Annotated in this window: 55 protein-coding genes and 2 pseudogenes (1 of these 57 running past the window's edge); 33 read left to right on the top strand and 24 right to left on the bottom strand. The window is 61.1% G+C overall.

What is annotated here, in order from left to right; all coding sequences use genetic code 11:
* From F6X37_RS27270 to F6X37_RS27260, 3 genes are all read left to right on the top strand, one after another.
* Positions 1-1,992, top strand: partial view of an MGH1-like glycoside hydrolase domain-containing protein gene (locus tag F6X37_RS27270; protein ID WP_187613442.1) — the 3' portion only. The gene continues 774 nt to the left of window position 1, outside the view; 1,992 of the gene's 2,766 nt are visible here — the last part of the coding sequence; its start codon lies beyond the left edge, outside the window; its stop codon occupies positions 1,990-1,992.
* Positions 1,993-2,162: 170 nt separating this feature from the next.
* The gene (locus F6X37_RS27265) at positions 2,163-3,485 is read left to right on the top strand and encodes a DUF2254 domain-containing protein (protein ID WP_187613441.1); all 1,323 of its coding nucleotides are present in this window, start codon (positions 2,163-2,165) and stop codon (positions 3,483-3,485) included.
* Between the two features lie 10 nt (positions 3,486-3,495).
* Complete coding sequence (locus F6X37_RS27260; protein WP_187613440.1) at positions 3,496-4,173, top strand: carbonic anhydrase; 678 nt, start codon at positions 3,496-3,498, stop codon at positions 4,171-4,173.
* Positions 4,174-4,372: 199 nt separating this feature from the next.
* Here F6X37_RS27260 and F6X37_RS27255 read toward each other — a convergent pair whose 3' ends face one another.
* Positions 4,373-5,770 (bottom strand): MFS transporter, encoded by a 1,398-nt coding sequence (locus F6X37_RS27255; protein WP_262420036.1) that lies wholly within the window; start codon positions 5,768-5,770, stop codon positions 4,373-4,375.
* A gap of 112 nt (positions 5,771-5,882) precedes the next feature.
* Between F6X37_RS27255 and F6X37_RS27250 the strand changes: the two genes are divergently transcribed.
* Positions 5,883-6,755 carry a LysR family transcriptional regulator gene (locus F6X37_RS27250; protein WP_187613438.1) on the top strand — a complete coding sequence of 291 codons (873 nt, stop codon included), beginning with the start codon at positions 5,883-5,885 and terminating at the stop codon, positions 6,753-6,755.
* Between the two features lie 551 nt (positions 6,756-7,306).
* Positions 7,307-7,699 (top strand): annotated as a pseudogene (locus F6X37_RS27245) (transposase); the annotation flags it as partial.
* Between the two features lie 290 nt (positions 7,700-7,989).
* Here the strand turns inward: F6X37_RS27245 and F6X37_RS27240 are convergent.
* The 3 genes from F6X37_RS27240 to F6X37_RS27230 form a co-directional block, all read right to left on the bottom strand.
* Positions 7,990-8,394, bottom strand: coding sequence for a DUF3331 domain-containing protein (locus tag F6X37_RS27240; protein ID WP_222944948.1), 405 nt, complete (start codon positions 8,392-8,394; stop codon positions 7,990-7,992).
* Between the two features lie 31 nt (positions 8,395-8,425).
* Positions 8,426-9,718, bottom strand: a complete 1,293-nt coding sequence (locus F6X37_RS27235; RefSeq protein ID WP_187613455.1) for an NAD(P)/FAD-dependent oxidoreductase — start codon at positions 9,716-9,718, stop codon at positions 8,426-8,428.
* A gap of 760 nt (positions 9,719-10,478) precedes the next feature.
* Positions 10,479-11,132, bottom strand: coding sequence for a LysR family transcriptional regulator (locus F6X37_RS27230; protein ID WP_187613437.1), 654 nt, complete (start codon positions 11,130-11,132; stop codon positions 10,479-10,481).
* A gap of 891 nt (positions 11,133-12,023) precedes the next feature.
* On the opposite strand from F6X37_RS27230, the gene F6X37_RS27225 reads away from it, so the two are divergent.
* Positions 12,024-12,212, top strand: a complete 189-nt coding sequence (locus F6X37_RS27225; RefSeq protein ID WP_187613436.1) for a hypothetical protein — start codon at positions 12,024-12,026, stop codon at positions 12,210-12,212.
* Between the two features lie 39 nt (positions 12,213-12,251).
* Here F6X37_RS27225 and F6X37_RS27220 read toward each other — a convergent pair.
* From F6X37_RS27220 to F6X37_RS27200, 5 genes are all read right to left on the bottom strand, one after another.
* Positions 12,252-13,426, bottom strand: a protein-coding gene (locus tag F6X37_RS27220; protein WP_187613435.1) for an IS3 family transposase whose coding sequence is annotated in 2 segments (ribosomal slippage) — positions 12,252-13,171 and positions 13,171-13,426 — 1,176 coding nt in all. Because the reading frame shifts where the segments join, the coding sequence is not laid out codon by codon here.
* Positions 13,427-13,496: 70 nt separating this feature from the next.
* Positions 13,497-13,685, bottom strand: coding sequence for a hypothetical protein (locus tag F6X37_RS27215; RefSeq protein WP_187613434.1), 189 nt, complete (start codon positions 13,683-13,685; stop codon positions 13,497-13,499).
* Between the two features lie 289 nt (positions 13,686-13,974).
* The gene (locus F6X37_RS27210) at positions 13,975-14,643 is read right to left on the bottom strand and encodes a response regulator transcription factor (RefSeq protein ID WP_187613433.1); all 669 of its coding nucleotides are present in this window, start codon (positions 14,641-14,643) and stop codon (positions 13,975-13,977) included.
* Between the two features lie 18 nt (positions 14,644-14,661).
* On the bottom strand, positions 14,662-15,567 hold the full coding sequence (locus F6X37_RS27205; protein ID WP_184039521.1) for a S1C family serine protease: 906 nt from the start codon (positions 15,565-15,567) through the stop codon (positions 14,662-14,664).
* Between the two features lie 239 nt (positions 15,568-15,806).
* Positions 15,807-16,016: a hypothetical protein gene (locus F6X37_RS27200; protein ID WP_187613432.1), complete on the bottom strand. Its 210-nt coding sequence runs from the start codon at positions 16,014-16,016 to the stop codon at positions 15,807-15,809.
* A gap of 163 nt (positions 16,017-16,179) precedes the next feature.
* On the opposite strand from F6X37_RS27200, the gene F6X37_RS27195 reads away from it, so the two are divergent.
* Positions 16,180-16,602, top strand: a complete 423-nt coding sequence (locus tag F6X37_RS27195; RefSeq protein WP_184044736.1) for an ACT domain-containing protein — start codon at positions 16,180-16,182, stop codon at positions 16,600-16,602.
* 183 nt (positions 16,603-16,785) lie between these two features.
* Positions 16,786-17,247, top strand: a complete 462-nt coding sequence (locus F6X37_RS27190) for a hypothetical protein (protein ID WP_187613431.1) — start codon at positions 16,786-16,788, stop codon at positions 17,245-17,247.
* 12 nt (positions 17,248-17,259) lie between these two features.
* Here F6X37_RS27190 and F6X37_RS27185 read toward each other — a convergent pair whose 3' ends face one another.
* Positions 17,260-20,013, bottom strand: coding sequence for a UPF0182 family protein (locus F6X37_RS27185; RefSeq protein WP_187613430.1), 2,754 nt, complete (start codon positions 20,011-20,013; stop codon positions 17,260-17,262).
* 295 nt (positions 20,014-20,308) lie between these two features.
* On the opposite strand from F6X37_RS27185, the gene F6X37_RS27180 reads away from it, so the two are divergent.
* Positions 20,309-20,893, top strand: a complete 585-nt coding sequence (locus F6X37_RS27180; protein WP_090811025.1) for a glutathione binding-like protein — start codon at positions 20,309-20,311, stop codon at positions 20,891-20,893.
* Between the two features lie 62 nt (positions 20,894-20,955).
* Here F6X37_RS27180 and F6X37_RS27175 read toward each other — a convergent pair whose 3' ends face one another.
* Both F6X37_RS27175 and F6X37_RS27170 read right to left on the bottom strand, forming a co-directional pair.
* Positions 20,956-21,888 carry a hypothetical protein gene (locus F6X37_RS27175; protein ID WP_184069682.1) on the bottom strand — a complete coding sequence of 311 codons (933 nt, stop codon included), beginning with the start codon at positions 21,886-21,888 and terminating at the stop codon, positions 20,956-20,958.
* Positions 21,889-22,116: 228 nt separating this feature from the next.
* Positions 22,117-23,160 carry an AraC family transcriptional regulator gene (locus F6X37_RS27170; protein ID WP_090811021.1) on the bottom strand — a complete coding sequence of 348 codons (1,044 nt, stop codon included), beginning with the start codon at positions 23,158-23,160 and terminating at the stop codon, positions 22,117-22,119.
* 491 nt (positions 23,161-23,651) lie between these two features.
* Here F6X37_RS27170 and F6X37_RS27165 point away from each other — a divergent pair, with 491 nt between their 5' ends.
* Both F6X37_RS27165 and F6X37_RS27160 read left to right on the top strand, forming a co-directional pair.
* A complete protein-coding gene (locus F6X37_RS27165; protein ID WP_167368794.1) occupies positions 23,652-23,816 on the top strand; it encodes a hypothetical protein in 165 nt (54 codons plus the stop codon).
* Between the two features lie 237 nt (positions 23,817-24,053).
* Positions 24,054-24,770, top strand: coding sequence for a transposase (locus F6X37_RS27160; RefSeq protein WP_187613429.1), 717 nt, complete (start codon positions 24,054-24,056; stop codon positions 24,768-24,770).
* Positions 24,771-24,841: 71 nt separating this feature from the next.
* Here F6X37_RS27160 and F6X37_RS27155 read toward each other — a convergent pair whose 3' ends face one another.
* The 4 genes from F6X37_RS27155 to F6X37_RS27140 all read right to left on the bottom strand — a co-directional run bounded on the left by F6X37_RS27155 (position 24,842) and on the right by F6X37_RS27140 (position 28,249).
* Positions 24,842-26,065: a polysaccharide pyruvyl transferase family protein gene (locus F6X37_RS27155; protein WP_187613428.1), complete on the bottom strand. Its 1,224-nt coding sequence runs from the start codon at positions 26,063-26,065 to the stop codon at positions 24,842-24,844.
* Positions 26,040-27,065 carry a lysylphosphatidylglycerol synthase domain-containing protein gene (locus F6X37_RS27150; RefSeq protein ID WP_187613427.1) on the bottom strand — a complete coding sequence of 342 codons (1,026 nt, stop codon included), beginning with the start codon at positions 27,063-27,065 and terminating at the stop codon, positions 26,040-26,042. Before F6X37_RS27150 ends, F6X37_RS27155 begins: the two co-directional genes overlap by 26 nt.
* A 335-nt stretch (positions 27,066-27,400) precedes the next feature.
* The gene (locus F6X37_RS27145; protein ID WP_090811013.1) at positions 27,401-27,598 is read right to left on the bottom strand and encodes a hypothetical protein; all 198 of its coding nucleotides are present in this window, start codon (positions 27,596-27,598) and stop codon (positions 27,401-27,403) included.
* Between the two features lie 108 nt (positions 27,599-27,706).
* Positions 27,707-28,249 carry a phasin family protein gene (locus F6X37_RS27140; RefSeq protein ID WP_316252004.1) on the bottom strand — a complete coding sequence of 181 codons (543 nt, stop codon included), beginning with the start codon at positions 28,247-28,249 and terminating at the stop codon, positions 27,707-27,709.
* A 404-nt stretch (positions 28,250-28,653) separates the two neighbouring features.
* Between F6X37_RS27140 and F6X37_RS27135 the strand changes: the two genes are divergently transcribed.
* The gene (locus F6X37_RS27135; RefSeq protein ID WP_316252003.1) at positions 28,654-29,424 is read left to right on the top strand and encodes a DUF3047 domain-containing protein; all 771 of its coding nucleotides are present in this window, start codon (positions 28,654-28,656) and stop codon (positions 29,422-29,424) included.
* 67 nt (positions 29,425-29,491) lie between these two features.
* Here F6X37_RS27135 and F6X37_RS37155 read toward each other — a convergent pair whose 3' ends face one another.
* Complete coding sequence (locus tag F6X37_RS37155; RefSeq protein WP_262420035.1) at positions 29,492-29,821, bottom strand: hypothetical protein; 330 nt, start codon at positions 29,819-29,821, stop codon at positions 29,492-29,494.
* Positions 29,822-29,979: 158 nt separating this feature from the next.
* On the opposite strand from F6X37_RS37155, the gene F6X37_RS27125 reads away from it, so the two are divergent.
* On the top strand, positions 29,980-30,291 hold the full coding sequence (locus F6X37_RS27125; RefSeq protein WP_090811007.1) for a hypothetical protein: 312 nt from the start codon (positions 29,980-29,982) through the stop codon (positions 30,289-30,291).
* 189 nt (positions 30,292-30,480) lie between these two features.
* Here F6X37_RS27125 and F6X37_RS27120 read toward each other — a convergent pair whose 3' ends face one another.
* A complete protein-coding gene (locus tag F6X37_RS27120; RefSeq protein ID WP_187613425.1) occupies positions 30,481-30,729 on the bottom strand; it encodes a hypothetical protein in 249 nt (82 codons plus the stop codon).
* 215 nt (positions 30,730-30,944) lie between these two features.
* On the opposite strand from F6X37_RS27120, the gene F6X37_RS27115 reads away from it, so the two are divergent.
* Genes F6X37_RS27115 through F6X37_RS27105 form a run of 3 tightly spaced genes read left to right on the top strand, consistent with a single transcriptional unit; the run spans position 30,945 to position 34,110 of the window.
* Positions 30,945-32,663, top strand: coding sequence for an alpha/beta-hydrolase family protein (locus F6X37_RS27115; protein ID WP_262420034.1), 1,719 nt, complete (start codon positions 30,945-30,947; stop codon positions 32,661-32,663).
* A complete protein-coding gene (locus F6X37_RS27110; RefSeq protein ID WP_316252002.1) occupies positions 32,660-33,127 on the top strand; it encodes an ABC transporter permease subunit in 468 nt (155 codons plus the stop codon). Before F6X37_RS27115 ends, F6X37_RS27110 begins: the two co-directional genes overlap by 4 nt.
* Positions 33,124-34,110, top strand: coding sequence for an ABC transporter permease (locus F6X37_RS27105; RefSeq protein WP_184068473.1), 987 nt, complete (start codon positions 33,124-33,126; stop codon positions 34,108-34,110). Before F6X37_RS27110 ends, F6X37_RS27105 begins: the two co-directional genes overlap by 4 nt.
* Before the next feature lie 84 nt (positions 34,111-34,194).
* Here the strand turns inward: F6X37_RS27105 and F6X37_RS27100 are convergent, their stop codons facing one another.
* On the bottom strand, positions 34,195-34,419 hold the full coding sequence (locus F6X37_RS27100) for a hypothetical protein (protein WP_018422453.1): 225 nt from the start codon (positions 34,417-34,419) through the stop codon (positions 34,195-34,197).
* Between the two features lie 526 nt (positions 34,420-34,945).
* On the opposite strand from F6X37_RS27100, the gene F6X37_RS27095 reads away from it, so the two are divergent.
* A complete protein-coding gene (locus F6X37_RS27095) occupies positions 34,946-36,277 on the top strand; it encodes an NRAMP family divalent metal transporter (protein WP_187613424.1) in 1,332 nt (443 codons plus the stop codon).
* 86 nt (positions 36,278-36,363) lie between these two features.
* Here F6X37_RS27095 and F6X37_RS27090 read toward each other — a convergent pair.
* The 4 genes and pseudogenes from F6X37_RS27090 to F6X37_RS27075 all read right to left on the bottom strand — a co-directional run.
* Positions 36,364-36,591 (bottom strand): annotated as a pseudogene (locus F6X37_RS27090) (acetylornithine deacetylase); the annotation flags it as partial.
* Positions 36,584-37,261 carry a DUF1028 domain-containing protein gene (locus F6X37_RS27085; protein ID WP_187613423.1) on the bottom strand — a complete coding sequence of 226 codons (678 nt, stop codon included), beginning with the start codon at positions 37,259-37,261 and terminating at the stop codon, positions 36,584-36,586. The gene F6X37_RS27085 and the pseudogene F6X37_RS27090, both read right to left, overlap by 8 nt.
* Positions 37,262-37,271: 10 nt before the next feature.
* On the bottom strand, positions 37,272-37,703 hold the full coding sequence (locus F6X37_RS27080) for a RidA family protein (protein ID WP_187613422.1): 432 nt from the start codon (positions 37,701-37,703) through the stop codon (positions 37,272-37,274).
* The gene (locus F6X37_RS27075; protein WP_187613421.1) at positions 37,703-39,061 is read right to left on the bottom strand and encodes a flavin-containing monooxygenase; all 1,359 of its coding nucleotides are present in this window, start codon (positions 39,059-39,061) and stop codon (positions 37,703-37,705) included. Before F6X37_RS27075 ends, F6X37_RS27080 begins: the two co-directional genes overlap by 1 nt.
* A gap of 178 nt (positions 39,062-39,239) precedes the next feature.
* On the opposite strand from F6X37_RS27075, the gene F6X37_RS27070 reads away from it, so the two are divergent.
* From F6X37_RS27070 to F6X37_RS27040, 7 genes are all read left to right on the top strand, one after another.
* Positions 39,240-40,163 (top strand): LysR family transcriptional regulator, encoded by a 924-nt coding sequence (locus tag F6X37_RS27070; protein ID WP_090811864.1) that lies wholly within the window; start codon positions 39,240-39,242, stop codon positions 40,161-40,163.
* 124 nt (positions 40,164-40,287) lie between these two features.
* Positions 40,288-41,439: an SRPBCC family protein gene (locus tag F6X37_RS27065; RefSeq protein WP_187613420.1), complete on the top strand. Its 1,152-nt coding sequence runs from the start codon at positions 40,288-40,290 to the stop codon at positions 41,437-41,439.
* A 43-nt stretch (positions 41,440-41,482) separates the two neighbouring features.
* Positions 41,483-42,688, top strand: coding sequence for an ABC transporter ATP-binding protein (locus F6X37_RS27060; protein ID WP_090810995.1), 1,206 nt, complete (start codon positions 41,483-41,485; stop codon positions 42,686-42,688).
* Between the two features lie 2 nt (positions 42,689-42,690).
* Entirely contained in the window at positions 42,691-43,746 is a 1,056-nt protein-coding gene (locus tag F6X37_RS27055) for an ABC transporter substrate-binding protein (protein ID WP_187613419.1), read from the top strand.
* A 39-nt stretch (positions 43,747-43,785) separates the two neighbouring features.
* Entirely contained in the window at positions 43,786-45,042 is a 1,257-nt protein-coding gene (locus F6X37_RS27050) for an ABC transporter permease (protein WP_187613418.1), read from the top strand.
* Positions 45,043-45,108: 66 nt separating this feature from the next.
* On the top strand, positions 45,109-45,936 hold the full coding sequence (locus tag F6X37_RS27045) for an ABC transporter permease (protein ID WP_187613417.1): 828 nt from the start codon (positions 45,109-45,111) through the stop codon (positions 45,934-45,936).
* 233 nt (positions 45,937-46,169) lie between these two features.
* Positions 46,170-46,619, top strand: a complete 450-nt coding sequence (locus F6X37_RS27040; RefSeq protein ID WP_187613416.1) for an SET domain-containing protein — start codon at positions 46,170-46,172, stop codon at positions 46,617-46,619.
* A gap of 38 nt (positions 46,620-46,657) precedes the next feature.
* Here F6X37_RS27040 and F6X37_RS27035 read toward each other — a convergent pair whose 3' ends face one another.
* Entirely contained in the window at positions 46,658-47,434 is a 777-nt protein-coding gene (locus F6X37_RS27035) for an aspartate/glutamate racemase family protein (protein WP_187613415.1), read from the bottom strand.
* 310 nt (positions 47,435-47,744) lie between these two features.
* Here F6X37_RS27035 and F6X37_RS27030 point away from each other — a divergent pair, with 310 nt between their 5' ends.
* The 9 genes from F6X37_RS27030 (at position 47,745) to F6X37_RS26995 (ending at position 56,504) form a co-directional block, all read left to right on the top strand.
* Positions 47,745-48,947, top strand: coding sequence for a branched-chain amino acid ABC transporter substrate-binding protein (locus F6X37_RS27030; protein WP_187613414.1), 1,203 nt, complete (start codon positions 47,745-47,747; stop codon positions 48,945-48,947).
* Positions 48,948-48,972: 25 nt separating this feature from the next.
* Complete coding sequence (locus F6X37_RS27025; protein ID WP_018422469.1) at positions 48,973-49,872, top strand: branched-chain amino acid ABC transporter permease; 900 nt, start codon at positions 48,973-48,975, stop codon at positions 49,870-49,872.
* A 3-nt stretch (positions 49,873-49,875) separates the two neighbouring features.
* The gene (locus F6X37_RS27020; RefSeq protein WP_187613413.1) at positions 49,876-51,684 is read left to right on the top strand and encodes an ABC transporter permease subunit; all 1,809 of its coding nucleotides are present in this window, start codon (positions 49,876-49,878) and stop codon (positions 51,682-51,684) included.
* Complete coding sequence (locus F6X37_RS27015; protein WP_090810981.1) at positions 51,672-52,403, top strand: ABC transporter ATP-binding protein; 732 nt, start codon at positions 51,672-51,674, stop codon at positions 52,401-52,403. The genes F6X37_RS27020 and F6X37_RS27015 overlap by 13 nt, the downstream gene beginning before the upstream one ends.
* Positions 52,404-52,461: 58 nt before the next feature.
* Complete coding sequence (locus tag F6X37_RS37150; protein ID WP_260321461.1) at positions 52,462-52,590, top strand: hypothetical protein; 129 nt, start codon at positions 52,462-52,464, stop codon at positions 52,588-52,590.
* Positions 52,584-53,429, top strand: coding sequence for an urea carboxylase-associated family protein (locus F6X37_RS27010; protein ID WP_187613412.1), 846 nt, complete (start codon positions 52,584-52,586; stop codon positions 53,427-53,429). Before F6X37_RS37150 ends, F6X37_RS27010 begins: the two co-directional genes overlap by 7 nt.
* 107 nt (positions 53,430-53,536) lie before the next feature.
* Positions 53,537-54,781, top strand: coding sequence for a D-amino acid dehydrogenase (locus F6X37_RS27005; protein ID WP_187613411.1), 1,245 nt, complete (start codon positions 53,537-53,539; stop codon positions 54,779-54,781).
* Between the two features lie 351 nt (positions 54,782-55,132).
* A complete protein-coding gene (locus tag F6X37_RS27000; protein WP_187613410.1) occupies positions 55,133-55,891 on the top strand; it encodes a hypothetical protein in 759 nt (252 codons plus the stop codon).
* Positions 55,892-55,925: 34 nt separating this feature from the next.
* Complete coding sequence (locus tag F6X37_RS26995; RefSeq protein WP_187613409.1) at positions 55,926-56,504, top strand: hypothetical protein; 579 nt, start codon at positions 55,926-55,928, stop codon at positions 56,502-56,504.
* Positions 56,505-56,831: the final 327 nt, after the last annotated feature.

Genomic DNA, 56,831 nt, shown 5'->3' with positions numbered 1-56,831 from the left:
ATCGAATGGCTGTTCTGCGAAAACGAAACCAACGTCCGCCGCCTTTTCGGCATCGCCGGCGCAGGCCCGTTCAAGGATGGCTTCAACGATTACCTCGTCGATGGCGACGAGCACGCAATACGCCGCGACGCGGGCACCCGCGCCGCCGCGCATGTGGCCCTGTCGCTCGCGCCGCACGAGCGCGCGGTGCTATATCTGCGCTGGCGTCCGGCGGCACTACCGGGCATCACGCGCGACGACGTGCCGCTCGACTTCGAAGCGCTGTTCGCGCGCCGGATCGCGGAGGCCGATGAGTTCTACGCCGCGCTCCAGCACGACATCAGCGACGCCGACGCGCGGCTCGTGCAACGCCAGGCGCTCGCCGGCATGTTATGGACGAAGCAGTATTACCAGTTCGACGTGACGCGCTGGCACGACGGCGACCCCGGTCAGCCGAAGCCGCCGAAAGGACGCCGGCACGGGCGCAACGCCGACTGGCGGCATATGTGCAACGGCGACGTCGTATCGATGCCGGACAAGTGGGAGTACCCGTGGTACGCGTCCTGGGATCTCGCGTTTCATGCCGCCGCGTTCGCCATGGTGGACCCCGACTTCGCGAAGAAACAGTTGCTGTTGCTCGTGAAGGAACGGTACATGCATCCGAACGGGCAGTTGCCCGCCTACGAATGGGCATTCGGCGACGCGAATCCGCCCGTTCATGCATGGGCGACGTGGCGCGTGTACGAACTCGACCGTGAAGTCACGGGCGTCGGTGACCACAAGTTTCTCGAGGTGATGTTCCACAAGTTGCTGCTGAACTTTTCGTGGTGGGTCAACCGCAAGGATGCAGAGGACCGCAACATCTTCCAGGGCGGCTTTCTCGGGCTAGACAACGTCGGCATCTTCGACCGCTCTTCCCCGCTGCCGACGGGCGGCCGCATCGACCAGGCGGACGGCACCGCCTGGATGGCCTCGTATGCGCTCGACCTGATGCAGATCGGACTCGAGCTCGCGATGACGAACAACGCGTACGTCGAAATCGCGGTGAAGTTTTTCGAGCATTTCCTGTATATCGCAGAAGCCGTCGGTTGCAGCGAAGGTTGCAGAACTGGGCTATGGGACGGACACGACGAATTCTTTTATGACGTACTGCATCTTCCAGACGGAACCCGTGTGCCGATGCGCGTTCGCTCGATCGTCGGCCTGATTCCGTTGTTCGCCGTGCATGTGCTCGAAGAACGCATATACGGCCACCTGCCCGGCCTGCGAGAACGGCTCGCGTGGTTTCTCGATCACCGGCCCAATCTGGCCAAACTCGTATCGCGTTGGACCGAACCCGGCAAAGGCAACACCACGCTGCTCTCGCTACTGCGCGGATACCGGATGACGGCACTGCTGCGCCGCGCGCTCGACGAAGACGAATTTCTGTCCGATCACGGCGTGCGCGCGCTGTCACGCGTGCATCGCGATACACCGTACGAGTTCGATCATGGCGGCGCGCATGTCTGCATCGCGTATCAGCCGGCCGAATCGGATTCGCGCGTATTCGGCGGCAATTCGAACTGGCGCGGGCCCGTGTGGATGCCCGTCAACTATCTGCTGATCGAATCGCTGTATGAATTCCATCGCTACTACGGCGACGAATTCCGCATCGAATATCCAACGGGATCGGGCAACCGGTGCTCGCTCAGCGAGATCGCCGACGGTCTCGCGCGGCGTGTCACTACCCTCTTTCTCAAGGACGAGCACGGCGTGCGGCCCGTGATGGCGGCTTATCCGCAGTTGCAGGCCGACCCGCGCTCGTCTGATCTCGTGCTGTTCCACGAGTACTTTCACGGCGACAGCGGACGTGGCGTCGGCGCTTCGCACCAGACCGGCTGGAGCGGTCTCGTCGCGCTGCTGCTTCAGCCGCGTCTGATGAAGCTGGCCCACGTGGCGACCGATGTCACTGCCGAAAAGGTGCCGGCAGGCGCGCCCGTCGCCGAAGACGCGCTGCCCGCGATGGCGCGATAGACGGGCATCGAAAATCCGCAATCGATCGAGACGCGATTCCCGAAACTCTATGTCCTCGACCTATCGGACCAAAGTCTGATTGACCGACCTGAAGGTCACGTGCATCGTCAAAGGCGAACCGCGAACGTTTCGGCCTCCGCTGCCGCATGAATCGTAGGAAGAGCGCAAACATGGACTGGAACCGCTGGTACAGCTTGAAGAGTTACCTCAGATCTTCCCTGTGGACGGTACCGCTCGTCGCGGTGGCGATCTATGCCGTGGTAAAGCCGCTCACTGAAATGCTGGGAAGGTGGCTGATCGGACACGACATCCTCGATCCGAAAACCGGCCTTTTTGCGCTGTCCATGACTGGAGCGCGGTCACTTGTCGGCGACATCGTTTCCGCTGACCTGGCGTTTCTGGTGTTTACCTTCGGTTCGCTGCTCGTCGCAATCCAGGTCGCTGGCGGTCAATATACCCCGCGGATCATCGCGACGACCTTGCTGCGCGATAACGTGATCCGCAGCATCTCGGGATTGTTCGTATTCACGCTTCTGTTCGCCAACAGAACCCTGGGCTGGATGGGTGATAGCGAGGTGCACCAGCTTCAGGTATTCATTGCAGCGCTATTCGGATTCGCTTCTGTCGTCGCATTCCTTTTCCTGATTGATTATGCGGCGAAATGCCTGCGTCCAGTAAGCCTCGTGGCTCGGGTTGGGGAGCACGGGATCGCGGTCATCGAAAGCGTCTATCCCGACCCCGCGACGGGCCGAATCACCCCGCCGAGACTTGGCCACGAGCGAGGCGTCCCTGGCCGCATTGTTCGCCATAGCGGTACATCCGGCATCGTTCTGGCCGTGAATCTCGAAAGACTTGTCGCCAAGGCGAGGCGCACTAACTCGGTTATCGAATTCGTGCCGCAAGTCGGCGACTTTGTCGCGGTGGACGAACCCTTGTTTTATTTGTACGGAGACTCTGACGCAATCGATGAAAACCGGCTGCGTACACTGGTTGCCTTCGGGACTGAACGCACGATGGAACAGGATCCTATGTTCGCGTTTCGCATCCTTGTTGATATTGCGCTGAAAGCGTTGTCGGCAGCGATCAACGATCCAACAACGGCCGTGTTGGCCATCGATCAGTTGCAGCGGCTATTGCGTGTCGTCGGAAAACGGTCTTTGTACACCGAAGAGATAACGGATAAGTCCGGACTTGTGCGCGTCATCTATCGAACGCCGAACTGGGAAGATTTCGTGCATATCAGTTTCCGCGAGATACGTCAGTACGGCGCGGGCAGCATTCAGATCGCGCGGCGTCAGCGCGCGGCGATAGAGAATCTCCTTCAGTGCTTGCCGGAGCATCGTCACGACGCCTTGCGTGTCGAGCTGACCCTGCTGGACCGTGCGATCGGCTCGAAGCATCCATTTCCGGAGGACCTGGCGCTGGCCCGTATCCCCGACTCGCAAGGGCTTGGAGGCTCGGAAAGCTCGACAGCAAGGCAACCGGTCCTTTGAGAGGCAAACCATGCGAAAACTCATCATGGGCATCGTTGAATTCCGGGAGAAAATGCTGCCGCAATACGCGCAGCAGTTCAGCAAACTCGCGCTCGCGCAGACACCTGATGCGCTCTTCATAACGTGCTCGGACAGCCGGGTCGTGCCGGATCTGCTTGCATCGACCCATCCCGGCGATCTCTTTACGATGCGCAACGTGGGCAATCTGATACCACCGGCGACTGCGGAGGGCGTCTCTACCGGAGATCTTTCCGAGGCAAGCGCGATCGAATATGCCGTGCTGGTGTTGAAAGTCGCGAATATTGTCGTGTGTGGACATTCGGAGTGCGGCGCGATGAAGGCCGTATTCTCCAGGCACGCCAAGCTGAAATCACCAAACCTCGATAAATGGCTATGCCACGCCAACAACGCAGCGTTTCGCCTTGAACAGGAAGGTCCGCTCGACGACAGCTTGAAAGCACACGATCAATTGTCGCAACTCAACGTACTCGTGCAACTCGAGCACCTGATGACCTACCCGATCGTCCGCCAGCAGGTCACTGCCGGGGCACTCGTATTGAGCGGCTGGTGGTTCGACATCGCGACGGGCGCCATGTATGCCTATGAGCGCACGAGCCGCTCATTCGCAGTCATCGATCGCACAATGGCTGATCGGATGATTGCGCGCCTTACCGCACGGGCGAGGTGACGGGTTGCGAAGTCCGCGACGGGACCGGCATGTCGCTAGCGACCAAAGCAATCCCTGTGTCGCGATGCAGACGGCAAGTTCTGTTTCAATGTTCGCTCCGGCCATCAACGGGCATTCAGCTAAAATCCAGCGTGTCTGCTTACAGGCATACATGAGCCATTGCGGTTAACGCGCGACTGCACACCTGAAGAATCGGGTCTTATCTGTCAGAGGCCAGAATCCTGGAAGTGTTCTCAATGTGCACGGGCCGTGGCGTTCTGATTCCGTACAGGCACATCACGCTGCCGCACAGCAGGAGCACCGCAGCGGTCATGATGGAAAGATGCATACCTTGCATAAATGCATCAGGACGGGTATCGCGTACGAAAAACCCGAACACCGCCACCCCGAGCATGCCGCCTACCTGCCTCGCCGAGTTGAGCACTCCTGACGCGATACCCGAGCGGGAAGCATCCACGGATGACAGCGTGACGTTTGTCATGGTCGGCACCATTAAGGCAATGCCGCTTGCGGCTATGAGCATTGGCACGACCAGCATCCAGTACGAGCCGTCTATGCGAGCCGGCAACAGCAGCAGATAACCCGACGCGGCAATCAGCATGCCGGCAATCATGAGTTTCTTTGCGCCGACGCGGTTGAGCAGCCGACCCGCCAGGATATTCACTGCCATCAGAACGATGGTCATGGGCAAAAACGCGAAGCCGGTCCACTGAGCTGATAACTGCTGCTCTATCTGAAAGAAGAGACTAAAAACAAAGATCAAACCGTAGTAGGCAAAGTTCACGATGACGCCGGCGGCCGAGGCCGCAGAGAACGTAGTCGTTCGAAAAAGAGCCAATGGGAGCATGGGTTCCGTACGGCGTGACTCAAGCCACAGAAACGCCAAGGTGGCAACAACTGAGAACAGTAGCGCACCATAGACCAACGGATGATGCCATCCAAACCGGGCCGCTTCCGTGAGGCACACGGTCAGAGCGACGAGCGCCAGAATGGCCGCCACCTGGCCGGCAAGGTCAATGCTTCGGCTATGCGCCCGTGCGGCTGTCGCCGCATGACGGAGAGTAAGGCTCACGCCTGCAATTCCGATCGGCAGGTTAATCAGAAAAATGCTGCGCCAGCCCACGTGAGTCACCAGCAGCCCACCTAGCACAGGTCCTGCTGCAAGTGCAATTCCGCCGGCAGCTCCCCACCAGCCCACCGCTCGGCCTCTTTGCTCCGTATCAGGGAACGCCTGGCGCAGCATAGCCAGCGAATTGGGCACCAACAGCGCGGCGCCCATGCCCTGTACGACGCGTGCAGCCACCAGAATCGGCAACGAGTACGCGATCCCACATGCAATCGATGCCACAGTAAAGACGGCGAATCCCGCAGTGAAGATTCGCTTTGCGCCGAAGCGATCACCTAAGGCGCCCGTGGTGAGAAGCAGCGACGCGAATGCCAGCGTGTACGCGTTGACAACCCATTGCAGGCCGGTCACGTCCGTGGTGAAACGGGCTCGCAAAGCGTCAAGAGCGACGTTGACAACGCTGACATCAAGCAAAACAACGACAAAGCCCAGCCCTGCGGCGGCGAGAGTGCCGCGTTGATCGCGGCTCATAGACATGCTCATCTGGAATGACCCTTATCGACTGAACGAGTCTCATGGTAGGCATGTCGCCTTTGTGCGAATATTCCCCAAAACCGCACACTATCCTTGAAAAATTGCACAGATGTTCGATTGGGAAAATATTCGTCATTTCCTGGCTGTCGCCCGCATCGGTACGTTGTCAGGGGCCGCGCGTGATCTGAAGGTTGATCACGCGACGGTGAGCCGACGCTTGAGCGCACTCGAGGACGAGGTCAAGACGCGCCTTGTCGAACGGCTCCCCAGGGCCTGCAAACTCACTCTCGCTGGGCAGCGCGTGTTCGAACTCGCGCAGGGAATGGAAGAGAACGCGTACGCGATTGAACGGTTCCTTGATGCCAGCCTATCCCCGCTTAGCGGCAAAGTCACGCTGAGCGCACCGCCGGTACTAGTGGCCAGTTTTCTGGTGAAGCATCTGGCGGAATTCCGGCTTGCAAATCCCGGCGTCCAGTTGTCTGTTTCTGGCCAGGCACGACAGGTTTCCCTTAGCCGAAGGGAGGCGGATATCGCCTTAAGGCTGGTTCGTCCGGAGGAAGCGACCAGCGTCGTACGCAAGCTAGGGCGTATGCCGTTCGACCTATACGCGAGCAGGGACTATCCGCACCTGCACAATCCATCTGCATGGGAGTTCATCGTCTACGACGCCGGATTCGCGGACATGCCGCAGCAGAAGTGGTTGATGAGCGTTGCAAGAGGGCGACCTATTGCTTGCGAAATCAGCGATATCACGGGCCACCTTGCAGCGACCCGAGCAGGCGCCGGCGTAGCTGGCCTCCCGTGCTTCCTGGCAGATACCGATGCGAATCTACAACGCGTCGCATACGACGGCGAACGGTTTTCGCGTGATATCTGGATGGCTGTGCATCGGGATTTGCGGCGTTCGCCGCAAGTACGGGCAGTGATGGACTTTCTGCTGAAAATCGTGGCGGAACATTCCGCCTTTACGATCAGCGGTTAGACGGCGGATGCCAAGGGCCGCCGCCTACGATCGAAATAGTACGGCTGGCACGGCAGATAGCCCATGCCACAGCTATCGGGTTCTTGTCCCGGCGTCTGTTCGCGCGCGGACAGCAGCCTGTCAGAGATACTGGCCGATGGACTGCTTCGGGTCGGGAGTGTGAGTTCGCGATGCCGGAAGCTGTCGCCCGGCTGCTCGACGCCGCTACCGTCGGCAATCCGTCACATTGCCGACGTAGAATCCAGCCCGCCCCAAGGTCGGCATTGGCCAATTATGCAAAGTCGTTGATTATGGAAAGTAGCCGAGCCGATTGCCGACGAGGCCCGGCAAACAAGGGGCCGGCAGCAGGCGGTTCAGCTGGGAACTCGACATAATTTCAGCGTTGATCTGGAGTAACGGTTCCATTTCAGGGGACCGTTATGAAGCCAACCAGTTTGCACGAAGCCAAGGCCCGGTCTTGTAGACCACTTCCGACTCACATTGCTGACGAATTGCGCCGCTACGATGCGTATCTGCACGATGCGCGGGGACTGGCAGCCACAACACGGAGTAATACGGTCATTGGAACGGCGGCCAATGTTCACGACATCACCATAGCCCAAGCGTTGCTGCATGGTGAGGAAACGGACGTGTATGCGGACGCCGGTTATCAGGGTATCGAAAAGCGTTGTGAGACTGACGCGGTTCGTTGGCATGTGGCGATGCGACCGGCAAAGCGCAGGAAACTGGATCTGAGCGACTCGTTGGACGCGATCTATGATCAGATCGAGCGCCTGAAGGCGGGTATTCGGGCCAAGGTCGAACACCCGTTTCGCATCCTCAAGCGACAGTTCGGTTACATGAAGACCCGCTATCGTAGTTTGATGAAGAACACCGCCCAGATCACCACGCTGTTTGCTTTGGGCAATTTATGGATGGCGCGTAGAGCTTTGCGCAAAGCTTGAAACACCGGGCCGATGAAGATCACATGTCTGGTTGGAGCGCTCCGGCGCGCGGAAAAACCATGGCAATCAACTCGCCAACAAAGATCTGAAGGCCGAGGCTGCGCTTGATGTGAAAGGTAATGCTTCAAAAGCGGGTTGTGCAGACCTTCCTTAAGCGACATTCGCGCGCATCGGCGACGTCCTGTATGTGGCTCGAGGATACAAGTTGACTGATCGATCGCGGGCAGCAACTGCTGCTGTCGCGCAGTGTTGATCCGGGAAGGATCAACAGCGAAACATGCCCGCGAAAACTAACAAGATGGATCGGTAAAGGCGAGCTCGACTAACGTTGCGAGCATCATGGCAGCCGCGTTTGCGGGAGGCGGCTCGACCTTTGCGGGGCGGTAGATTACATCGCCTGCGGCGATGCCTTGTCCGCTCAAAGCGCATATACCCGATCGTTTCGCTGTAGCAAGGCGCCAAAGCTGTTCGCCGTACTTGCAACATCGAGGGTCGCTCCACGATACCGTGGCCGTTCGTGGACTGGGTCGATCGAGCAGCGCGATCGCAACGTCGCCATTCTTGACCGGCAGACGGCTCGATCCACCCGAATCGACTATATTCCTGACCCGAGCCGTCAATTGTTGCGCGCATCCCAAATCGAGTTGGCCGACTGTGCGCTGCCATGCAGTGTCGGCCGTCACGCATTGATCCATGGCAGTACTCCCGTCAAAAGCGAGGTGGCGCTCAGCTCAGCCGTATCTTCGGCTGCACGAAGCCGTTAATCCGCTCGGCAGTCCACAGCATCATGGCCTTGCCGAAACCGTGCAAAGCCTGCTGATGTTGTCGATAGAGCATGGCGTGACTGAGCTGCGCGAATCGGCCCTTGATAAACCCGCCGCGGAAGAATCCGAACTGCCCGAGCGTCCCAAAAGCGTTGTAGTCGCTCAGCGACACGAGCGCGCCGAAGTCGTGAAATGCAAAGTCGGGCAATGATCCCCCGCCGAGCCAGTCCGGCAAGTGCTTCGCGAGGTGTTGTGCCTGTTGCGTGGCGACTTGCGCCGTGGGTGCGAGAGGGCGTTCATTGCCGGCGAGCGTCAACGTCGAGCAGTCGCCGAGGGCGAATAGTGTGTCGTCGTCCTGTGCCTGCAGGGTTGGCCTGACGGCGATCTGATTGGAACGATTGCTCTCGATCCCATCCAGTTTGCCTAGAAAATCAGAGGCCTTGACGCCCGCCGCCCATACCATCAATTCCGCCGGTTGCTTGCTACCGTCGCCCAACCGGAGTCCATCGGGTTCGGCGGCGGTCACTCGCGTGCCCGTTCGTACCGAGAAGCCGATATGCCGTAACTGTGCCTCGCTGGACTCCGACACCGCTGGCGGAAATGCCGCCAGTACGCGCGGTGCGCTTTCATAAAGGGTGAGCTGCAGACGTGAGCGGATGCCGGGGTCGCCGTAACTCGACGCCACTTCGAGCAAGCGACTCAACTCCGCAGCCAGTTCGACGCCGGTCGCTCCGGCGCCGACGATAGACACGCGCAACGGGCTATTCGTCACAACGCTCCGGAATATACGGATTCGCAATGCTTCGTTGAAGACTTCAGCCTGTGCCTGGCTGTCAATGAAATGGCAATGATCAAGTACGCCTGGTGTGCCGAAGTCGTTGGCGCGACTCCCTAACGCAAGAATCAGCACATCGTATTCGACCGCGCGCGGCCCGATCACGACCTCCCCCGACGGCGAACGCAGCGCAGCCAGCTTCACGACGCGCGCATTGCGGTCCAGGCCTTCCATTTCGCCTGGCTGATAGCTGAAGCCGTGGTCGCGGGCGTGGGCGAGATAGATGACCTGCTGTTGCTGGACATCGCGAGTGCCTGCCGCGATGGTGTGCAGCATGGGCTTCCAGATATGCGTTGCACTTTTGTCGATTAACGTAACCTGACCGCGGCCGCTGCGGCCAAGCGTGTTGCCCAGCCTGGTCGCGAGCAGAAGTCCAGCGATGCCGCCGCCGACGATGACGATCCGGGTCATTTGGCGCATCGTCAAATGTCTCTCTTGCATGATCTCCTACTCCCTTTCGCGTTTTACAATACTGGACAGTATAGTTATCAAGGTCACCGCCCACGTCAACGAAAAGAAACTGTACGGTTTAGGTATGGCAAGATCGCAGCATTGAGAGTCGTAGGCCAGCGGCTTGGACGGGATGCTCATCGACATGGCTTGTTCGTGCGTGATCGTCATCGGGGCGAGTCTCCACCTCAGAAATTCAGCCCGATCGCGACCGCTTGTGTATCGATGAGAACGGGTGAATGAAGTGCGCGGTGAGTCCACGTCCAGTACTTGAAACTGGTCACGCTTCGCTCGTAGCCAGTCATGCTACGGCGCTCGCGTCGAATGCGCACGGGAGAGTTGTATTCTTCTAGCATTTGCGTGGCGGGGCGGCTTTGCGTCGGGACATGCGCCTCCATTCGGAACGGTCGGCGACGGTAGCAACAGGCGAGGGCTCGGCGTTCTCTGGACTCTCTGCGGCCAGGCATTCGAGCGGCAATTGCGCATTCGCACCGACGACGAGAATGGCCTGCATCAGACCGGGCGTTCGAGACGCACACATTGCGGCAATTGCCACAATACACGCGGCAACGATATAGCCTGCCCGAATGCGAGGTAATCTGATCGTGTGCATCTTGCGTTCTCCATCACGCGCGAAAGAAAGTCACACAGCGCGTTTTTAATTGACCAACAACGATAAATGTCTGACGGTTCAGGTTGCATTGCGTACATCAGAAAGGCCCGAAGCCCATCAAATCTGCGCAACGCGATTGAGCGCTTCACTGGCGGGCACGCTCCCGAAACTGCTATCGAGCATTTCCCTCAGGTGCGACGTCATAAAGTCGACGAAGGTTTTGATCTTCGCGTCGATATGATGTCTACATGAATAGACGACGAACACTCTCGTGCGTTGAAGACGACACTCAGGGAATAACTGAATGACGTTGCGCGAGTCGGGCAGCGTCGGCGCGGACACGATGGAGACGTCCACCTCGTCTGCGATCAGGTTCGCCATACGCGGCAGGAACTTAAGATGCACCGAAACGGCAGGAAAACGCCTGCGATATTCGATGACCGAGTGCGTCAACTGTCCGAGGCCGAGATCGGTTACGCAGTGAACGCGGAGTCTTCCGCGCGCGCGGGTGTGGGCGTCGCGTGCTTCGGCTTCGGCATCGTCGAGGTCGGCCAGGATCCTCTTGCACTTCTGGTAGTAGCGCTTGCCGGGTTCCGTCAGCGATACCCGACGTGTCGTGCGTTGCAGGAGCCGCGCCTGCAGCTGGTCTTCGAGTGACAGGACGGCACGCGATACGTTCCCCTTGCTGCAACTCATATGCTCCGCAACGACGCTGAAGCTTCCCGCCTCGACTGCTCCGGAGAAGATGCGCATGCTCATGAACTTGTCCATGGAACCGTTCACCTCGTGCTGTCTGATTCGGGTCGCTCTTCAGCGGAATGAGACTTTCCGACTTGGAAGAACGATAGACCGAGGCGAACGATTGAACCATCCCTACATTGGGATCGTCGCTTAATCCATGTGGTCAGGCCGGCGATACGTTGGTATAGGTGTCGATCTTGCTGCGCAGACTGTCGCCAGCCAGCGGCATTTCGCCGGCTCGGTAGCCTGTCGCGTCGAACAGGTCCAGTCATGGCAGAGAGAGGATATCAATGCCACCGCGCCTTTCCGACCATGCGGCGCGTTTATCAACCGAGGATCAAACATGACTGTCAAACACTACGTCATTGCCTTGCAACAGGCGTTCGTGACTGGAGAAGGGCTCGCAGAAGCCGGCACGGTCATTTCGTCGCATAGCGAGCGTTGCGGAACAGCGGGCTCGCGTCGACGCGGAGCGCAACGACCTCGTCGCGGAGCGCAGCCAATTCACCGACACATTTCCGGCTGTGGCGCACGTTATGACCACCGGAATGTCCGCTTATCAGTGCGCCGGACGGCAGCTCAGGGTGGCGGCCCTTGAGGTGAAGCCGGGCCGTACGGCGGCAGTGGGTCGGGAGTGTGAGTTCGCCTTGCCGGAAGCTGTCGCCCGGCTGCTCGGCGCCGCTACCGTCGGCAATCCATCACATTGCCGACGTAGAATCCAGCCCGCCCCAAGGTCGGCATTGGCCGAGGAGTCCGCGTTGAGTATCCGGCGGGTCACGAAGTGGAGCAGTCGTTCGAATGAGCGCTCGAAAATGCGGTCGAGCGGCAGAAACTGGGCTGGCTTCTGCCACAGCGTGGTCTATGGTTAGCACAACCCCACATACAACGCCCGCGCAATAGGTAGCGCGGGGAAAAGCGAACGTGTACGTCGATCCCAACGCGGGTCTTTCAGTATTCGCAGACATTTCTTCGGTCGAGAATCTGCGAGCGCAAGGTGGGATCAGCAAGGTGCTGCGTGCCCGGCGAGTGATCTTCGCGTTGCGGTACATCCGCGATGTACCGCGGCACGGTCTGGGTGGCCCGCAAGGAAGAACCGGCATCTTCGACTGACGTTGCCCGCGAATTTCGGATCCCTTAACTGAGCGGAGATTATGCCACCCGTTGGTTCTGGGCGGCGTGCCAGTCCTGCTCGAATTGCATCGGGCTGACGTAGCCCAACGTCGAGTGCAATCGCGAATGATTGTAGAAGCTCAACCAGTCGATTACCTCGTCCATCGCTTCGCGACGCGTTGCAAAGCGCTGGCCAAGGATGCGTGCTCGCTTGAGCGATCCCCACAGGCTTTCGGTCGGCGCGTTGTCCCAACAATTTCCTCGACGGCTCATCGAGCTGCGCATGCCGTAGCCCTTAAGCAGGTCCTGGAAGTCATGACTGCAATACTGGCTACCCCTGTCGCTATGGACGATCAGGCCCGCTTCCGGCCGGCGGCGAAACCACGCCATACGCAGCGCGTCAGACACCAGCTCCGTGCGCATGTGTGGCTGCATCGACCAACCCACCACCTGACGGCTGAACAGGTCGAGGATGACCGTAAGGTACAGCCAGCCCTCGTCAGTCCAGAGGTACGTGATGTCCGTACTCCAGGCCTGATCGGGGCGAGCAGGCGAGAAATCGCGTTGCAGCAGGTTCGGCGCGACCGGCAGGTTGTGGTTGCTGTCGGTGGTGGCCTTGAAGCGGCGTTTGGTCTTCGCCTTGATGCCATGCAGCTTCATGAGCCGCTGGACACGATCCTTGCTGACGCGAATGCCCTGGCCAAGCAGCTTCTTCCACACCCGCGGCCAGCCGTACTCGCCTTTGGATTCAGCGTGCACGGCCTTGATGTGGACCAGCAGGGCGTCGTTGCTGATACGTCGGCGCGGACGCTCCGTATCGACGTCCCGGGCCTTGCGGGCATGGTAACCGCTGGGGCTGACACCCAGCACCTGGCAGGTCAGGGAAACCGGCCATTGTCGGCTGTGAAGTTCAATCCAGGCGTACTTCAATCCGACACCTTTGCGAAGTACGCCGTGGCTTTTTCCAATATGTCGCGCTCCATCTTCACGCGTGCCAACTCCGCGCGCAGCCGGGCAATCTCCATCTGTTCGGGAGAAACCTGCTTGCCTGCGCCGTTCAGCTTGCCAGCGGCATCGGCCTTAACCCAGTTGTGCAGTGTCTTCGGGCTAATGGCTAGTATCTTTGCCACCGCCGCCATGCTCTGGCCGCTGCGGACCATGCGCACGGCTTCTATCATGAATTCCTGCGTGTACCGTGCTCTCGGATTACCCATCTTTCCTTCCTCCTCGCGCGAGTTTTACACACTCAGCAAGGGATCCATTTTTTACGGGCAAGCTCAGACGTCAGCTCGTCGCGCCGAAGTACACGGGTTGGCCGAAATGCTGATTGCGTGGCTCGTCGATTACCTGGCGGAACTGCTCGTAGCTGAGCGCCCGCTGGTCGATCGACTGGATCTGGATCGCGTTGCCGTCAACCAGACGTTCGCCTTCGATGCGCCCGACCTGTATCTGCGCTTCGAGCGGATCAAGCACGGCATCGGCAGCCTGCCTGTCACTGTCGAAATGACGCTGGGCATACAGAGCGCGCTCGACGTTCTCGTGCCAGTCGTCGCCTCAATTCCGCCAAGCGTGAGGCCACGAACTTCTACGTTTGGGAATCAGAGGACGCAGCCAAGGCGTTCTTCACCGATGAGTTGCTCGACCGGGTCACCGGTCTCTACGGGGTACGCCCTGATGTCGAGTTCGTGCAGATTGCCACGTTGGTGGAAAACGTTCGAGCATGAGGTCGTCTAGTGTCGTGGGTAGAGAAACGCGAGCTTGTCTACACCATGATGAATCCGTGCCGCATGCCGAGCATCACCGCTTCGGTGCGGTTGGTCGCACCGAGTTTGCCGAAGATCGACGAGAGGTGGAATTTCACCGTGTTGTCCGAGATGTCGAGGTGCCGCGCGATCTCCTTGTTGCCGAGTCCGTCGGCGAGCATCGCCAGCACTTCGATCTCTCGTAACGTCAAAGCTTCGAACGGTTCGCCGGATCCCTTCTGGCGCGACGGTCTTGTTTCGGCCAGCAGCCTTGCGAGGATGTCGGGCGTCAGCACGCAAAGGCCTGCGGCGACGGCTTCGATGGACACGACGATTTCAGCTGGCACCGCGTTGCGCGGCAGGATAGCCACCGCATCGGCGGGCAACGCATCGAAGATCCAGTCGCTGTCCGGGTCGTCGCTCAACAGGACGAGCGACGGTGACGCGGGCGAGAGTTCGAGTAGCGTCTTGAGCGCATCGCTCGCCTCCGGCGCGATGTCGGTGACGACCACATCCGGCACCGATCCGGCGAGGCAATCGACGAGCTTTTCGGTGTCAGGCGCGCTACCCAGGAACTCAAGTGCCGGGTTCGCCTCGACAAGCGCTTGCAGGCTTGCGCGCTCTTGCCACGATGCCGCAATCACTACGACCCGTAAAGGCGCCCTCCGTATCGTCTGTCCATCCGACATTTGGTCGCTTCCCGGACGTCACCTGCACGAATTCCGTTGGGGGCGTTCGCCCACCGTTACCGAACACGCGTGGCGTTCGCCGCCTCGGATCAAGGCGATGTGCAACTGCTGCCCAATGCTTGCGGAGCCCAGCGCCGCACTTACGTCACCCATGTCGCGGCAAGGCTTGCCGTCCAGTTCGATCAGTACATCGCCTATCAGCACGCCCGCCTGCTCCGCAGGGCCGCCCGGCGCAAGCGAATTGATCAGCAATCCACTGCTGAACGACAGGTTCATTTTATTGACCCAGGCGTCCAGCAGGCCGACCCGCTGCGTGCCGACACCAAGGTAGCCCCGCGAGACGCGCCCTTTAGCCAACAGTTCATCGGTGACGCGCTCCACGGTCATCCCCGGAATCACGATGCCGGCGCCGCGCATCAGTGCCGAGGTGCAGATGCCGATGACCTGCCCGCGCATGTCCGCGAGGGCCGCCCCGGAGAAACCCGGGCGCAGACCGCCGTCCAGTCGCACGAACGCATCGAGTTGTCCGCCTTTCCACGTGCGCCAAGGACCACCTATGCTGCCGATCACGCCAAAATCGGCGCTGACGCCGGAATCGTCCGCACGTGCGACAGCGAGCGCAAGATGACCCGGCTTCAGTGAGTGGGCGTCGCCGGAACCGATCGGGTCGAGATCCACGCCGTCCAGTTTCAGCACGCCGACGTCGGACCCCAGATCCAGGCCCGCGAGGACTGCGGCGACCGTACGACCGTCGGTCAACGTGACTTCGATGCCGTCCTCACGCCTGAGCGTGTGTGCAGCCGTCACGACGACGCCACGTCGCCAGATTACGCCACTCGACGGCATGCGATGTCGGCCGTGTACTGCGACGACACTCCGCCCGACTCGCGCGACGATGTCTGCCAGATTGTCCGAGAGATCCATCAAAGGATTTCCGCTCGAGGATGTGGTTTCCATTTCAAGCCCCTTCAATTGCGTGTGACCTGCCAGTGCTTCGCGTCGACGTTTGCTCGCCTGTCCAGCTAGCGTTATGACGACGGGTTCACAATGACAGAACGACGGGGGGCGCACACCACCCAAATGGGTAGCCGGGTGGATGCAATGCGGACTTCACGATGCAACGAGTCTGGTCTGCGACCAGCACGTCCCTCATCAAACTGCGGTTAGCGCCGCTCGCTACGGCCCCATACATAGCGAACCCACCGCTGCCAGCGGCTTTGCGGTGGAGCGGGCGCGTGGCGCGCAGTCTGCGCTTCGCAGTCGCGCTGGACGGACTTCTGAACCTGTTCGTGGATCTGCCTCAAACTCATGCCGCCTGGGCCTTTCAGTTTGTCGGGATCGGTAGCAGGATCGCCATCGGGATCGTCTGTCATGAGAGTCGCCTGTTTGTGATGAGGCGACTTGATCTTGATACAGATGTTCAGTAGCAGCAAGTTGGACGCGGCTCGCCGAGCGGCGCGTAGTCCGACAGTCCTTGCCCGCGTGCCGTTCGTGAAGTAGATTTTTCTAATGAGGTTCGAACTGGGAGGGACGGCCATGGAACTGAGCGTGGAACGGGTCGAGGTTTGGGCAGCTACCATCGACGATAAACCGGGAGGCCTTGCGAAGGTCTTAAGCGTCTTGCGGGATGCTGGTGTCGACTTGCAGTTCGTCGTGGCACGTCGAACGCCAGAGGCAGCGGGTAAGGGAGTCGTGTTTGTCGCTCCGCTACAGGGAGAAAGTGCGATCCGTGCCGCCACACAGGCGGGGTTCAGCGTCACCCCGAGCCTTCACTCCGTCCGTGTAATGGGTCTGGACCAGTTGGGCATCATCGCGCAATTGACCCAGATGTTGGCGGATGGGGGGATCAACCTTCGCGGCGTCTCGGCCGCTGTACTTGGCACGCAGTTCATTGCGTATCTCGCGGTGGACTCGTTGGACGATGCCGAAAAGGCGATTGACCTTCTACAAAGGGCCTGAAGTACCCGTACCGGACTGCAAACCGGCTTGGCTCTTGCTGACGAGGCAAGGGGGCCACTCTGTCTGACACGACTGCCGTCGACCATCTCAAATCCGTTGCGACAAAGCCGAGCGGCCATTTGAATGGCGAACGAAGCGCCGGGCATGGCGGCGAATCCCGATGCCGGTAGGAGGTCGACAGTGATGAAGACACCGACGACCCGAAGGCGGGTGCTTTGGGCGCTCTCGCTTTGCATGATCGCGACTTGCATGGCAGTTGGCGGGGCATTGCTGTTCGAGCTGTCGCTGGTCGGCCATGCCGTGAGCGATTTCCGCCGGGACGCGGCCCTGGCGCAAGCGGGCATCGCACGTGGCGAGCCGGCTACGCCCGAGGAGCGCATCAACCCGCCCTATCTGAAGCGATACGGGTTGGACCGTAACCTGTACAAGGACATTCACGGAAACTTTTCGCCAACAGGTGCTGACTGGCGCCAATGGGGGCTGCGAACCAAGGTCGCAGCCACTGTGATGTGGCTGGGTCACGATCCACCGGGAACGTGGTGGACCTACGTTCAGATCAAGTGCGTTGACCGGTTTCCTCAAGCTCACGCCGACAGCGAGCCGATCGTCGATGTTGCCGACGCTTGCCTCGGCGAGCCGCATTGATCGTCCCGTTGGTCACTTCCGATCATCGGAACGGCCAGCGCCGAGTGCCTCGAGCAACGGCCGGAGGGCATCCAGTTCCGCGCCGAAGCCGCTCCAGTCTCCCGCCTTCAGCCTCTCGATGGCGCGGTCATAGTGGACAAGTGCCTCTCTCGCGCGAGCGTCCACGGTGCCTCGGGCTGGCGATGCCGCTTGTGCGGTCTCACTGAAAAGCGCCGCCAGCGCCTCATCCAGAGTGTTCTCCATCACCACACGGTCCCCATACGCGGCAATCACCCGCTTCAACTCCGGCAACTGACCGGACGCCGCGCGCAAATAGAGCGGCGAAACGTAGAGGATCGAGTTCTCGATCGGCACGACCACGAGATGACCGCGAATGACGCGTGAGCCCATCTGGTTCCACAACGAGATCTGCTGCGAGATCTCGGTATTCTGCTGAATCCGCGCTTCGATCTGAAACGGCCCATAGATCAGCTTGTCCTTGGGAAAGGTGTACACGACGAGCTTGCCGTACCCGGGCGGATCGCATCGCGCCGCCAGCCAGGCAATCATGTTCTCCCGCTGGCTCGGCACCATCGGCAGCATGAGGATGAACTCGGCGCGTGCGTCGCCGGGGAGTCGCATGATCGTGTAATACGGCGGCATCGTGCTGGCGGTGCTTCCGCCATCCATTCCGACCAGCTCCTGGGGAAACTGCCACAGATCCTCGCGGTTGTAGAAGATCTCCGGCGCATCCATATGATAGGCGCGGTAGAGCTGCGCCTGGATCAGGAACAGATCTTCGGGATAGCGGATATGCTTTCGCAGCTCCGGTGGCATCACGTCCAAAGGCTTGAACAAACCCGGGAAGATGCGCTCGTATGTGCGCAGGAGCGGATCGGCGGGATCGCTGACGTAGAAATCGACCGTGCCGTTATATGCATCGACCACGACCTTGACGGCGTTTCGGATGTAATTGGCGCCGTCGCCGAAACCCCGCCGGGAGTAAGGAAACCACTGGCTGACGGTGTAGGCGTCCTGGATCCAGAACAGGCGCCCATTGCTTGCGACGACATAGGGGTCATGGTCGAGAGTCAGGAATGGCGCGATCGTACGCACGCGGTCCTGAATGTTGCGATGAAGCAGGATCCGGCTCTTGTCTGTGATATAGCCGCTCAGCAGGATGTTCGGATCGTCGAGCTGCCAGGCGAACAGACTGCGGCGTGCCACACTGCCGATGCTGACGCCATCGCGCCCGCTATACGTCGTGTAGGCATTAGTCGGCCGTTGGGGAAAGTCGAACTCCGCTACGTTGCCGTTCACGATGACGTAGTCCTGGCGGCCTTCGCTGAAATAAAGACGTGGTTCGCGAATGGCCGGGCCGCCGTTGGACACTGGCGGAATATCGCGCAGATAGAAAAACGGTAAGCCTTCGGTGGATTTCTCGGTGACTGGCGACATCACGACGCCGATGCCGTGAGTAAAGATAAGGTGCAGGTTCACCCAGGTTTGGGCGTTGGTCGGAAGCATCGACGGTTCCAGTTCACGCGCCGACAGCATTACCTGTCTGTATCCGGCGTCAAGCTGATAGCGGTCGATGTCCACCGAAATAAATTTGTAGTAAGTCCTGATCTCCTGCAACTGTGCATAGGTGTCCATCAGCGGTTGCACATCCCATAGCCGGATGTTGTCGATGGTCGCCCGATTGGCCTGCAGCGAGTCGAGAGTCAGTCCCTGCTCGGCCTCAAACGGTTTAACCTCGATCTTGGCGAGGCCGTAAGCCTGTCGCGTTAGCGCGATAGCGTGCTCGATATAGGGTGTTTCCAGTTTCAGCTCGCTCGGTTTGACATAGAAGCGCTGAAACAGCGATGGATAGATCACAGCGAATACAAACGAACTGCCGAATACGAGCAGCGCGAGAACGACGGGTTGCAGATAACTCCGCCGGCGCATGTTGATCCAAAGGGCAACGGATGAGGCCGCGGCAAGGCCGACAAGCATCCACAGGACCGGCAACTCGACGTGCACATCGGTATAGCTGGCGCCGACCACGACGCCGTTGTCGCCATAGAGCAGCAGAAAGCGGTCGAGCCACCACGACCAGGCCTTCACCGCAAAGAACAAACCGAGCAGTGCCGAACCATGAGTGAGGGGGGCGGCCGAGAGCGTGCGTGGTGGCCGCTCCAGCGCGATGTCACCGCGCACCCCGTAGACAACACCTGCCACGATCGCGCTCCAGAAGATTAGCTGCAGCAGCCAGTTCTTGAGTGCGACATACGCGGGGAGCGAGAACAGATAAAAGCCGATATCCCTGTCAAAGATCGGATCGCGTTCGCCAACAGGGACCTGATAAATGAAGCGAAGCGCGAGGTCCCAGCTCGAGACTTCGCTAGCGGCAATAACCAACCCCAGGACGACCGCGGCGCAGGCAATACTGGAGCGCCAGGGAACGTGCGGCGCGATCAGTTCAGACAATTCAACGGCAACTTCCGTCGGACCCGATCGATCAACAGATTGAGCTCGCAAGACATCGACGCGCCTCGCGTAACGATGCGCCAAAATCCCAGACAGCCATATCGCGCACGCCGAGACTGCGAACACCGCGGCAAACAGCAGCGCTCTCGCGCAGAGGATGGTCCAGAAAACGCCACCATAGCCGATCGAAGAGAACCACAGCCAGTTGACCAGGATGCCGGTGATGCGTCCGACGACAAGCAGGCCAACGATGACGGCCGTCACCGTGATTGCATAACGTCTCAGGCGCACGCCGGACTTCACTTCCGACCGCATGGTCTCTCCTGTGCTGGCCGTCGCCCTGCCCTGCTCCGATTGCGATCCGGGTTCGGATGGCTACATTAATTCAAGCTATCTGAAGCCGCTCCACGAACCATGACAAAAGACCCTTGTGGACGTGGCGCGAGTCAAAACGGACAGTGCCCGGCGCAGCGATGCGGCAATTATGCCAAAGTTCATCCATCGCAATCGACGCTCGACGTCGAACTCTCGTTGCAGGTGTCGACGGCGGCGGCACGCCCTTTGCTGCGTTGAAACGGTTCAGTTCATCTCACGAAAAGGGACCCCTATCATGAAGCTCTACTATTCGCCTGGTGCCTGCAGCCTCGCCGACCATATCGCAATGCATGAGGCCGATCTCACTTTCGAAAGGATTCGCGTCGACCTGAAGTCCAAGGAGACCGAGACTGGGGAGCAGTTCAATCGGATCAATCCAAAAAGTTACGTCCCAACCCTCGAAATGGATGATGGTCAACGGCTTACCGAGAATATCGCGATTCTTTCGTGGGTCGCACAGCGCAAGCCTGCCCTTGCGCCGAATAGCGAACCCGGCAGCCTGCGCCTGCTCGAGATGCTCGCGTTCATTTCGACGGAAATCCACAAACAGTTCAGCCGTGTTTTCAAGCCCACTTCGGATGCTGAAGCAACGGCAGCGCGCGAGAAGCTCGGTCAACGCTTCCAGTTGATCGCCACCATGTTCAAGGGCGAATACCTGTTCGGCAGCGAAGCGAGTGTGGCGGACGCCTATCTGTTCACGATGCTGCTCTGGGCCAAAAAGGTAGGCATCGAAGTGCCGGAGAAATTGCGAAACTTTGCCGAACTGATGCGCGCGCGTCCGGCCGTCCAGCTTGCCATGAAGCACGAGGGACTCGACTGATGAAACGCAGATCCTCGCCGCGCGCACCTTTAGCTGGATGATTCGTGTGTGTTCGGGCTCGCTCAATGCAGTGTGGCGAGTGCGGCCCGGATACGCATCCCCTGCTCTTCGGAGACGAGCCGATCGAGCACTTCCGCGAAATGGGGGTGATGCATACCGGAATGGAGGTACTGCCACCGGTAGGCATGATGGAAATTCGCTTCGATCGACATGGCTTCTGCCTCGACGACGGCACGCCCGCAGTTCGCGATGAAATACCGCGAGTCCGCTGTCGCCTGCCCGCGCAAAATGCCATCGATCGCAATCATCAGGTCGATGAACTCGTTGACCGCGTTGTCGCGCGCCGCATCTGTCAGCGTGGCGTCGTGCCGCTTCCATTCCAGTTCATCGAGAATGGCGTGCTGACTTTCTTCCTTCCAGTGGTACAGAAATACATCCTTGAACAGCTCGGATAACTGATCGTCAGGATGAATGCTCTGGCGGTAGTGAATTTGCGAGAACAGTTCAATATGCAGCGTCATGGCCAGCACCGCCCAGGTGCTCTTGCCGAGGACCACGGCGGCAAGCGCATCGGGATCGACGTCGAAGCGATAACCCGCGGGCAGCGTTTCGCCGATCATTTTTTCGATGCGGCGAAACAGCGCCTGGTGTTTAAGCTCTTCGTCGCTGAAACGCACGAGCGCTTCGAGTGCCACCTGATCGCCGAGCCAGTAGTCCCGGCTCACTTCCAGCACCTTGGCGTTAATGAAGCGCTCGACGAGCCCGAACACGTTCGCGTATGTACGCCCCTGAATCTGGCTGACGAACCGCTTCTCAGCCTCCGAGAGCATGATGAAATCCGGCACCAGCGAGAGCCCGTCCGGCAAATACTTCTGGGACATGTCGAAGGTACGGCCTCCAATCACGTCACGGTCGATGTCCCAACTGACCATCTTCGAAGCGCGAATGCATCGGGCGTAGCGATCGCGATCGGACAGCCGCAATATTGCGTTCATTGAAGTTCTCCCAATATGGACCGCGATGCGGTCTGGCGTTGAGTGTCGATTCACCGGGCAGAGCCAGTCGAATGATCTGGCTTTCCGGCACGCTCAATTTACGATTGGGAGTCTTGAAGTTCTATGATCGAGTCGCCGGACGATATGACTGAAACGCCGTTTCGTCACGTTGGTCGCACAGGTCGACAATTGAGTGGGTAGAAACAGCACGGCGCGTCGCGGCAGGCGTCACTGATCCCGCAGTGCGGCAACGCCACGCGTAGCTTGCGCGTGCTGCGCTGATGTGGCCACGCCGTTCGTGTTTCCTTTGCTCTTGCGCCAGCCGGCCGGCGGCATGCCGAATTCGCGTCTGAACGCGCGACTGAATGCGGCTTCCGACTCATAGCCAATCTGTTCCGCAACGGCGTTGAGCGGCTTGCTACCGATCAGAAGTTCGTGCGCTGCAATCTGCATGCGCCATCTCGCGAGGTATTGCATGGGCGGCTGCCCCAGAAGATCGGTAAAGCGTTGCGCCAACGCGGAACGCGACAGGCCCACTTTGCGCGCAAGTTCCTCGACGGTCCACGCATGCGCCGCCTGCGCATGAAGCAGCGAGAGCGCGCGTCCAACGTAGCGGTCACGCACGCCGGCGAGCCACCCGGTCTGGTTATCAGGTAGCGCTTCAATACAGCTACGGATTGCTTCGACAAACAGCAGTTCCGATAGCCTGGCAAGCACGATCGTGCCGCCCGCGCGCGAGTCGGCCGCTTCCGCGGCAGCAAGTTTGAGAGACGACTCGAGCCATGCCGCACGCGGATCCTGGCGCATGTCGATCTTGAACAGTCGCGGCAGCGATGAGAGCAGCGGATTGCTCAAAGTATCGTCGCAGGCCAGAAAGCCGCACACGATGCGCGTCACAGCGCCCCCGCCGCCATAGGACAGCGTCATCACTTCACCGGGTGCTGTCGCCATCTGCCCGGCCAGTAGCGAGTCCGACGGCACAGGGGAGATATCGATCGCGCTGCCGATGATGTGCGTTTCACCCTGAGGCACCACGATCAGTTCGCCGGCATGGACGTGAATCGCCGAACCGGGATCGTCGGCCAGCGTCGCCCAGCAACTCCCCTCTATGATCAGATGATAAGAAACGACGCGCTCCGAAGGCGGCAAGTAAGCGCCGCAGAGCGATGCATCGGTGCGACCGATCAGACACCACGGCGCGGTGAGTGTCCCGTTCAGAAACACGGCGCCGCTCAGACGAACAGCGCGCAGAACCTCAGAGACTGCATCCATGGATAGCTCGCGTGAAATGCGATTTCCCGGGCGAGAAACCTGGCCGCCGTTCATTCGTCAGGATGGCCAAGGGCTCCATGTTATACCCGCAACCTCACTTGATGACAATTCCCTTACTGAAGTTTTGCGCGAGGCTTATGAAGCGCTTTGCGGGTCCGTTAAAGACTCGCGCCTGGCAAAAAGGCGCAACCCACGGAACGTGCGCTTCGCCAGGATGACAGGACGATCTTCGTGGACGCCCGCACTGCGCACGCGATGCATCGGCAAGAAGTGGACGATCGGTCAAGAAAGATCGACGCACGGACAGGACGGCAATGGCTTGCCGCGGGCAGAGTTCATGACAGGAAGGAACATCACGGATCGGCGTCATCCGTACTTCGCCAACAAGCCTTCCTCGGACTCTGGAAACCTGGCGCGTCACCCAACTTGCACGAATCGGTTCAGGCACAGCAACTGACCGCTTCGCGCAAACACAGTAGCGTGAGACACCGATGAAACGCCTGATAAGCCGTGCGATGTACCACCCGATCATTGCGCTATCCGTTTTCTATCTGGCCGACGTTATGCATCACGTCGATTACAGCATCGCTGGTGCATTGCTGGTTCTGACCGCGAAAACGATCTCGCGGGTTTCAAGTCTGTTCGACAAGGGATAGAGCTGCGATGCGAAGCGTTCGTCGATCAACGTCCGAGCGCGGCGCTGCAATTCAGCATTGGCATAAGAGACACCGGCTGCGATCGGCAAATCAACGAACAGAGGCCAGAAAAAAGGCCTGTTCGTGATGCAAATGCACGAACATGATCGCTAGAATTTCCTCTAGCACGTTACACACGGTCCCGCGTCCGATATCTGTCGGACCGCTTTCTCACATCGGATCTCCGGTTAATTCAGCATGGCACGGCTTGCACGGCACTACGTCCCCGATCAACCGCAGCACGTTATCTTGCAGGGACTCGCGGGGCCCGCTTTCATGGACGAAGGAGACTACCTGTACTTCCTCGCCTGCGTGGCAGACGCAGCGCGCGTCGCCGATCTGGCCGTCCATGCGTGGGTGCTCATGCCTGATGCGGTACAGTTCCTCGTCACGCCTTCGTACGAGTCGAGCGTCGCCATGGCAATGCAGGCGGTTGGCCGTCGCTATGCCGAGACCTTCAACCGCCGCCATGGACGCCGCGGTGCGGTATGGCGTGGCGAGTACCGGGCGACAGTGATTGAGCCCGACCGGTATTTCCTGCTCGCGAGCCAGGTCATCGATCAGGCGCCGGTGCGCAATGGCCTGGCGGCCGAGCCGGGAAACTACCCGTGGTCGAGCTGCGCGCACCACATCGGGCTGCGTGTCGATAGGTTCATCAAGGACCATCCACTGTACCGGGCGCTCGGCAATACGCCGTTCGAGCGCCACCAGGCTTATCGCGATCTGGGCGCACAGCCTGTCGACGAACGCGAGATCAATAACCTGATGCAGTCGACGCTCAACGGCTGGGTGCTCGGCAGCCCCGCGTATTGCGAATGGGCGGCGCAGACAGCCAATCGGCGCTTGATGCCACTGCTGCTGCGCGACCGGCCGTCCACGGTTCGCACCACACGCTCGCTCGTACACGTGGGCTGAGCAAAGAACGATCGAGCTTCGCGAGATTACACGACCGCGCCGACACCGCTCGTCGCGCGAGGCCCTGCATTTCACGCACAACACATTGCCGCTCGCGTCTGCGCGAATCCCTCGCGATAGCGAACGGCGAGGTGTGTGGCCGTGCGCCGCAGCAACGTCCGGTCGATCGTCAGGGCATGGCGCATTGCTTGCGAAAGTGCCTCGATCCCGACGCTGCCCGGCACGCACGCTGGCTCCCACGTCGCGGCAAACGCGGACTGTTTGGTCGTGTCGTTCGCGCGCGCCGGATGGAAGAAGTTCACCCGCGGCAAGCCGCACGCCAGCGCGACGATCCGTCCGTGCAGGCTGCTTCCCGCGTAGGCCGTGGCGTCTGCGATCAGTGCGCAGATGTCCCATATCTCCAGCGAACGGAAGAGTTGCGTACGTGAGACCTTCATCCGTGCCGCAATCCGCTCGTAGCAGGCCATATCGTCATGCCAGGGCGCCGCACCCGCTCGAAAGAACACAATACCAAGCCCGCTCTCGTTCGACACGCGATCGAGCTCGCGCGCAAGCACATCGAGCGTTCCGTCGTCGCCGAAATCCGCACTGAACTGCACGGCGACATACCCCTCGGGAAACGCCCTTTGCAAATCCGCCACGCCGCTTCGTTCCTTGCACGCGCGAATGTTCGCGCCGAACAACTCCGTCACCATCACCGCCGGATCCGGCACGAGCCGCGCGAGAATGCCTGCTGCGGCGAGCCCGTTCTGGGTGTGGATGTCACGCACGCTGACGTCGTCGGCTTGCGCGAGCTTCGACAGGACTTCTGCTCGCATCCCGGGATCCAGTCGCTCCACATCGACGCCGCCGGCCGCTTGATAAGTGACGCTCGACGCACAGGGAAACATCGCGCGAGACGTCATGTAGGGGGCAAGCGCATCGAGACCCGTCAGCGCACGTGCCCACGCGCGTCGTTCGTCGTTGTGCGTTTCCAGTCGTGCGATGATCTTCTGTGCCTGGTCCCACGGCAGCAGCATCACCGCCGCCTCCCAGTCGCCGCAAGTCAGGATCTCGCCGCCCGCGTGCACGATATGCACACGGTCCTTGCCGCGTTCTGCGGCCACTTGCGCGAGCGCCTGAACAGCGTGGCCGCCGTGGACGCGCAGGTCGCGCTCCGCGAGCCCGGCGAAGATCACGTCGTCGCACGCAAGCAGTTTTGCGACGACGTGAGGGAACAGCAGGTCACCCAGGTTGTGGCGATCGAAGGCGCCGAACACCACGACCGCATCATGTTTTCCTGTGTCTCGCATCATGATTCGGGCCCCGACCTCCCTCGGTACGCAGTCGCCGCTTGTCGCGCCACTCCTCCACCTGCCAGGCGATCAGTCCAGGCAGAAAGACGATGATGTCACGAATACGGCGCGCACCCGCGAGCGCGAGGCAAAGCTGCGGATGGAAACCAAGCACCGTGCCGATCAGCAGAAATCCACCTTCCTGAACGCCGAGTGCGCCAGGCACAAAGAACACGACGCTGCTGAGCGCCTGGATGAGCGACTCGAGTACGACTGCCTGCAGGAAACCTGCTTTTGCGGACAGAAAATAGAGCGCGAGCCATAGCTCGAGCGCCGTCGCGATGCATTGGAGTGATTGCCAGATGAGCAGGTAGCGGATGATGACGCCGGGCTGATGCCAGAGCTCACTGATCGATTGATCGATGCGCACCGACTCGCCGACGAGCGAGCGGAACTTGCCGCTCGTGATGCGATTGAAAAGTTTCGTGAGCCGCGCGAACGGACTCGCTCGCTGCACGAACGAAAACGCCAGGAGCAGAACCGCCAGAATGGCGATGCCGCCTCCGAGCCTGGCTGCGAGGTGCAACGCCCTGGAGCCGGCATGGGCGATCAGATAACCGATGGCCGCAATGGCGAACAGCATTTCGCTGATGAGCGTGAGCTGGAGGTCGACGACGAGGCTCGCCATGGCCGGGGCAGGCTCCATGCCCCGTTTGCGCATCATGCGAAACGTCACGACTTCACCGCCCACTCGGGCAACGGGCAACATGCCGTTCACGGACTCCCGAATCCAGACGAGACGCAGTACCGCGAACAGCTTCGGGCGTGTCGCGCCGCGCATCAGCATTTGCCAATTCCTTGCGTTGGCGAGCATCGGCAGAATGTGGACCATCCCTGCAAGCGCGAGCCCGGCGCCGGCCGCGCGCATCAAACCGAGCACCTTCTGCGCGTCGGCGTGCCAGACGAGCCAGACCGCGATGGCCAGGCCAGCAAGTGCGGCCGCCCGGGCGAGATATTTCATAAGCTGGCGCGAGCGTAGTGTCAGTCGCTTTGAAGCGGCAGCAATAGACTTTTGCGTCCACTTCGGACATCGAGGCGCAGCTGCGACTCTCCCGATAACTTTTCACCGAGAATCCGGCATATCGCACCTCGGGCTCCTATTCGAGCTGTCGCATAACTCGTTCCCCGCGCGGGGAGAATGGTGTGTGATTAGCGACCGTGACGAAGTCCCCGCTGCGCGCTGCGGTGCTCAGCGACAGTCACTGGCGAAGCTGTTCGTGCACACGATTGCCGAGCGGCGGCGCAGGCGGCCCACCCAACGTATGTAGGTCGTCAGATACGTTGTCTGTGCACCGGTCAGCGGACCCGTGCGAACGCTCGCAGCACGGCGTCGCCGCGCGGCGTCACGCGAGGTAACCGGAAGCCCGGCCCAATTGGCTCATTCGCAATCAACTGCAGTTCGCGGAGCGCGCCAAGCTCTGCCCGATCCGAATCAATTCGTTCAGGCGCATCCTTCAACAGCAGCAACGTGGCCACTTCGTGCGGGCTCAACATGTCGTTTACCTCACGGCGGGAACGAAGGAACGGGCGACCAGATCCGGCCACGGCTGCATCGGCAGCACGCGAATACCGGACCCGGCAGGATTGGTGGAAGCTCGTCGCCTATCGGGTTGACGAGCGACGTGTGCGAGGCGGACCTCGTCGTTCCGCCGTGTCAGGCGTCGCCTTTTCGACGCGCTCGAGAAAGGCGCGGACCATTTCCCCGACCTGTGCCTCGGCGACGGACACGCGGTCCGGCTGCACTTCCGGCGGCACGGCCGCGCGCATCATCGCGTCGACGCCCGTTGCGCAGGCCGGCAGGCCAGCGGGCCTGGTGTCCTCGTGGAGCTCACGCTCGTCGTCGTGATCGCCGCCGGCGTGGCACGGTCTGATTGTTTCAGACGCGATATCCATCCAGCCGCGGGTGTATCCGGCGAACTGCAGGGTGAGCCAAGGCATCACATCCGCTTGACGTCTGAGGAACTGTTCAGGCGTCTGGGCGCGCAATACGCTTTCCCAGTGCAGCGCGGCACCCGTGACCGCGGACCTGTATGTATCCACGTTCAGCCGTATCAGCGCGCAATAACCGGCGAGGAACAGGTTGGGCAGTTGCGACACGTCAGTCGGAACGGATAGGGTAAATGGCATCTGTTTTGGGCTGCTCACGGAATATCTCTCAGGTTCTCGCGGACACGGCGATCGCTGCCACTGCGATTCGTGAAGGTCGTTCCCACACCTGGCCGTTGGCCAGGCAGACGGTCTGAAGCCGTCTTAGAGCCGTCATTCTAACTTTGTTAAGTCGCACTACGATTTTTACGAGCCAGGGAGTTTCCCCAATATGTGGGAAATTGACGCCTGTGATGAGTGGCGGCGACCATGGTCATTGATAGCAAACCCGTCGCGCGCCGCACGACGCGACGGGAATACCGCGCGGCGCGTTGCGAGCCTCGTCATGCAAACGCTACGACGCAGCAAACAGAACCTCAACCGCCGACGTGAAAGCTCCGCTGAAACGTCGCCCGAGGAGCCCACTACAATGGACGCTATCCAACATACGAATGCGACCTGCCGTGCATCTTCCCTCGCGCCGTCGAGCGCAAAAACGAACAGCCCCGTCAGCCTGGATCGCCGCATGCGTCGCGCTTCTTTTGTTGTCGCCGCCCATCCTTGCCCAGGACGAAAAGCCCGGTATCGCCTTTTCCTCGTTCGAGCCCGGCGCATCGCTGCCCGCGGGCTGGAAGAACCTGCCGGTCGTGCGCGGCAAGCCCATCACGCAATACACGCTCGTTCACGACGACCACACCACTGTGCTGCAGGCGGACGCGAACCGCTCTGCTTCCGCGCTGATGCACGAGGGTGATATCGACCTCGCTCGCACTCCCGTCGTGGCATGGCGCTGGAAAGCGGATAGACCGATCGAAGGCGCCGATAACCGCGTGGCGTCGAAGGAAGACGCGCCAGCGCGGCTGGTGTTCACGTTTGCCGGAGACAAGAGCAAGCTGTCGCTTTTCGACCGGGCGAAGATGGGGCTGGCCAAGCAACTGAGTGGCGAAGATCTGCCCTATGCCACGTTGATGTACGTGTGGTCGACCACCGCCGCGCCGGGTACCGTCATTGCCAACCCTCACACGAACCGCGTACAGATGATCGTGGTCTCCGGTCTGCCTGGCGATGCGGGTCAGTGGCAAAGCCTGCGCCGCAATATCGTGCAAGACTATGAGCGGGTCTTTCACGAACCGCCAGGACGAATCACAGGCTACGGGCTGCTGACCGATACCGACAATACCGGTGCCACGACACGCGCCTGGTACGGAGACATCCAGTTCCTTCCCGGGCCTTGATCACCGGGTGCCATCGAGTTGATCGCGCCCGTCGGCGCGGCGTGGCCGGCTGTGTGTCCCGCGCGCTTTACCCGTGCCGATGCGCGTCCGCAGGCCAATGCCGTTCATGCGTACCCCATCGTGGTTCCGCCGGCTGCATGCCCTCTTCCACGAACGCGTCGACGGACCACGTATCGACGAACTCGTTTCGCGCCTTGCGGCGTTTGGCGACCTGGAAGTCCTGTTCCGCCACCTGAATCGCCTTGATGTTCAGCCGGTGCGCGAGCGCCGCGTCACGAAGATCGGCGGAATGGCCACGAGCGCAGCCGCGCTGCGGGCCGAGACGATGGTTGCCGCGCGGGAACGCGCGTTGCTCGATGTGCATCGTCAACACGGAATGCATAACGGAGACACCCATGGGCTGCGCGTTTTTCGCGGCCGAACGGCGCGACCAGCGGGGCGAGCGTCTATGTCCCGGTCGCGGACGAGATCGACTATCCCGCCGATCTGGAGGCCGCGCGCAACCGCCGGCAACGCAGACGTACGTGGCAAGCGTTCAGTTGTGGGAGAAAAGCGATGTCCATTCAGGAATATGCGCCGTATCGCGGCTGCAATATCGAGGTGAACGTTACGCTATCGAAGACGCATTGGCTCGGTGGCAAATATCGCCGTTATCGCGTGTCATGGACCGTGACGTTGCCCGGCAATCCGGAACAGGAACTGCTGAGTTTTCCGGAACAGTTCGATTTTCTGACCGAGCATGAAGCGTTCAAGTATGGAGAAAATCGGGCGCACACCTTTGTCGATTCGATGTTGTCGACGCCTTCTCAAAGGCGCAGGTTCCGCGACGCGGTCGCTCGGCCCGCAACGCGCCAGGACGTTTTTTAATGGCGCGTCGCCGCGTTTGCCTATGATCCCTTCGAGCTTCGTGCGGCAGACAGAAGCGACCGGAGACACGGGGTCTTCCTGGAAGTCTTGCGACAATCGCAACACCATCTCGCTATCTGGCCTGTTTGCCTTGCCGGTCAACTGCGTAGCGTCGGCAATGCTCCAGATATTCGGCTTGGTTTGCGACGGTCAATTCAACCAGCGGGTTTCGAACCGCTTGATCGTGCCACCGGGTAGCGACCAGCGCGACGGGCAAGCAGCGTGCGCGCAAGCTCCGTAAAGCCCTCGCTCGCGCGACGCCGCCACCGACAGGCCGGTCCATCGATGTTTGAACACGATGCGCGCAGAGCGACGATGTTGTTCGGGGGACAGAAAGGTAAATACAATGCGACGCATGGCCGGTTTATCGTTGACGTTTTTTCGACGCAGGAGAAACATCGCACGAGATCGGAGCAGCCCCGTCCGTCCCGCTGCCCCCATGTGTCGCGCTGCGCGCGGTAATCAGGAAAACATTGTCGTGGCTGATCATGCGGCGGCATCTTCCATTACTGCCCTCCTGGCGGAGTCTGAATCAAGGCTGGTCGCGTCATCAACTCCCTTGCGGGTGACCCGCGGAAACGAGGTGCGAGTTGTGCCAATCCGAGCGAGCACGCATGCGGGACTCCCATGAGCCGGTAGCCGCCGGGCTTCGAAGCACGTCCTGGACGCCGACGCTCAGCGGCTCGCTGCTCGCGCTCGTGTTCTGGTGGCAGTCACTGACGCCGACACTGATTCCGCGGTCGTGGGGAACGCAAACCGTGGTCGGCGCGTTCTGTCTGGCCATCGGCTATGGGATAGGCACATTGCTCGGCCGCGGCGTGCATCGGCTGCTGGAGCGATGGGGGCGCGTGGCCGGCAGCGAGATCCGACGGCGCAGCTGGATCGTTCTGGCAGCGGCGTGGCTCATTGCACTATTCGTTGGCTCGAAGCTATGGCTCGGCTGGCAGAACGAGCAGCGTAGTTTCATGGGGATGGCGCCGATCGCCTGGTTCGACGCCGTGCTGGTGATCGTCCTGTCGCCGTTGAGCGCGGTGTTGCTGGTAGTCATCGGGCGATTGACGGCGCGCGGTGTCGCCGCAGTCAAGCAGGTCATCCAGGGCCACGTGCCCCCGATCGTTTCGGTGCCGGCAACAGCGCTGCTCATCATCGTGATTGGCATGGCGCTCGCTCGCGCAGTGGCGCTTCCCGCCCTCAACGCGGCCGCCAACTTCGTCCACGGGCGGGCGAACGAAGACACCGCTGAAGGAATCGTGGCCCCCACGTCGCCGGCGGTGTCGGGCAGCAGCACGTCGTTCGTCGCATGGGACACCTTGGGCCGTATGGGGCGCGGCTTCGTGGCGACAGCGACAAACACGCAAGAGCTTGCGAAGTTCCACGGGACTGATGCGAGACTGGTCGATCCGGTGAGGGTCTACGTGGGAGTGCGTTCCGCGGACTCCCTCGAGCAGCGTGCGCAGATTGCGGTCCGCGAGCTCGAGCGCGCGGGCGGGTTCGAGCGGAAAGTGCTGGTCGTGTGGATACCCACCGGCACGGGCTGGATAGTCCCCAAAGCCGCGGCTTCGCTGGAGCAACTGCACAGTGGCGACACGGCGATCGTGGCGATCCAATACTCTTTCCTGCCTAGCCGACTCGCCATTTTCATGGATGCTGGTCTCGCGAACGAGGCGGGTATCACGCTCTTCAACGCGGTTCGCGCCCGATGGTCGATGCTCCCGCCGAAACGACGGCCAAAGCTCGTTCTGTTCGGCAAGAGTCTCGGCGCCGCGGGGGTGGAAGCGCCTTTTGTCGGGAAAGACGCCTCTGCCTCGGTGGCCAACATGATGGCCAGAACGGATGGCGTGCTGATCGTCGGCGCCAAACAAAGCAACCCGATCCATTCGCAACTCACTCGCGAGCGCGATAGCGGGTCGCCCTTCTGGCAGCCGATCTTCAATGGGGGGCGTTCGGTACGGTTCTTGAACCGCGATCCGCATCAGGTGGCATTGGACGCCGACTGGCCGGCCCCGCGAATCGTGTACCTTCAGCACCCGGCCGATCCGGCCGTGTTCTGGAGTGCCAGTGCGTTCTGGTGGCCGCCCGAATGGCTGGCTCGGCCACGTGGCTTCGACGTGCCTGACGCCATGCATTGGTTTCCCATCGTCTCGGGCGTGCAGGCGGTGGGCGATCTGATTCACCAACTCGGCGTGCCGGCGGGTTTTGGTCACAACTACTCGTCGGAGGACTACGTCAACGGCTGGGCCAGCGTGGTGCCTCCCGAGGGCTGGACGCACGCCGATACCGAACGACTGGCCCGGTTCCTCGACCAGATTGCCGGCGATGAATCAGAGCCGTGACCGAGCGGAAGGCGAACGGATTGGGGCAGTGCCGTTGCAGCTTGCGGCGCGCGGCGTACGCGACCGGCTCGTCCGAACCCGCGGCTTTTCTGTCCGGCATGCCGATCCGCCGCGCGAAGTTCGCCAGCTATACGCTGGCCGGCCTGCTCACTGCGATCGGCGGCCTATTCCTGACGTTCTTCACCGACACCGGCGAAGCGAGCCTCGGCAGCGCCAACTCGTACACGCTGTTTTCGATCGCCGCGGTGGTGATAGGCGGCGTGTCGCTGCTCGGCGGCAAGGGCAGCGCGATTGGCGCGATCTTCGGCGCATTCGCATTCCGCTCGATCGGCGACCTGCTGTTCGTGTTCAACGTCGATGCGCTGTGGCAGCCGCTATTCCAGGGTGTGATTCTTCTGCTCGCTGTCGCGATCGGCGCATGCGGGCTGTTCAGGGTACGCAACCGTCTGGAGTGGTTTCAATGAGCCATGTTTCAGCGACCAGCCGGACCACGTTCGTGTCGAGGCTCGCGCGCAGAATCGACAAACCGATCGTGATCGCATTCGCGTGCATCGTCGCGCTGCTGCTCGTCGGCGGGATGTATTCGCGCAACTTCACGTCGCCGGAGTACATCCTGCTGCAACTGAAGGTCGGCGCGTTCCTCGGCATCATCGCGACCGGCCTGATGATGGTGATCCTGCTCGGCCACATCGACCTGTCGCTGCCGTGGACCATCACCGTCGGCGCAATGATGGCGTGCGCGGTAGCGGGGCACGGCGAACTCGGACGGATCCTCGCGATACCGGTCGGGATTGGTTGCGGCGTGCTGATCGGCGTCGTCAACGGCATCCTCGTTGCGCTGCTGCGCATTCCGTCGATGATCGCCACGCTCGCGACCAATGCGGTCGCACAGGGCATCATGATCGTCTATACCGGCGGATCGTCGCCGCAGGATTCCGCGCCACAGGTGATGCGATGGCTCGCGGCGGGCTGGCTCGTACCGGGCGTGCCGAATGCCGTCGCGCTATGGCTCGTGATCGGCGGCGCGACGGTGTTCCTGTTGTCGCGTACGACCTTCGGCCGCACGCTGTACGCGATCGGCAATACCGAACGCGCGGCGTATCTGTCCGGCATCAATACGCGGCTCGTGACCGTGGCCGCATTCGCCGTGTGCAGCGCGTTCGCGGCGTTCGGCGGCGTATTGCTCGCCGGTTATGCGTCGAAGGCAGCGCAGTCGATGGGCGATGCCTACCTGTTGCCGGCGATCGCGGCAGTCGTGCTCGGCGGCACATCGATTCTGGGCGGACGAGGTTCATACCTCGGCACCGTGGCTGGCGCGATCCTCATCACGCTGTTGCAGTCGATCCTTTCAGTCGCGCAGATGCCCGAGGCGGGACGTCAGATCATCTACGGCGCGGTGATAGCGGCAATGTTGCTGCTGTATGGGCGCAGCAAGCGGGAAGCGTAGGTTTGAGTCGATCCGCTGGCGCGTCCTGCCGGCCCACCAACGGCAACCGCTCCAAGCCTGTCGACTACCCTGCCAGGCGCAAGCTCATCCATGAGCATCCACCCACGCGCGCGCCCAATCCAGGCCTGCATGGTGGGCTTCCTCCTCGCTATCGAATAGTCCCAGAATGCCTGATGCTTCGATCAGCTTTCCGCCTCGCGTAATGGTTCCGCTCGCCGCATAGCGCTCCGGTTGCAGGATGCCTTCGCCTTCCTGCTGAAGGATGGCATGCCCCCACAACGTGTACCCGTCGTAGTCGATCGTTTCCATTAGCGCACGACCCTGACGGATGCGGCGCGAGTCGTCACTCGAAGCATGTTCGCGCGTGCCTCTGGTGGATTCCAGAGCTCAGCGTAGTCCGATGCGTGCGCGCCCGTGCAAGGCGTCATGATCAGAACCGTGAATCCTGTCTTTTTCAAGATTTCTCCTTTCCAGCGATTTTCTTCAGCGGCTCGGGCAAACGCAGCGAGTCAGCTGCGGTGCAGTATGGCCGAGTGTGTCATTCACCGCTTTGAATCCGTTTCGATTGCCGCAGCGCGGAAAAGACGCCTGGGCATTGAGACCTCACTCGCGGGGAGCTATCGCGGAGACTGGTCGTTCGCTCGCCGCGGTCGACGAGCGTTTCGCGCTGGTCGGCGCGGGTTGAAGATGTGACATTGTATCGTCAGCCTGCGGGAGTCCTGATAGCCGCCCACGATAGCGTCACATCCGCTGAATATGTAAGCGCGAAACAAGTCGACGAAGGAACGTTTCGTGCGAGCGCTACAGCATCCCTGGTTTCCCGACGGTCAGGCGAATGCACTCTTCCCCCGACAGGGGCACCGCGCCCCGCGCCGCACAAGGTAGTACGCACGCTGCCTCGTCGCAGGCCGCCCGCTCGTGGGCCGCCGATCTCGGGCCGGGGCTGGCAAGTCTCGGCTGCGATAACGATCCCAGCGGTATCGCCACCTATTCACTCGCGGGCGCGTGGTACGGCTACGACCTGCTGTGGACCTGCGTGCTGTCGTATCCGTCGATGGTCGCGTTGCAGCTGGTCTCGACGCGTGTCGCCGCCGTCACCGGACATGGCCTGACCGCGAACATGCGCGCGCACTATTCGCCGGTGTTCTTCTATTTGGCGGTGGCGCGGTTCGTGATTGCGAACACGCTGAATATCGCCGTCAATGTGATGGCGATGGCCGCGGTCGTGCAACGCTTCACTCATGGGCCGCTTTGGTTGCTTGCCCTCGCATGCGGTTGCACCTCGATTGCGTTGCAGTGGTTCATTCCCTATGCGCGCTATGCGCAGGTGCTCAAATGGTTGATGCTGCCGATGCTCGCGTATGCCGGCGTGCTGCTGATCGTCGATGTGCCGTGGCACACGGTCGTGCTGCGCTCGCTCGTGCCGCACGTCGAGTGGAAAGAAGATTTCGTCACGATGCTGATGGCCGTACTCGGTACGACGATGAGTCCCTATCTGCTTTTTTCGCAGGCCGAGCAGGAAGCACAGGAAGAACATCGACAGCACGAAGAGCACGCGGCGCGTGGCGATCGACGTTCGTCAGAGCAGCTTCGCCGGGCGCGCATGCAGACCTTGACGCGCACCGCGCTATCGAGCGTGGCCGCATTGTGCATCATGATTGCGGCTGCGGCGACGCTGCATGGTGCACAGACGCGGCCCGGCGAGCCCATGGAGCTTTCCAGGGTGCTCGAACCGCTAGTGGATGGCTACGCCGGCACACTGCTTGGGCTTGCACTGATCGGCTCAGCGCTGCTCGCACTACCTTCGCTTGCGGGTTCCGCTGCGCAAGCGGTCGCGAGTTCGTTCGACTGGCCCCACGGCCAACGGCGTGATCGGCGCATTGCTGTTCTGCTCGTTGCGCTCGCGGGGCTCGGGACGCTGCTTGGCGTTGCGCTCGGCCTATGGCACGTCGACCCTGTCAAGGCGCTGTACTGGAGCGCCATCGTCAACGGTATGACGATTACGCCCGTGCTGGTGCTTCTGGTGCTGCTGAGTGCGAAACGAGAAGCGGTCGGCGAAATCGTCGCGCACTGGTCGTTACGCGCGCTCTGCTGGCTCGCGACCCTGATCACCGGTGTGGTCGTGATCGCGCACTTCGTGCTCGAAGTGGCGGAGCGCGTGTCCTGATGAACCCCTCACGCCCGATTTGCACCGCAGACGCGCAGGCTACCTCACGCTTTTGAGATGTTCAGCGAGGCGAGCGAACATCGCGTCACACCATCGGTATGCCCGGACAGCACGATGCCACCACGCTCTCGCGGACCGATCGTGGCGAACAGGTTCGCCTTGGTACGCTCGGCGTTATGGAACAGCTCGCTGTCCACACCGAGATCCGCGAGGTATTGCTGCACGAAGCCGATCAGTTCCAGATTGGAGTCGCGGCTGACAGTCGCAAAACCGATCAGCCGTTCGAGCAGCGCACGGCTCGACAACTCACTCATCGCCGGGCACTCCGTAGCTCGGCGCCGCGGTTGGATTCAACGCGCGTGCGATGTAGTCCCGCATCTGCGGTCGATACGCTTGCCAAAGCGCGGCAAGTTTGCCGATCGGATCGTCGTCGGCCCAATCGACACGCAGATCGACGCTCGGCCAGACGTGTGTATCGACGATCTTCAGAGCCGCCGAATGCACGGGCCCAGCTTCTCCGCCAGCTTCGGCGGCCGCATGCATCGCGTGCAGCAGACGATCGGCGAGCGCGCCTTGTGCGCTCTCGAACGCTTTCACCATCGCGTCGATCACCGGCTTGCCGGCGAGCAGATTGCCCGCTGCCACACACTGATTTCCCGCGACGGCGTGATGCACGCCGAGTGCTTCCTTGCCGGTGAACATCGCGGTTCGCCCCTCACTGTCGACCACCGTCACCTGCCGGTATTCGCTCCATTCGCTCGCGCCTAGCGCCCGTTCGAGCGCCGTATCCGCCGCGATACGCCCACTTTCAAGCAGATCGAGAATCTGCGGCCCGAGCGCGGGCAGCGTCACGTTCTGCGTCGCCACCGCACCGACGCCCGCGCGCGCCCACGGACACCTCGCACCCACCGCAATGCTCGACGAACTGATCGCGATACCGAGCTGACCGGTCTTGCCACAACGTCCGACGATCGAGAATGTCATGGATAGCTCCTCATGCCTGAGATGGCTTCCAGTTGTCCGGAATCACGGCGATCACGTCGATTTCCATCAGCCATTGCGGCTGGCCGAGCGCGCTGACGCACAGCCCCGTCGAAATCGGATACACGCCCTTCAGCCACTTGCCGACTTCCTGGTACACCGGCTCGCGATAACGAGGATCAGTGATGTAAGTCGTCGTCTTGACGATATGCGACAGGTCGCTGCCCGCTTCCTCGAGAAGTTGCTTGACGTTCTTCATCGCCCGCTCGGCCTGCGCGCCCGGATCGCCGAGACCGACCAGGTTGCCGTCGAAATCCGTACCGACCTGGCCGCGCACATAGACCGTATTGCCCGCGCGAACCGCCTGGCAAAGATCGTTATCGAGCGACTGGTTCGGGTAAGTATCCTTCGTATTGAACATGCGGATGCGGGTATGCGTAGGCATCAGTTCACTCCCACTTCTTTGGTCTTCGGCGCGTGCGATTCGTCGAACGCGGTATCGGTTGGATTCGCGCCATGCACGCCGCGCGCGTCCTGCCGACGCTGTGACGCGTCGCGATACGCGAGGTATTTGCGCTGCGTGACGATGTGATCGGCGATGTGCTTTGCGTCGTGCCAGACGCCCCAGATAAACGACGACGCGCGCCGCGACAACCACGGCAAGCCGAGGAAATACATGCCCGGTTCCTTCGATACACCGCGCTGATGCTGCGGCTTGCCCTTATCGTCGAATGCGTTCACGTGCAGCCAGCTGAAATCGACGGCATAGCCGGTGGCCCAAATGATCGTGCTCACACCCGCCTTCTTCAGATCCAGTTCCGGGAGCGGATGCGTCACGCACTCCGGGTCTGGTGGAATCAGGCGTGCGTCGGGGTCTTCCGGCAGGTCCACGCCGTTGCGCTCGACGTAGTCGTCGGCCGCGTCCAGTAGCGACATCAGGTTTTCGTCGCCACGCTTCAGATTGGCGGCGAGGTCCTGTTCGAAGGTCGCAACGCCATTCGCGAACGATTTCGTCGTGCCGACCAGCGTCATGCCCTGATCAGCGAGCCTGCGAAAATCGATGGTCTGGCCGCCGTACGCGCCGCTGACGGCAATGGTCACATGCTCGCGTCCCGGCACGGCGACTTCCTTGTCCCATTCGCCGAGTACACCCAGCCACCAGCAGAAATCGCGACCGCGATAGGCGCGCGGCGGACGGTCATGCGCACCGACGGACAGATAAACCTTGCGGCCCGCGCGTTGCAGTTCGTCCGCGATCTGCACGCCGGACGACCCCGCGCCAACCACGAGCACCGCCCCTTCGGGCAGTTGCGCCGGGTTCCGATAGTGGGCCGAATGAAGCTGCATGAGCTCGACGCCCTGTGGCGCGATGGGGGGAATGACGGGCCGCTGGAACGGCCCCGTCGCAACGACCACGCGACGGGCTTCGATCGTGCCATCGGACGTTGCGACCGTAAATCCTGCCCGGCCCTTCAGACGCTCGACGCTCGTGACTTCGACGCCCGTGCGGATCGGCGCATCGAACTTGCGCGCATAGGCCTCGAAGTAATCGGCGACCTGATCCTTGGCGGCGAACCCATCAGGATCGAGTCCTTCGAATTCCATATTAGGGAAGCGGTCGTGCCAGGCGGGACCATTGGCGACCAGTGAATCCCAGCGGCAGGTACGCCAGCGTTCGGCAATGCGGTCGCGCTCCAGCACGAGATGGGGTACGCCGAGTTTGCTCAGGTGTTCGCTCATTGCCACGCCCGCCTGACCCGCGCCTATGACCAGCGTGTCGATCGACAATTTTTCAGCCGACATGGCCTTCTCCTTCTGAAAAGCGCTCTGGATTCAGGTCACACTCTCTCTTCGGTCGGACAGAATGTACGCCGCGCGGCGGGCAACAAAAACTATATTTTAAAAATGCTTTGCATCGTTTTTCGCTATGCAATCGACAATTGGCAAGCGACAATCGGTTCGACCGAACACGGAGCAACTGATGGACGGCAACTCGATACGCTACTCGTTGCGTCAGCTCAGGTATTTTGTCGTCACGGCCGAGACGCTTTCGTTCACCGCCGCGGCAAAGCGCCTGCACATTTCGCAGCCGTCTATCTCGACGTCGCTCGCGGATCTGGAGGAATCGTTCGGCGTCCAACTGTTCATCCGCCATCACGCCAGCGGGCTGTCGCTCACGCAACCGGGCCGCGATCTGCTCGGCCACGCTCGCAATCTGCTTCAGAACGCCGAAGAATTGCAGCTGACCGCGAAGGAAATCGACGGCGGCATGTCGGGCTCCATCTCGCTGGGCTGCATGGTGTCGCTGGCCCCGCCGCTGATGCCAGGCATCATCAGCCGCTTCGTGCGGGACTATCCGGCGGTCACCTTCCGTACGACGGAAGCGCATCAGGACACGCTTTTGAGCGGCCTGCGCGACGGCTCGCTCGATATCGCGCTGACCTACAGCCTCGATATCGCCGATGGAATCGCGTTTACCCCGCTGCTTTCGCTGCCACCGTATGTCATCCTGCCTAAAACACACAGGCTTGCACGGGCCCGCAAAGTGTCGCTGGCCGATCTGCTGCCCGAGCCCTATGTGATGCTGGACCTTCCGCATAGCCGCGAGTACTTCTCCGCGCTGTTCGACGCAGTCGGCAGCCGCCCTACCGCGGCTTTCCGGTCGTCACAGCCTGAAGTGGTGCGTGGCATGGTTGCCAACGGCTTGGGTTACAGCATACTCAACTTCCCGCTGAAGTCGACCCGGACAGTGGACGGCGAAGACTTCGTGATTAAACATTTCAAGGAAAGCGTCAATGCGACGACGCTTGGCATCGCACTATCGGGCGCCGTCAAGCCGCGCGAGGTTGTGAAGCGCTTCTCGGCATTCTGTGAAACGTATATTCGGCGCCTCCACATCGGTTAGCGGTCCCGAAAGCCTCTCGGCATAGGCTTGAGCTATGCACTGCATGCAAAAACAATATTTTACCTAGCAATTTGGATTGTTAGATTGGTGCTCATCGGATGCACACACTGATGGGGGGCCCCCTATGTCAGCCATTCTTCAGTCGACGGACGCTGAGCTCGACATCGTTCGCGCCCTGCGCGAGAACTGCGAGCGTCCGTTCGGGGATGCACACGCAATGCCGCCGGCCGTCTACACGTCGGAGGCGTTTCTCGCGCTCGAACGGCGCGACGTGTTTCGCAACGAGTGGTTGTGCGTGGGCCGCGCGAGCGCGCTCGCACAGAGCGGCGACTATCTGACCGCGCAAATCGACGACCAGCCGGTGTTCGTGCTGCGCGACGCGAGCGGTGCGTTGCGCGCATTCTCGAATGTTTGCCTGCACCGGATGTCGATATTGCTTGAAGGGCGCGGCAACGTGCGCCGGATCGTGTGCCCCTATCACGCATGGAACTACACGCTCGATGGTTCGCTCGCGGGCGCGCCGTTGATGGATCGGCAGCCGGGCTTTTGCAAGGAACAATACAAGCTGCCTGCCGTGCGCTGCGAGACGTGGCAAGGCTGGATCTACGTAACGCTCAACGCGCACGCGCCTTCGGTGGAATCACATTTGTCCGGGCTGACGAAGCTGATCGAGCCGTACGGCATGAGCAACTACGTCGAGACCTTCCACGAAGAGCACGTGTGGGACACCAACTGGAAGATCCTCGCGGAAAATTTCATGGAGAGCTACCACTTGCCGATGCTGCATCGCGCAACGGTCGGGCCGCACTCGAAGCTCGAAGAAATGGAATGTCCGCCCGGCTTGCCCGCGTTCAACTATCACTGGATCACCAAGGAAGCGTCGCTGCCGATCGGCAACGCGCATCCCAGCAATACACGTCTGCAAGGGCACTGGCGCCGTACCACCGCGCTGCTGGCGATCTACCCGACACACCTGATCACGCTGACGCCCGGCTACTTCTGGTATCTGATCCTGCAGCCGCGGGGCGTCGGCCGCGTGCATATCCGCTTCGGCGGCGGCCTCGCACCGGATTTCGTCGACGATCCGCGGGCCGCCGATTACATGGCTACGCTGAAGACGCTGCTCGACGAAGTCAACGCCGAGGATCGGCGCGGCGTCGAGGCCGTATTTCGCGGCGTGCACGCGCCACTCGCGAAGCCTGGCCATCTGAGCCCTCTGGAACGGCCGAATTACGACTTCGCCCGCTATCTGGCGGGACGCCTGGGCGCGAAGTGATTTGCCGCCCCACGTGGACCGCCAACACTCTGCCGAGTTACCCATGTCAAGCCAACCATTTATTTCGTTCGACGGCGTCAGCAAGTCATACGACGGCGTGCATAGCGTCGTCGAGGGACTCGATCTCGATGTCGCGCACGGTGAATTCGTTTCGCTGCTCGGTCCGTCCGGTTCCGGCAAGACCACGACACTGATGATGCTCGCGGGATTCGAAGCGCCGACGCGCGGCGAGATCCGCCTCGGCGGCAAGCGTCTGGACGACAAGCCACCGCATCGGCGCGATATCGGCATGGTGTTTCAGAACTATGCGCTGTTCCCGCACATGACGATTGCCGAGAACGTCGCGTTTCCGCTGTCGGTGCGCAAGATAAGCCGTAGCGAACAGAAAACGCGCGTGACGCGCGTGCTGGACATGGTGGAGTTATCGCATCTGGCGGGGCGGCGTCCGTCGCAACTGTCCGGTGGTCAGCAGCAGCGCGTTGCGCTTGCCCGCGCGCTGGTTTTCGAGCCGAGCGTGGTGCTGATGGACGAGCCGCTTGGCGCGCTCGACAAGCGCCTGCGTGAAACCATGCAATACGAAATCATGCGGCTGCATCGCGAACTGTCGCTGACGATCGTCTACGTGACCCACGACCAGAACGAAGCGTTGACGATGTCGGACCGCGTCGCCGTGTTTTCCGATGGACGCATCCAGCAGGCCGCCGCACCGACCGAACTCTACGAAAACGCAGCGAATGCGTTCGTTGCCAATTTCGTCGGCGAGAACAATGGACTGACCGGTCGCGTCGATTCCGACGGCGGGGAATGGGCTGCGATGCAGCTGGCCGACGGCAGCACTGTGCGCGGACGCCCAGGCGCGGGGCTCGCGTCGGGCGACACGGCGGTGCTGGCGCTGCGTCCCGAGCGCGCGCACATCGCGGCGACGCCGGACGCCGTGCAGGAAGCGACCCGGCAGAACATGAACGTCGTGCACGCGCTCGTCGAGGAACTCGTCTACTGCGGCGATCATCATCGCGTGCATCTGAAGCTCGGTCATGGCGAAAGCATGGTGGTCAAGCTGCCGAACACGCAGCACCATGATCTGCCCGCACTGGGCCGTCAGACCGCCGTGACCTGGCGCCGTGACGACTGCAAGGTGCTGCCCGTCATGGCGCCCGCGCCGCATTCCGCCGCCGCGTCCGGCGGCGCCGACTATTCCACTGTTGCCGTTCCCTCGTCCGCCTCGCCACTTATCGCAGGAGCCAACTAGAAATGAAAACCACACTCTCGTCCTTCCGGACCACCATCGCGGCGTGCGCGCTCGGGGCGTTTGCCACGGCCACGGTTCACGCGGCCGAAACGATTTCCGTCGTCACCTTTGGCGGTGCGTATGAAGCTGCCGCGAAAAAGGCATGGTTCGAACCGTTCACCGCGAAAACCGGCGACCAGTTCTCCACCGAGTCCTACGATGGCGGCCTCGCCAAGCTGCAAGCGATGGAACAGTCGAAGAACCCGACCTGGGATCTGATCGACCTCGAAACCAACGACGCAATCACCGCGTGCGACGAAGGCCTCATCGCCAAGTTCGACAAGAAGTTGCTCGGCAACACCAGTGACTTCCTGCCGGGCTCGATCAGTGATTGCGCCGTCGCGGCGATGGTATGGTCCACCGTCTATGCGTATGACACCAGCAAGCTGAAATCTGCGCCGACCACCATCAACGATTTCTTCGACCTCAGCAAGTACCCCGGCAAGCGCGGCATGCGCAAGTCGCCGAAGGTCGCGATGGAATGGGCCTTAATCGCCGATGGCGTTGCACCCAAGGACGTGTACAAGATCCTCTCCACGCCTGCTGGCGTCGATCGCGCGTTCAAGAAGCTCGACACGATCAAGCCGAGCATCGTCTGGTGGGAGGCGGGTGCGCAGGCGCCGCAACTGCTCGCCGACGGCGCGGTCGTGATGACGCAGGCGTACAACGGCCGCATCGACGACGCCGTGCACAAGGACAAGAAGCCCTTCAAGATCGTCTGGGATGCACAGGTGTACGACTACGAATGGTGGGCCGTGGTCAACGGCGCGAAGCATGCCGACGCGGCGCGGAAGTTCATCGTCGCATCCTCGACACCGCAGGCCTATGCGGACCTGTCGAAGTACATCGCGTACGCGCCGCCGCGCAAGGACGCCATTCCGCTGATCGACAAGGCGCGTCTGAACGATCTGCCGACGGCGCCGGAGAACTTCAAACGCCCGCTGCAAATCAACGCGACGTTCTGGGCCGACAACGCGGATGCGATCAACAAGCGGTTCCAGAACTGGCTGACGCAGTAGCGCCAGATCGAACGAACGTCACCCGGGAGATCCAGCACGATGAATACGCCGCTGCCATCCACTGCCTCTTTTGGCCGCGATCCGCAGGCCGCGAACCGCGAGTCGTTCCGCGCCGCGCGCCGAAAGGCCGCGATGCGCGCGTTGCTGCTGGCTTTGCCGTTGCTCATCTTTCTGCTGGTGACGTTCGTCGCGCCGATCGCGAGCCTGCTCGCGCGCAGCGTGCGAAACCCTGAAGTGCGCGCCGGCATGCCGCAATTGAGCACGGCGCTGGCCGGATGGGACGGTGCGGGCGTACCCGGCGAACCGGCCTTTGCCGCGCTCGCGCACGACCTGAAGGACGCCAGCGAATCCGGCCAGCTCGGCAATATCGCGCGACGCATGAACTTCTCTCAACCAGAGTTCCGCAGCCTGCTGTTCAAGACGGCACGTGCCACACGTTCGCAAACGCCCGCGCAATGGAAGCCCGCCCTGATCGATCTGGATGAACGCTGGAACACACCGGAAACCTGGCGGCTCCTCAAACGTGCGTCGATCTCGCCCACGCCCGACTATTTGCTGAACGCCGTCGACGCGCAAGTCGCGCCCGATGGCTCGGTGACGTCCGTCGCGGCGGACAGCGCCATCTTCCGCGCGGCCTTCGGACGCACGGTCACGATCAGTGCGACGGTCACGCTGCTGTGCCTGGTGCTGGGTTATCCCGTGGCGTATCTGCTCGCGACATTGCCGGAGGACCAGAGCAACCGGCTGATCCTCTTCGTGATCGTACCGTTCTGGACATCGCTGCTGGTGCGGACCACCGCGTGGTATGTGCTGCTGCAACCAGGTGGTGTAATCAACGGCGCGTTGCTCCGCTTTGGGCTCATCAATCATCCGTTACCGCTGATTTTCAATCGCACGGGTGTGTTGATCGGCATGACGCACATCCTGCTGCCATACATGATCCTCGCGATCTTTTCGGTGATGAAAGGTGTCCCGACCGTGTACATGCGCGCGGCGAAATCCCTCGGCGCGCATCCGGCTGTGGCCTTCGTGCGAGTGTATGTTCCGCAAACGCTGCCGGGTGTCGGTGCGGGATGTTTTCTCGTGTTCGTGCTCGCGCTCGGTTATTACATCACCCCCGCCCTGCTAGGCGGCGCCGGCGACGAAATGATCAGCCAGCTGATCGCGTCGCAGACCAACGATCAGCTCAACTGGGGACTCGCGGGTGCGTTGTCGTGCTATCTGATCGCATTCACGGCGGTGTTCTATTTCATCTTCAACCGGCTGGTCGGTATCGACCGCTTGCGCTTCGGCTAACGCGCCGCGCAACCGACGCTAATGGGTTGTCGCTCCTTCGTATGGTTGATCAACAGGCAGACTCAGATGAAAGACGGACGAACCCGGCTACTCTCGGAACGCATCGCGGGCACGGGACTACGCGTGCATTGCGCGCTCATTTTCTTTTTCCTCGTCGCGCCGATCCTCGCGATCGTGCCGCTGTCGTTCAACTCCGGCTCATTCTTCTCGTACCCGATGCAGGGCTTCTCGCTGCGCTGGTACGCGCAGGCGCTGGGTTCGCCGGACTGGCAACGCGCGTTGGCGAACAGCATCGGCATCGGCGCGGCGTCGACGCTGATCGCGACGGTGCTCGGCACGCTCGCCGCGCTCGGCTTGAGCCGCACGCAGTTTCCTTACCGCTCGATCATCATGCCGATCATCGTGTCGCCGATGATCGTGCCTATCGTTGTCGTCGCGGCAGGGTTTTATCTGGTCTTTTCGCCGCTCGGCCTGGTCAATTCGTATCTCGGCGTCGTGCTTGCGCATGCCGCGCTCGGTACGCCCTTCGTGGTGATCACCGTGACGGCTTCGCTGCTGTCGTTCGATCAAAGCCTGCTTCGCGCTGCGTCGGGGCTGGGCGCGCAGCCGTGGGTCGCGTTTCGTCGCGTCACGCTCCCGCTGATCACGCCCGCCGTCGCAACGGGCAGTGTGTTCGCATTCGCGACGTCGTTCGACGAAGTGATCGTCATTCTGTTCATTGGCGGCCCCGAGCAGCGCACCGTGCCGCGGCAGATGTGGAGTGGCATCCGTGACCAGATCGACCCGTCGATCCTTGCCGTGGCCACACTACTGATGGCGTTCGCCATCGCCCTGTTCGCCTGCATGAACTGGTTGCGCAAGCGCGCAGCGGCGGCCAGCCGCTCGTTTGGCTGAGCCAACGGTTGTGCCAGCGTGATGCCGTGGACATGCGACTTGATGACCTCCCTGTAACCGTCGAGCGTTGCCAGCCTCGTTGCGGCAAAGCCGGAACCCTTGGCGCGGTCCGTCCTTGGCCGTTAGTTGCGCTTTTAAAAAGAAAAATATTGAGCGCCTGACTGTGTGGCGATATGCTTCGCATCGCTGCTCAACCACATGCAACGACCGAGGGTCGCGAAGGAAACGACAAAATGCGATTGCGACGCATCACCGCACGACGCTCACCAGTGCATGGCATGGGACTGTTTGCCCTGCAGCCGATCGCCCCGGGCGAACGGGTGATCGAGTACAAGGGGGAAGTGACCAGTTGGCGGCGCGCCGCCGCCCGTCAGCGAGCCGACGCGGGCCACACCTTCGTGTTTGGGCTGTCCAGCGGACGAGTGATCGACGGCAGCCGCGGCGGCAACAGCGCCCGCTTTCTGAACCATGCGTGCGCCCCCAACTGCGAGGCCATCGAGACGGGCGACCGGGTGTTCATTCATGCGCTCGCCACGATCGCACCCGGGGAGGAGCTTTTCATCAGTTACGGTCTGTCAGTGGACGGCGCGGTCACCGACGACATTCGCGCCCAGTACGCGTGTCATTGCGGCGCGCCGGCATGTCGTCGAACCATGCTGGGAAATGACGGACAGTCGTCGTAGTCCTGCCGCCGCGCTGCGTCGCGTTTCAAGGTACAACGTCACAGCGCAAACAGCCGCCCAAGCTGAGGCTCGCAATCTCCCACGCCGGCGAGCCGTAACGCGTGCCACGCCATCGCGTAGTTGCTCGATATCACCGGCTTGCCGATCGCCGCCTCCAGCTCCGGAATCAACCCGGCGATGCGCAAGCTCGTGCACGATACGAAAATCGCCTCCACGTCACGATTGCGCGCAAGTCGCTCGACACCAGTTCGCAATGACGCCGCATCGATCCGCGCCACTTCGTTATCGTTCGCATGCTCGAACGACGCCATGCGCGTAATGCCGTGACCACGCGACTCGATATAGTCGCGCATGTATTCGTTGATCGAACGCACATAGGGAGTAAGCAGGGCCGTACGTTGGACGCCTAGGGCGCGAAGCGCCGCCAGCGCCGCGGTGATCGGCGTAGTGCACGCGGCGTCCGCACGCGCTTCGCGAATCCGCGCGAACACCTTTTCCTCCCCAATCACCATCGACGCGGACGTGCAGCCAAACGCCACCACATCGATACGCTCGGCCGGACGGATCAGCGCGACCGCCGGTGCAATACGGTCCTCCATTTCCGCTAGCCGTTCGGGCGTGATGTCCGCCGAGTTATACACACGGCTTTCGTAGAACGCCACGCCGTCCTGCGTCAGCAAGCCCCGCCACTCATGCTCGATCGTATGATCGGTGGCGAGCACCACGAGCCCAATCGCGGCACGACGGCCGATGCCGTCGTCCAGCGTGAAATCGAGCTTCGTGTACACGTCGTCATGCGGTGCAATCGCACTCATTTCGGAGTCGTCCTGTCATGTCGGGTTCGGGCTCGCGAGTCTCTGTCGTCACTGCCTCTTAAAGGTAGGGGATTGCCGGCGCCTTTGTGTAATGGTTTATACGCAAATACCCTATACCGTCCAACGCACACCGGCTTCTATCATGAAAGAAGCGCTTTAGTGTCAGCGCTCCGGTGAAACCAGCAGTCACGCCGTTGACCTGGTGGGTATGAATCACACGCAATCGCCCCATTTCCGTCCGCTTTCCGATGTCACCGGTATACCCGTGTGGCGGATCGTCCGATCCCTCTCACAATAAGGAGTCTCTAACATGTTTGCTCAGACGATTGGCTGGTCCGGTGCAAAGCGGGGCTCGCGGCAAACGGCCTTTGCGGGCCTGGCGGCCGCCGTGGCCCTGCTTGTCGGCATGGCTCCCGGTTCGGCGCTAAGCCAGGGCGCCACCATCAAGATAGGCGTGCCCGTTCCGCTGTCGGGCAGCAGTGCCAATGCCGGCACGGATATTGTCAATGGCGCGAAGCTCGCCGCCGCCAGAATCAACGCGGCCGGTGGCGTGCTCGGCAAGCAGATCGAGCTGGTGCCCGAGGACGACGCCTGTGATGCGCAGACCGCGGTGCAGGCGGCACAGAAACTCGTCGATGCGGGCGTTGTGGCGGTAGCGGGCGGCTATTGCTCAAGCGCGGCGCTGCCGGAATCGACAACTTTTCATCGCGCCGGGATTCCCTACGTGCTGGATGCGTCGACGAATCCGCAACTGACCGAGATGGGGTACGACAACGTGTTCCGCACGATCGGCCGTGACGACCAGCAGGGCCCATTCGCGGCAAGCTTCATGAAAGACGTTCTGCACGCGAAGCGCGTGGCGGTGATCGACGACAACACGACCTATTCCAAAGGCCTCGCCCAGAACACCGTGCAAGCCCTGAAGAAGGACGGTGTCGATGTCGTGTACGCCAATTCGATCACCCCCGGACAGATGGACTATTCACCGACGCTCACGCGGGTCTCCTCACTGAAGCCTGACGTGATCTACTACACAGGCTATTTCTCCGAAGCCGGCCTGCTGGTCAAGGAGGCGCGGCAACTGGGTCTGAAAATGACCTTCATGGGCGGCGACGCCACCAATGACCCCACCCTGATGAAGACGGCCGGTCCCGCCGCCGACGGCATGATCATCACGACGGCACCGCTCGCGCAGTTCCTGAGCGGCGCGCACGCCTACGTCGACGACTATATGAAGGCTTACGGGCAAGCGCCGGGACCGTACTCGGTCTATGAATACGACGCTGTCGGAGTCACGGCCAAAGCCATCGCGGACGCAAAATCGGCCCAGCCTGCCGCGATCACCGCAGCTCTGCACAAGATCTCGAACTACCCGGGCGCGACCGGAACGATCTCCTTCAATGCGAAGGGGGACCGCAGTAAAGCGGTGTACATCACCATCATCGTGCACAACGACAAGTTCGAGCCCTACCAGCGGCAGGAAGCGAACGGGCATTGGGTGGCGATGAAGTAGGCGTCATTGCGCGCGCCGCCCCGTCATGAGCGACTTCTTCCAGTTCGTCATCGAAGGGCTGACGACCGGCTCGTTCTATGCCCTCGTCGCCCTCGGCTACACGATGGTCTACGGCATCATCCGGCTGATCAACTTCGCTCATGGCGACCTGTTCATGGTCGGCGCGTTCATCGGCTGGACCGGTCTGATGGTTCTTGCATCCGCGCATCTGCCGCTCGCCCTGGCGCTGCTGATCGCCCTTGTGGCCGCCATGACGGTCACAGGCGCGCTCGGCCTGCTGATCGAGCGGCTCGCGTATCAGCCGTTGCTGCGCGCGCCGCGGCTGTCGATTCTGATTACGGCGCTGGGCGTCTCGCTGGCGCTGCAAAATGGGGTGCTGCTGATCTACGGCGCGGGCTTTCGCACCTATCCGCACGTGCTGAGCCAGGCCGGCTTCGAACTCCACGGCGTGCAGATCACCTTCGCGCAGATCGGCATCATCGTGACGAGCCTGGCCCTGATGCTGGCACTGTATTTCTTCGTTCACCACACTTTCCTCGGCACCGCGATGCGCGCGCTGGCAATCGATCAGGACGCCGCGCGTCTGATGGGCATCGACGTCGAACGCCTGATCCAGCTCACCTTTCTGCTCGGGTCGGTGCTGGCCGCCGTGGCGGGCGTCATGGAAGGTCTTTACTACACGCAGATCAATTTCTTCATGGGCTTCGTGCTAGGCCTGCGCGCGTTCACCGCCGCCGTGCTTGGCGGCATCGGCAACATCCCGGGCGCGATGGCGGGCGGCATCCTGATTGGCCTGCTCGAAGCCTTCGGCGCGGGCTATGTCTCTTCGCAATGGACCGACGTGTTCGTCTTCGGCGTGCTGATCGCCGTGCTCGTGATCAAGCCGACCGGGCTGTTCGGCGAACGCGTTGTCGAGAGAATGTAGTCCATGAGCGCCAGTCAGGTCTCCGCGCGTTGGGCCAGGCCTCTCGGCGGTGCGCTGCTGGCCGCCGCCGTGGCGCTGCCCGCGGTCGTCAGCAACTATGTCGTCGATGTCGGCCTGACCATCGTCACCTATTCGATCCTGGGTCTTGGGCTGAACATCGTAGTCGGTTATGCCGGATTGCTCGATCTGGGCTACGCGGCCTTCTTCGCGATCGGCGCGTACACGACGGCGTTGCTGGAAACCCTGCTGCACTTCTCGTTCTGGGAGACGCTGCCGTTCAGTCTGGCGTTCGCCGGGGTATCGGGCATCGTCATCGGCTATCCCACCCTGCGCCTGCGCAGCGACTATCTGGCGATCGTCACGCTGGGGTTCGGCGAAATCACGCGTATCGTCGCCACCAACCTCGACATCACGGGCGGCCCGAACGGCATCTTCGGCATCGCGAGTCCGAGCCTGTTCGGTTTCGAGATCAGTTCGCCGCTAGCGCTCTACGAACTGGGCATGGCGTTCCTCGTGCTGGTGCTCGGGTTCGCCATCCGGCTCGGCCAGTCGCGGCTGGGCCGCGCCTGGACCAGCATCCGCGAGGACGAGGCAGCTGCCGAGGCCGTCGGCGTGCCGACGCTGCGCGTCAAGCTGCTCGCCTATGTGATGGGCGCGCTGATCGGCGGGCTGGGCGGCAGCCTGTTCGCCGCCCGCTTCGGCACCATCGATCCGACCGGCTTCACCTATCTGCAGTCCGTCACGATCCTGATTGTCGTCGTGCTCGGCGGCCGGGGCAGCATTCCCGGTGTGCTCCTCGGCGCCATCATCGTCGCCGGCCTGCCGGAGATTCTGCGTTTTCTCAACCTCTGGCGCATCTTCGCTTTCGCGATCGGGCTCGTGATCCTGATGCTGCTAAGGCCACAGGGGTTGTGGCCAGCGCCGTTGCGCCGCGTCGCGCCGGCGCGCAAGGGCGCTGACGCCGATCGCGTCGCTGTGCCCGATCACGCCGTCACCGATGAGGTCCTGCTGGAGGTGCGCGACATGCAGCGCCGCTTCGGTGGCGTGCTGGCGGTCGGCGGTGTCAGCTTCATGGTGCGAAGCGGCGAGATCGTGAGCCTGATCGGTCCGAACGGCGCCGGCAAGACCACCGTGTTCAACTGCCTGACCGGCGTCATCCGCCCGACTGGCGGCCAGATCGTCTGGTGCGGGGAACGGCTTGCCGGCGGCGCGCCTCATCGCATCGTCCATCAAGGCATGGCGCGCACCTTCCAGGGCATCCGCCTGTTCGGCCACATGACGGCCTTCGAAAACGTCCTGACCGGCATGGACCATCGGCTTCGGACACCGCTCGCAGCCGAGCTTCTGGCGTTGCCGTCCGCGCGCGCCGAGGCGGCGGACCATTCCACCGAGGGCCTGCGCTGGCTTGCCTTCGTCGGTCTTGCCGGCAGGGCGGGCGAGCGCGCCGCCGATCTGCCCTACGGCGACCAACGCAGGCTGGAGATCGCCCGTGCGCTCGCCAGCAGCCCTCGCCTGCTGCTGCTCGATGAGCCGGCTGCAGGCATGAACCCGACCGAGAAACGCGCGCTGATGGAACTGATCCGGCGGATCCGGGACCATGGCGTGACGGTGCTGCTGATCGAGCACGACATGATGCTGGTGATGGGCGTGTCGGACCGGATCATCGTGATGGACCACGGCGTCATCATCGCCGAGGGCCAGCCCGCCGCGGTCCAGGCGGACCCGCGGGTGATCGATGCCTATCTCGGCACAGCCGGAAAGGACGAGGCGAGCGACGATACTGCCGGGGAGAAATCGCTGTGGGACTCCTAGAAATCCGCGATCTGCGCGTGAGCTATGGGACTGTCGAAGTGCTGCACGGCATCTCGCTGGACGTCGCGGAGGGCGAGATCGTCGCGTTGCTCGGCAGCAACGGCGCGGGAAAAACGACCACGCTGCGGGCGATTTCCGGATTGATCCGGCCGCGCGCGGGCGACATTGCGATGGCTGGCCAGCGCCTGACGGGCTTGCGCGCACACCAGATCGTGGCGCTGGGTCTCGGTCATGTGCCAGAGGGGCGGCGCATTTTCGGGGCGCTGACGGTGGAGGAAAATCTGCATCTCGGCGGCTATCTGATCCGGCGCGACAGTGCGGCATTGCAACAGCGAAGGGATCAGCTCTATGCGACTTTCCCCCGGCTCGGCGAGCGACGCAGCCAGCTGGCCGGCACGCTCAGCGGCGGCGAACAGCAGATGCTGGCGATTGCCCGAGCCTTGATGCTGCGCCCGCGTATCGTGGTGCTGGACGAACCGTCGATGGGACTCGCGCCGAAGCTGGTCCGCGCGATCTTCGGCATGATCGCCGACATCTGCCGCGAAGGCACCTCGATTCTCCTCGTCGAGCAGAACGCCCGCCAGGCGCTGCGGATCGCTCATCGCGCTTACGTGCTGGAAAGCGGGCACATTGCGCTCGCGGGGTCCGCCCGCGAGCTGGCTCAGGATAGCCGGGTCCGCGCTGCCTATCTGGGCGGCAGTGCCAGCTCGGCAGAGTAATCCGCCAACTGGGCAATCGACCTTGGCTGAAACGGGTCAGACGTCATGGAGGCAAAACATGTCAGAGATAGATAAGGAAAAAGATAAGGAAAAGGTCGTTGCAGTGCTGCGTCGCCCGAGCGACGACGACGCCGCCTCGTCGCGGCACGGCGCCGGCCTGAGTTCGACGGAGAATGCATCATGCTGAATTATCCTGCTGCCTATCAGTCCACCAAAGGCTCAGCGCTCGACGTCGACAAGACGTTCTATCAGCGCATCGCCTCACAGCACGACACCCGCACGCTGGTCGAATCGATCGTCGTGCCGATCCGCTCGGGGCAAGCGTGGACCGTGCCGGCCGGCCACGTGTTTCGCATTGTCACGATCGAAGGCCCGCAGGTTGCCGACCTGAACATGTGGAACCGGCACAACCCGCGCGAGCGCATGTGGGCGTCGCGCACGCGCCAGTTGCAGCAGGCGCACGTGAGCACGTTCGACCGTCTGTGGTCGACGCTGCCATTCCTGCGTCCGATGGCGACCATCACGGACGACAGTCTCGCAGGCTACGGCGTCGACGAGCACGGCGGCCGCGTCCACGATCTGCTCGGCACGCGCTGCGACCCCTACGTGAACCGCATGCTGACCGGCGAGGATTTTCATTTTCACTGCCACTCCAACCTGACGCGCGCCATCGCCCCGTATGGATTGACTGAGTACGACGTCCACGACGTGCTCAACGTGTTCCAGTGCACCGGCCTGAATCTCGAAGACAAATACTTCATGAAGGCGTGTCCGGCAAAGAAAGGCGATTACCTCGAATTCTTCGCGGAGATCGACTTGCTGTGCGCGCTGTCGACCTGTCCGGGCGGCGATCTGTCAGTGCCGATGTGGGGACCCGGCGCGCGCGATCCGCTGGAAGTGTGCCGGCCGCTTGGCGTCGAGGTCTGGCAACTCGCGCCACAGATGCTGGATGGGTGGACGCCGCCGGCCGTGGCTGCCTACAAAGGGCAGCACGGAATGGTGCTGAATCAGCCGCAATGGAAGTGAGACTGGCGCCTCCTGTCCAGCAGGAATCGATGGTGGCGCAGCACAAAAGCCGGAGCGAGACCGCGCCGCCTTGAATGCCCGCCGGCCCCCTTGTATCTGAGGACATCATGAAAGTTGTCGTGCTCGGTGGCGGGGTAGTCGGTGTGACAACCGCGTACCAGTTGCAGAAGGACGGCCATGAGGTCGTGATCGTCGAGCGGCAGCCTTTAGTCGCATCGGAAACCAGTTGGGGTAACGCGGGCATGATCGCGCCCGGGCATTCCTTTGTCTGGTCCTCGCCCAAAGCGCCGATGATTCTGCTCAAATCGCTGGTGCTGAAAGATCAGGCGTTGCGCTTCAAGTTCTCGGCGGATCCCAGGCTTTACAGCTGGTCGTGGCGTTTCCTGATGGAATGCACATCGGAGAAGGCACGCCGCAATACCCTGCTCAAGCATCGGCTTGCCGCGTACTCGCAACGCGTGCTACAGAATGTGATCGCCGAGGACGCCATTGAATACGATCGAAATGACCGCGGAATTCTGTATTTTCATCGGACGCAGGAAGCGCAGGATCGCGGAATCGAACACATGAAGCTGCTGGAATCCGATGGGCAAGTCATCAGGGTTCTCAGCCGCGATCAGGTCGTCGCACTCGACCCGTCGCTGGCTTCGGCAAAAGACAGGATAGCGGGTGCCATTTACTGCCCGACCGATGAGACTGGAGACCCTGCGAAGTTCACCCGCGCCCTTGCGGAAAAGATTGTCGCGCGTGGCGGTACGCTTCTGACGGACACCACCATCGACGGCTTCGAAACCGCTGGGCGGGACGTAGTGGGCATAAGAACGAGTCGAGGCCTTGTAAAAGCCGACGCGTATGTGCTCGCCCTTGGCCCCTATAGTCCGGTTCTTGGCCGACAGATCGGCATCGATCTTCCGATCTATCCGATCAAGGGATACTCCCTCACGATTCCGATCGATGGCCGGCCCATGCCACCCTCCGTTGCAGTGGTCGACGAGCACAACCTGGTCGCAATCTCGCGCTTCGGCGACCGGATCCGGGTCACCGCAACGGCGGAGTTTGCTGGCTACGACACGAGCCATAAGCCTTCTGATTTTGCGTTTATGAAGAGCGTGACACAAGAACTCTACCCGGCCGGCGCCAACTACGATCGCGCCGAAATGTGGGCCGGTCTCAGGCCGATGACGCCGACGAACCTGCCGTTTCTTGGGCGCAGGAAGTATCGCAATCTTTATCTGAATACCGGTCACGGTCATATCGGCTGGACCATGTCACACGGATCGGCTCGAATCACGGCCGACCTGATCGCGGGACGAACCCCGGCGATTCCGATGGTGGGGCTGCTTTGCGACTGATGGCGACGCGTTTTGCAGCCAAAACATGGGGCCCAGCCGAACGATGCCAGCAAACTATTGCATCGACCGGTCGAATCCGCCGCGCATGACCCGTCGGTACACGTCGCGCTCAAAGAATTGCGACTTCGAGACGCGTTATCACGCGTCGGTCGCGATGTGTGACGGCATTGAAGTATCGGGAGACATTCCACCCTGATCTGTCAGACCGTTCGGCTCAGTATGGCATCATGAAGACGAAATTAAGCGGAGGCGGAAACGCGGCAGCATGAAAACGCTGGCACGGCGAATGCCATCGCCAACGTAAACGCCGATTTCCTGATTGACACAAAAAAACCTATATAGAATCGCAAGATGAACTCGAAGAATAGCACGGATGCAATGAAAATATTCGCATCCACCGTATGTTTAGTTTTGTTTTCAATATGGATAGTTTCTCTTAGAAAGGAAATAAACGCCGACGATGTCGTGTCATTCTCCCAAGCGAAAGATCTTATTGAGTTTGGCAGCCTGAGAGGATGGACTTACCCCGGTGCGCCATCGTTTTTTCCAGATATATTGCTATCAATACCATTTGAAATCCTCGCTCGAACTTCGTATTTTTTTCATCTGGTGACGGCGCCCGTTCAAGTACTGATATTTGTATTTGCATGCAGCCTTCTAACATCGAAGGAACGCCCTTTCGCCCAAACATACACAAATCTAACGATATCGTTAATCGCTATCGCGGTGAGCGGCCTGCTGGTGATCGGAAAAGACTTTTATTTTCTGATTGAAACGGCCTTTAGCTTCGAACATCACGGCTTCGCAGCAGTGCTAGCCGTAATTCTATATTTCTACGTAAAAAGCCATTTCAAGCTCACCGTCCTGAACAGTGCCGTTTTGGTGATCGTAATTTTTTTGCTCGGCATATCAGATCTTTATTTCGTTCTCTGGTTTGGAGCACTGTTGGCATCGGAGGCCATATTCGGCGAGAGAAAAAAATTTCTCGCCTTTACTGTGGCCTTCTCTGCTTTGGCAATATTTATCTTTCTTGTCTCGCTTGAAATTAATTCCTCGCTGGCCATTCAGGCTAAAAATTCCGCGGCCGAGGATTATACGGATAAACATTAGAAATGTATTTCATATTGCCATAATTTTGTTTTTCATGATTTCTATTTTTATAAAAACAAAATCGTTCAAATATAGCAAATCACTGTGCGCAGCCGCCATTTTTTCGATCGCCGTGGTCTGTGCCGCCGGATTGATTCATAACACATATGAATTTCGATATCTATCAATAACCTACATAATTTCTGCCTGGATGTTTCATGATCTGATAGGTCGCTCAATTAAGATTAAAAATGTCGTTGTCCTGACGTCGATAATATTGCTGGTCGCGCTCGCGGCAGCGCCGAAGATCCCGCAAAACGAAAACTTCCAGCGAGAAATTGATTGCCTGTCTCGCCAGGGGATAAGTGGCAGCACCGTTTATGCAGAGTATTGGCCGGCGAAGATCATATTCGAAGGAACAAATAGAGTTTTTAACTTGATACAGATCGATCGAGATTTAAACGAGACGAGCTGGAATTACAACTCAAGATGGAAATCACTGCACAACGACAATGGTGTCTCTTATTACCTGACCGACCATTTAAGTCATAGTGCCACACAACATTTGATCGACATTAAAGGCTCTGAACTGCTTTGTGACGGAAAGATCGTTACCGTAAAAGCGCAACAGTAGGCTCAGACGGTGACCGTCACACCAGGTCTCGACTTTTGCATCTTAGCCAAGCTTCCTCAAGCGCATCTGCAATTGCGGCCGAGTTGAGCGCCGCGTCAAGAGAATCGAACCTTCGGCTTGACCACACGGGTCAATTTTCGCCGCGAACGTCCTTCATCAAGGCCTTTTTGATTTGATCGGGCGCCATGGGTTGCCGGGTAGGGCAGTCTCAAGAGTCAAGTGCAACGTTTAGCTAATCCAGCCTTCTCTAACTCTTTAGCCATTGCTTCCTCGGGGGAGTCCCAGCCGAGCGTCTGGCGAGGCCGCCCGTTAAGCAATTTGGCGATG

This window comes from Paraburkholderia sp. 31.1 (assembly GCF_014397645.1).
GTDB classification, from domain to species: domain Bacteria; phylum Pseudomonadota; class Gammaproteobacteria; order Burkholderiales; family Burkholderiaceae; genus Paraburkholderia; species Paraburkholderia tuberum.
The sequence above is the reverse complement of the archived record's forward strand: the minus strand, read 5'-3'. Positions and strand labels throughout refer to the sequence as shown.

Bases quoted from the DNA above. Each gene is read 5' to 3' on its own strand.
- F6X37_RS27265 (WP_187613441.1), top strand. From the start codon at position 2,163: ATGGACTGGAACCGCTGGTACAGCTTGAAGAGTTACCTCAGATCTTCC.
- F6X37_RS27260 (WP_187613440.1), top strand. From the start codon at position 3,496: ATGCGAAAACTCATCATGGGCATCGTTGAATTCCGGGAGAAAATGCTG.
- F6X37_RS27255 (WP_262420036.1), bottom strand. From the start codon at position 5,770: ATGAGCCGCGATCAACGCGGCACTCTCGCCGCCGCAGGGCTGGGCTTT.
- F6X37_RS27250 (WP_187613438.1), top strand. From the start codon at position 5,883: ATGTTCGATTGGGAAAATATTCGTCATTTCCTGGCTGTCGCCCGCATC.
- F6X37_RS27240 (WP_222944948.1), bottom strand. From the start codon at position 8,394: ATGGATCAATGCGTGACGGCCGACACTGCATGGCAGCGCACAGTCGGC.
- F6X37_RS27235 (WP_187613455.1), bottom strand. From the start codon at position 9,718: ATGCGCCAAATGACCCGGATCGTCATCGTCGGCGGCGGCATCGCTGGA.
- F6X37_RS27230 (WP_187613437.1), bottom strand. From the start codon at position 11,132: ATGGACAAGTTCATGAGCATGCGCATCTTCTCCGGAGCAGTCGAGGCG.
- F6X37_RS27210 (WP_187613433.1), bottom strand. From the start codon at position 14,643: ATGTCGGATGGACAGACGATACGGAGGGCGCCTTTACGGGTCGTAGTG.
- F6X37_RS27205 (WP_184039521.1), bottom strand. From the start codon at position 15,567: ATGGATCTCTCGGACAATCTGGCAGACATCGTCGCGCGAGTCGGGCGG.
- F6X37_RS27200 (WP_187613432.1), bottom strand. From the start codon at position 16,016: ATGACAGACGATCCCGATGGCGATCCTGCTACCGATCCCGACAAACTG.
- F6X37_RS27195 (WP_184044736.1), top strand. From the start codon at position 16,180: ATGGAACTGAGCGTGGAACGGGTCGAGGTTTGGGCAGCTACCATCGAC.
- F6X37_RS27190 (WP_187613431.1), top strand. From the start codon at position 16,786: ATGAAGACACCGACGACCCGAAGGCGGGTGCTTTGGGCGCTCTCGCTT.
- F6X37_RS27185 (WP_187613430.1), bottom strand. From the start codon at position 20,013: ATGCGGTCGGAAGTGAAGTCCGGCGTGCGCCTGAGACGTTATGCAATC.
- F6X37_RS27180 (WP_090811025.1), top strand. From the start codon at position 20,309: ATGAAGCTCTACTATTCGCCTGGTGCCTGCAGCCTCGCCGACCATATC.
- F6X37_RS27175 (WP_184069682.1), bottom strand. From the start codon at position 21,888: ATGAACGCAATATTGCGGCTGTCCGATCGCGATCGCTACGCCCGATGC.
- F6X37_RS27170 (WP_090811021.1), bottom strand. From the start codon at position 23,160: ATGGATGCAGTCTCTGAGGTTCTGCGCGCTGTTCGTCTGAGCGGCGCC.
- F6X37_RS27165 (WP_167368794.1), top strand. From the start codon at position 23,652: ATGAAACGCCTGATAAGCCGTGCGATGTACCACCCGATCATTGCGCTA.
- F6X37_RS27160 (WP_187613429.1), top strand. From the start codon at position 24,054: ATGGCACGGCTTGCACGGCACTACGTCCCCGATCAACCGCAGCACGTT.
- F6X37_RS27155 (WP_187613428.1), bottom strand. From the start codon at position 26,065: ATGATGCGAGACACAGGAAAACATGATGCGGTCGTGGTGTTCGGCGCC.
- F6X37_RS27150 (WP_187613427.1), bottom strand. From the start codon at position 27,065: ATGAAATATCTCGCCCGGGCGGCCGCACTTGCTGGCCTGGCCATCGCG.
- F6X37_RS27145 (WP_090811013.1), bottom strand. From the start codon at position 27,598: ATGTTGAGCCCGCACGAAGTGGCCACGTTGCTGCTGTTGAAGGATGCG.
- F6X37_RS37155 (WP_262420035.1), bottom strand. From the start codon at position 29,821: ATGGGTGTCTCCGTTATGCATTCCGTGTTGACGATGCACATCGAGCAA.
- F6X37_RS27125 (WP_090811007.1), top strand. From the start codon at position 29,980: ATGTCCATTCAGGAATATGCGCCGTATCGCGGCTGCAATATCGAGGTG.
- F6X37_RS27120 (WP_187613425.1), bottom strand. From the start codon at position 30,729: ATGTTTCTCCTGCGTCGAAAAAACGTCAACGATAAACCGGCCATGCGT.
- F6X37_RS27115 (WP_262420034.1), top strand. From the start codon at position 30,945: ATGCGGGACTCCCATGAGCCGGTAGCCGCCGGGCTTCGAAGCACGTCC.
- F6X37_RS27105 (WP_184068473.1), top strand. From the start codon at position 33,124: ATGAGCCATGTTTCAGCGACCAGCCGGACCACGTTCGTGTCGAGGCTC.
- F6X37_RS27100 (WP_018422453.1), bottom strand. From the start codon at position 34,419: ATGGAAACGATCGACTACGACGGGTACACGTTGTGGGGGCATGCCATC.
- F6X37_RS27095 (WP_187613424.1), top strand. From the start codon at position 34,946: ATGCACTCTTCCCCCGACAGGGGCACCGCGCCCCGCGCCGCACAAGGT.
- F6X37_RS27085 (WP_187613423.1), bottom strand. From the start codon at position 37,261: ATGACATTCTCGATCGTCGGACGTTGTGGCAAGACCGGTCAGCTCGGT.
- F6X37_RS27080 (WP_187613422.1), bottom strand. From the start codon at position 37,703: ATGCCTACGCATACCCGCATCCGCATGTTCAATACGAAGGATACTTAC.
- F6X37_RS27075 (WP_187613421.1), bottom strand. From the start codon at position 39,061: ATGTCGGCTGAAAAATTGTCGATCGACACGCTGGTCATAGGCGCGGGT.
- F6X37_RS27070 (WP_090811864.1), top strand. From the start codon at position 39,240: ATGGACGGCAACTCGATACGCTACTCGTTGCGTCAGCTCAGGTATTTT.
- F6X37_RS27065 (WP_187613420.1), top strand. From the start codon at position 40,288: ATGTCAGCCATTCTTCAGTCGACGGACGCTGAGCTCGACATCGTTCGC.
- F6X37_RS27060 (WP_090810995.1), top strand. From the start codon at position 41,483: ATGTCAAGCCAACCATTTATTTCGTTCGACGGCGTCAGCAAGTCATAC.
- F6X37_RS27055 (WP_187613419.1), top strand. From the start codon at position 42,691: ATGAAAACCACACTCTCGTCCTTCCGGACCACCATCGCGGCGTGCGCG.
- F6X37_RS27050 (WP_187613418.1), top strand. From the start codon at position 43,786: ATGAATACGCCGCTGCCATCCACTGCCTCTTTTGGCCGCGATCCGCAG.
- F6X37_RS27045 (WP_187613417.1), top strand. From the start codon at position 45,109: ATGAAAGACGGACGAACCCGGCTACTCTCGGAACGCATCGCGGGCACG.
- F6X37_RS27040 (WP_187613416.1), top strand. From the start codon at position 46,170: ATGCGATTGCGACGCATCACCGCACGACGCTCACCAGTGCATGGCATG.
- F6X37_RS27035 (WP_187613415.1), bottom strand. From the start codon at position 47,434: ATGAGTGCGATTGCACCGCATGACGACGTGTACACGAAGCTCGATTTC.
- F6X37_RS27030 (WP_187613414.1), top strand. From the start codon at position 47,745: ATGTTTGCTCAGACGATTGGCTGGTCCGGTGCAAAGCGGGGCTCGCGG.
- F6X37_RS27025 (WP_018422469.1), top strand. From the start codon at position 48,973: ATGAGCGACTTCTTCCAGTTCGTCATCGAAGGGCTGACGACCGGCTCG.
- F6X37_RS27020 (WP_187613413.1), top strand. From the start codon at position 49,876: ATGAGCGCCAGTCAGGTCTCCGCGCGTTGGGCCAGGCCTCTCGGCGGT.
- F6X37_RS37150 (WP_260321461.1), top strand. From the start codon at position 52,462: ATGTCAGAGATAGATAAGGAAAAAGATAAGGAAAAGGTCGTTGCAGTG.
- F6X37_RS27010 (WP_187613412.1), top strand. From the start codon at position 52,584: ATGCTGAATTATCCTGCTGCCTATCAGTCCACCAAAGGCTCAGCGCTC.
- F6X37_RS27005 (WP_187613411.1), top strand. From the start codon at position 53,537: ATGAAAGTTGTCGTGCTCGGTGGCGGGGTAGTCGGTGTGACAACCGCG.
- F6X37_RS27000 (WP_187613410.1), top strand. From the start codon at position 55,133: ATGAACTCGAAGAATAGCACGGATGCAATGAAAATATTCGCATCCACC.
- F6X37_RS26995 (WP_187613409.1), top strand. From the start codon at position 55,926: ATGATTTCTATTTTTATAAAAACAAAATCGTTCAAATATAGCAAATCA.